Below are 57,671 nucleotides of genomic sequence, written 5' to 3'. Positions count from 1 at the left end.
TGTTCATTCTCTTCAATACTTCTCATTATATGATGCTGTGTTTCTTCTTCTGAGGCAATCGTAAACAATTCAACATTTCTACGATTAAAATCTTCCATCAAACTTTTGATATTCAAAAAATCAATGAATTGTTGATCTACTTTTGTGTCTGGAATGAATATTTGGATATGAGAATGTTTGAACTGAATACTGTTATCTGTAAGAATTGATGCAATTTTAAACGGATGATCATAAGGAAAGAGCAGCGAGCTATCTCTAAGTTGATGTTTATGACCGATGTACAATATTGGAACTTGAAGCGCTATTATTAGTTTAAGTAATTTACCTTGCCCTATTATTTTATTTAGAAAGAAAGATTGCGATTCAAAGAACACGACATTTGAAATCTTTAGTTCATTTACTAGAAAGTTAATATACTTGTGTTCGTACACATTCGAAACCAATTTTACTTGAATACTTCCGCCATTTTCAGAAAATTGATGGAGGCAATCGAAAATGGAATGTATCGTGTTTTCGCGAACAGATTTTACGAGCACAAAGAGGTTGGAGTTGAAAGAAAAAAGTTTCTTACAATAATTCCCCATTTTAATGAAATCATCGGGATTGGAGAGAATGATGAGATGGTTGTTCTTGTCGCTAACCATAGCAGCAAGGTACAAACATAAGCCAGCGACAAGAATTAAAATGCTATTAAAGAATGATAAATGGCTAGTACTAAATTGAAAATTCTATGCCCAACCGATTACTTGAAGATTCGCCTTAAGAGATTAAAGTCGGGTGTTTTTACAGTCATATCCGCTTCTTTATCTAATTCAGCACTAGTTGAACAGAATGACACACCGTATCCAACTTTTTTTATTATACACTCATCGTTTTCTCCATCACCAATCATGATGATGTTTTTTGAGGTAATTTGATGTTCTGCTTTTAGGCATGAAAGTATATGTGATTTGCAGTATTCATGCGTGCATTGTTTTTCGCTAGCTTTAAAAAAGTAAGAAGGAATTCTCACTTCACCGGTACAAATGCCGCCATTAAACTCTAAATCATTGGCAAAATGCAGGTCTAGTCCAAATCTTTTGGTAAGCAAATGTGTTAGAAAGCTATAGCTATCGCTTATGATTCCAGTTAGGTAGCCTTTTTGCTTTAGTTCGACCATCAGTGAATCAAAGTTAGCTGTAATTGACATTTTGTCGAAAACTGTGATGAGTTCATTAATGTGAAAGCCTTTTAAGAGCCGGGCAATATTTTTTGTTCGAACCATGGGATTGGAACTAGCATGCATTACTTCTGCCAATTGGTCTTCAAACCCTAGTTCGAAGGCGGCGGTTCTAATAAAACTTCCCCTCAATATAGTATTGTCCATATCAAACAACGCGATTTTCCTAGCAGATGCGCTATCTAAATGAAGCAATTTTCCCATTTGCCCACCGAGTTCAGTGATGCTTTCATAAGTGTGAAGGGTTTGGTCTTTTACTTTTTGTATAATTGTTTTTGCAACTTCCTTGCTCATTTTGGCTAATGCTTCCAAGGGATGCATTCTGTTTTCAATGTTTCCAATATTCACTTCACAAATGCGCGCATTCAAATGAAACATATCGATCAATATTCCAATGTCTACGCCATATCCATTTTCGAAATTGCACTTCTCGAAGTATTCCTTTCGTCCGGCAATCATTCCACTCAATGGTTGTTGGAACTGAGGAAATCCCGGATATAGAATGGACAGTAAAGGTTTCGCTACCAATTCGGTAACGCGACCGGCCTGACGTTGAAAATATGATTTCACAAAATCAAAACGACCTTCAAGAATGGGCTCACACAATTTCTTGATTGTGTCTTCTGAGTAAGTTTCAATGTCGGCATCCAAGTACACCAACACATTATTGGAGGCGAATTCCATTCCTTCTTGCATTGATATTCCTTTGCCTCTTTGTTTGCTGGTAATAACACGAGCACCACAGGATCTTGCTATCGCTGCAGTAGCATCAGTTGAACAATCATCAATTACCAAGACTTCGGTTACATTCGGAGATTGTAACGCAAGATTGATAACAGAGGCAATTGTTTTTTCCTCGTTCAATGCAGGTATGATTACTGTAATGTTTTGAGTCATCATACCAAAGTTGACAAATACTATTCCAAAAAATAATTAAAAGGACATTAAAGAATAGCTATGCATTCGTTCTTAATGCTTTAGGAAGAGAAATGTGGAAAACACTTCCGGAATTGGGTTCCGAAGTGACGAGGATTTTTCCATTGTGAAATTTAATAATGTTTCTTGCAATTGAAAGACCTAAGCCAAATCCTTTCTTTTGCGCAGCTGTGGGTCCTTGATAAAAAGGTTCGAATATGTTCTTGATGGTTTCTTTGCTCATCCCAATACCTTTATCAGCGATATCAATTTGTATATCGTTCTTTGTGAAGCCTATGGTTACAGTTGCACTTTTATTGGGATCAAATTTGCAGGCATTGAGTACCACATTCTTGATGGCACTTTCTAGAAGATCTCTGTTTCCGAACAATTCCAAATCTTCCTCTTCCTCAGGGATATCCAGATAGTCTAAGTGTACTTGGTTTTCATTGATCGATTGTACTTCATTTACTACACGCATCAATACTTCATCAATTCTCAAGGTAGCGATTTCAATTTTTATTTTTGACTCACTAGAGCGGGCCATTTCTAAAAGGCCTGTGGTGAGTTTGTTCAGGTGTTTTACATCCTCGAAAACAGATTTTAATACTTGTTGATAATCTTCTGTTGCACGCTGTTTCTGCAAGGTTACTTCCAACTGATTCGAAATAGAAGTTAGTGGTGTGCACAGTTCATGTGAAGCATTGGAAATAAACTGATTTTGAATTTGAAAACTCTGCTCCAATCGATCCATGAGATCGTTGAATGTTAATGCGAGTTCGGAAAGTTCATCCTTCGATTTGTTGTCGAGTGATATCCGGTTCTTCAGATTGAATCTTTGAATAGAATTCATTTCTGTGATGAATGTTCGAATGGGCCTCGTTAAAAAAGAAGCCACGAACCTGCTGAGTAAAAGAGTGATGGCAATAATCAATAAACCACCTATAGTTAAGGCGTTTTTGATATCCGTTAATCGCTCCACACCCAAAGGGTCGATTGCTGAAACAATGACGGTATGTTTGGTGCCTTCGTATTGAAAATGCTCCAGTATAAAGCGCCTTTCTCCTTCATCTGCATTTGCTTCATCAATATCAGTTCCGGTTTCATATAAACTGCGTTCAGCTTGAAAGAGGTTCCTGCTGCTATCACTGAAATGGTAGATCAGTTGCGCATTGGAATTGAAGATGGAAATGGTTTTGTCGGGTAGATTAACAATGGTAGACCGATCAATTCGTGTTAGAATTTCTGGATTGGTTCGAAAGAACTCTTGGAATATTTGTATGGTAGTATTGGCTTTGTTGCGAAGCCTACGCTGAAACTGCCGATGTACATCGGTATCGGTTTGAGCATAAATGAACAGGCAAAATACTAGTGTAAGTACACTAACACTTCCGGTAAAGATGAGCGCTATCTTGTTTTTTAATTTCATTCGTCTCGATCTTTCGCAATATAGCCCATTCCTACCTGAGTGTGAATGATCTTTGATTCAAACCCTTTGTCGATTTTATTACGTAAGAAATTGACATAAACATCGATAACATTGGTTTCTCGATCAAAATCAATTCCCCATACTTGCTTGGCAATATCTCTTCTACTTAACACCGTATTCTTATTGTGTACAAAATAGAGTAGGAGCGAATACTCTTTACTGGTGAGCGGAATAACGGCACCACTACGTACCACTTGTTTTGTATTGAGATCAATTTCTAAATCGCGGATCGATAGTTTATTTTCAACGATGGGATCAACGATCGTAGACCTTTTCAATAAGGCCTTAATACGCAGCAGCAGCTCTTGAAACTCGAAAGGTTTTGTAATGTAATCGTCTGCACCCGTTTCGAACGAATCGGTTTTATCAGCAATATCATTGCGAGCCGTTAACATAATTACCGGCAAACTCTGATTGATGGATCTGATTTGTTGAAGTACTTGTACACCATTGATATTGGGCAAATTGATGTCTAAAATGGCTAAATCAACTTTGTGATTTTCTCTATAGAAAGTTAGCGCTGATTCGCCATCACCATATTTTTCTACCCAATAGTTTTGCTCCTCGAGGCCTCGTTTAATACTGTCGGCTATTTTTATTTCATCTTCTACCAATAGAATCGTGGGTTTCATCTACGCGCTATTTTTTAGCAAAGGTAGTAAAACACCGAGCATTTCCAGAAAACAACAGTTTCGAGAACCTAATACAATGTGTTTGTAATCAAATAGATATAATTGGAAGGGATTAATTATTGATTAAAATTTGCCAAGGCTACTTTGAATTTCCCGTGTAAACGGCCATAGAAGATTGTTCCCTTTTCATCGGCACCTTCCAATGATCCTAAAAAATATCCTTTTACAAATCCCTCTTTCGGATTGTAGTCGGTAATCACTACAGCCCCGCCGTCACAGGTAGGTCCCTTTTCTCCCGCCTCGTCTCTTCGTTTTTTCTCTTCCGGATCATCGGCGCAGCTGCAAGCTTTCATCATCATGGGAAATGTTATGGCGATTGTATTTTGCTTGGCCAATTTTAATGGAAATCTACCCGTTGAGTTTCCGGTAAAGCTACAGGTGATCAGAAAGGGCCGTTTCATTCTAACTAAATTGCCTGCCATCATTGCCACTGAATCGCCCTGAATGGTTATGACAGTTGTGTTTTCTTCTTTGGAATAAACTGCTTTGCAGTTTGAAGTGAGCGCAGATAGATCGTACCCTTTTTTCTCCATAACTGCAGCCGCGTTTTTAGCCTGTAGTTTCCTAAGTGCCTCTTTCTGATGTGCATCTACAGACTCATTCAAAGTTTTCGCATCATGCTGAGTTGAGCCTGAAATCATCATATTAGCACCGCTATTTTGTTTAACTATGTATTTCTCTTGTTTTATGTTGAGAGCGGGACAGTCGAAATAAAATACATTGTCATTGTCTGCTAAGTAAACTGTGGTGAACAATTGCACCTGTTGGTATTGTTTCAGCCTGGGAATAAGCGTTACTTGAATAAGCATCGCTTTTTCCTTGGGCATTGCAGAAGGTGCCACAATTTGAGCCACTTCATTTTCTTTTAGTACTATTTTTCCGCCACCACTAATAATCCTGAATTCTCCCACAGTCCAAGGCGCATCACTTGGGTCTTTATAACGATAGTTGAAAGTATAAGGTGCGTAGTCCTCTTTCGATGCTAACACCATAATAATCTTCACATTAAACGTTTCATTTAGTTCAACGATGGATTTGTCTGATTCCAAATAGAGTTGCGAAGCCTGCACATCCACACCATGTTTTTCATAGTCGTAAACAGGCTGTTGGTTTTGAGCTACCAATACTGATGTAATTGTTGTAAATAGTAGAAGAAGTAACTGTCGCATGGGTTTGTTATTTTAGTTCATCAGGCATTCTACGAATCCTGAATTTTCCGTTTTTAATGGTATAAGTAGGAAGCTCATCTGTTCCATTATTGTGGTCTTTTATTGTGGCGGTGCCTGAGAAATACCCCTCAATAAAGCCCCCAACCGGAGCCCATTTTGTAATGGTGATTTCAACGGAGCTAGCAGTAAAGGAATGATTATTGTCTGGATTGCCACGCCACATTATTTGATAATCATAGTCGCTATCGAAACTTGCCGTTACTGTTCCGGTGGTTCTAACAATAGGCAAACTCATCATGAACAATTGGTTGTGGTCTCGGTCATCTTCAATATAAAAGTCTGTATGCGCATGTTCCAATACTTTTCTGTTTTCGTGGTGATTGCGAATGAGTACACAATTTTTTCGATCGTGCACTGAGGAACTTATGGAAAATTCCTTTTGTTTTCCGGATTCATCTGTATAGGTGAACGAAAGTGTATTGTTTCCTTGCACAGGCGGAATTGGATTCTCTACGGTGAATTTTTTCAGTGGAGTTTCCTCTTCTATGTCTTTAAATTTTCCTGTGCCTATCAGTTGAGCAACACTTTTCCAATCAATTTTACTCATGATCGGATCTGCAATATCTGAATGCCCTGAAATGCTTACTACAATCCATTGCACTTCAGTTCCCGGATGAATCGGGTGACTGGCTTTCAGCGAATACGTTGTTTTGGGCTTTCCGAATACATCTTCACCTGCAATGGCTTCAGATTTTACTGACCAAGATGGCCCAAAAAAAAGATACGTTTGTTCCGCGGCTTTAGAATCGCGGTATGCATTTTGACAGTACGCATTGTTTATTTTCACAAAACTACTTCCTACTTCTTTCATCGCCGGGAGTTCATTGATATAGATTTCAACTTCGCAATTGCTAATGCCGGTTAAATATTCTATGTTATTCTCCAACTGAGCCTTTTCAAATTTTTTTTCTAAACCCGCAGGTATTTTTGTGTACTGATAGGCAATTGTATATTGATGCGGAAAAGCATTTCGAGTGCTAAAGTTCATATCCGACATAAACCCTGATGTTCCGCCTAAGTCGCTTACTCCCCAGCTGCGTTCAGCAGGCTCCAAGGCTCCCTGCAATTCTTTCGGCATGGCTGCCGAAAGTGTTTTCAAAATTCTTGCATCTTCTTCTTTTTCTTGAGTAGTGGTAGGACGTTGAGAATAGGCCGAAGCAACTGTTAGCAACCCCAGGCCAATTGTAAGAAATAGCTTCATACGTGATTATTCAATGTTTAAAACAATTTGATGTATAGTGAGTTGACTTCCCTTGGTAACATCTTCATCGTTTTTTCCGGGCATTATTCCAAAGGTTGTTCGAATAGAATTTGCAAAGCAATGCTGCGGTGCAATAAAATTGACCCCACTCGGATTGAAGTTTAACTTGCATTCCATCCATATTTTCTGGGCAGGCTTTAGCCATCCATCTTTTGACGTTCCGTACAAAAATTGAGGAAAGCTCTGATTGATCTCTTCGTCAAAATCAGCATCAATTTTTACATATGCTTGATCGCTTCCTTTTGGTGTAAAACTGTATTGAAAACGAACTGTAACCTTCTTGCCCTTATTAATTTTGGCAGTAAGTTCGTCATAGCTAATGTTTACATTGTTGCTTCGATCGGTTTTTTTAAGATCAAAACAATGTTGTACTTCCAACAAAACTCCGCCATTAATCTTATCTGCGATTCTTACTTTGCCTTTGCAGTCTTGATCATTGTTGCAGTTCCAGTCTTCTGGACATCCCCATTCATTCCATCTTTTAAATTGCGAATTAGGATATTGTTGAGCGATTACAGTAGGAGTCCACAACAGCATTAAGAAAAGTAGGATTGTTTTCATGATGCTTAATTTTGTTTCACAAATTCAACTCTTCTGTTTTTCGCTTTGTCGTCGGCAGTAATATTTGGATTCAATGGCTTGGTTTCTCCATACCCTTTTGAGCTGAGTCTTCCTGCATTGATTCCCAGTTTAATGAGCAAATCACGAACAGCAGTTGCTCTTTTTTGTGATAAGTCTAGGTTGTATGCATCTTCACCGTCACTATCGGTATGCCCACCTACTTCAAATTTTAAATCGGGATTTTCATCCAATAGCTTTTTAATGGCGTTGATTGTTCCCATACTTTCCGGTTTAATGGATGCTTTATTGTAGTCAAATTGAATCCCATAAGCAATGATCTTAGTATCTGTGAATTTCTTTCCCAAACTGATCATATTGCCCCCTTGTGCATATCGAAAATTGCTACAAAGCATTGGTAAGCCTTCGCTGGCATCTCCGCCAAGAACCAATCCGGCCGTTGGAATCGTCATGTCTGAGATCACGGCAATTCTGAACTGGTCCATATAAACTTTCATCAATCCCTTCTGATAAGCGATAGCCAAATGATGCCATTTATTCAGAAAATTTTCTGCTAATTCGGAGGGCAAGGCAATTTCTCGGTTTTCGCCATTATTATTAATAGAAATGTGGGATCGACTTGTATAGACTCCCGATTTTAGTTCTTTTCCACCGTTTTGGAAAGCGATGTATGGGCCGTTATTGCTATCGTAACGTTCGTCAAGATAAAAGTCGAATTCTATGGTGAAGGTGTCTGTTATGTAGGTCTTAACCTTTGCTTTTGGATCAATTTTAATATTTGGAGTGAGGGTAGTATAGAAGTTTAGAATATTCGCGTAGTTGCGGTCTTCTTTTTTATTGATGATTACTTGGCCTCCTGTTATTTTCCACTTTTGCGGAGGCTCTCCATCAATATCCGAACTGAAATCGTCTTCGAAAATAATGTTCTTGCCTGGTTGAAAATCATAATTGCTGTAGGCCTTATAGTTGTCGTTTTGTGCATTGCTGCTTCCAATAAAGGCTGCCGAAAAAAGGAGAAGTGCTATCTTTTTCATATCTTAATTTGTGTAAACAAAACTATTTCCGTCTCCCCGTTTCACATTTACCCCTAAAGGGGGAATTTTTGGTCTTATACTAGCTAGTACTTTTGAACTTTAAGCATTGAAATGAAAGCAGCGGCCTTCCTATTAACCCTTTTACTTGCCTGCAAATTGCATGGACAAACGGTTGATCAACAACGCGACAGTATGTTGACGCTCGCATCCAAGAAAACGGTGGATTCAGAAAAAGTGATCCTGTACAATCGTATTGGAGACCTTTATGCTTATAGCCAATTCGACGAAGCAAGCAAATACTACTTGCAAGCTTTTGAACTGAGTAAGAAGAGTGGTTTTACTAGAGGAATTATTCGATATTATTCCAGCCAAGGCGAGATCTATAATATGAAAGGAGAGTACTCCAAATGCCTCGAGCTGTTGTTTCAAGGCGTTGAATTGGCGAAAGAGAAGAAAGACAACCTGCGTCTCGGAATTATGTATGAGAATATAGGAAATACCTACGCGTTAATGCAAACAGTTGATCAAGCAGCTGATTATTATTTTAAAGCATTGACCATTTTCGAGTCATTCGCCGATACTGTGAAACTCGCGAATACCTATTCCGACTTATCTACCATTTATGCAAAGTTGAATCAGTTCGATAAAGCACTCGTTTATATCGATAAAGCTATCGAAGTAATTAAACCCAAAGCGGATGGCTATTATGTAGCTGCATTGGTGAATAAGGAGATGATTCTCTGGAGTTTAGGGAGAACCCGTGAAGCTATACGAATAAACAGAGAAATAATTGAAAGAGCCAAAGCCTTGGACGACTATATTGATTGGAGTATTGCTTTGCAAAATGAATGCAATCATGCCATTAGTTTTGGAAGGTATTCCGATGCCTATAAAGTATCTCTGGATCTAGAGCAATTAGCAGCAAAAATTGAAAGTGAAGATCAGAACATTGTAGCCTCGTATTGGAAAGCAGCTGCTTTGTTTTATTTGAACCGCTTAGATGAATCAGAACGAATTCTTTCTGGGATTTTAGTAAAAGCTGATAGTTTGAAGTTGATTCCGCGGCAAACAGAGATCAATCTTCTTTATGCAAAATTGATTTTGTTAAAATATAAGAGCCCCGAGAAAGCAGCAATCTATTTTGAGCGATACGATTCTCTTTCACGCCTAGTTGTAAACGAAACCGTTGCAAAAGCTGTTTCTTCAGCCGACCAGCGTTATGAATTGAATAAGCGTGATCTTTTGCTTGAAACGCAAACCGGAAAACTAAAGCAACAGAAGCTGACGACTTTATGGTTGATAGTAGCGATTACGCTACTTGCAGCTCTATTATTTTTCGGTTACAGGTTGTACCGAAACAGACAAAAGATCAATGAGCAACAATTAGCTCTAACAGAACAGAGAATCAAAGATCTAGAGAAACAACAGTTGCTGAATGCTACACAAGCCATTTTAATGGGTCAAGAGGAAGAAAGAAGCAGGTTGGCAAAAGATTTACACGATGGCTTAGGGGGTATTTTATCGAGTACTAAATATTCATTCAATGCTATGAAAGAAAAGCTTTTTATTAGCGAAGAAACCTTGGAGGTTTTTGACAAGAGCATGAGTTTGCTCGATCAATCGATTACTGAGTTGCGCAGAGTGGCTCATAATATGATGCCGGAAAGTTTGATCAATTTGAGTTTAAAAGAAGCGTTAGAGGGCTATTGCTTACAACTGAACAACTCAAATGTGTTAGATATTAATTTTCAATTCATCAGTACCCAATCCAAAGAACTTAATAACGAGGTAAAGATTGCAGTGTATAGAATTGTACAAGAGCTTACTAATAATAGTATAAAGCACGCGCAAACCAAGAATGTGATGATTCAATTGGCGGTCGACGATAATCAGCTGCACCTTACATTTGAAGATGATGGAAAAGGATTTCAAATGAATCAGCTTTTACAGGCATCGGGCATTGGCTTTGCAAATATTAAAAACAGAGTGAACTATTTGAAAGGAAATTTGGATATTCAATCTGCACCCGGCAAGGGCACATCCGTTGATATTATTATTCCATTGGCATGATTCAAGTTGTATTAATAGAAGATCACCAACTAATTGTGGAAGGCATCCGATCGATGTTTCATGACCATCCGGGAATATCGATATCACAACATGCGCATACCAAAGAAGGGCTTGAACGAATCTTAAAAAGCAATAAGCCGCATATCATACTGCTAGATATCAATCTTCCTGACACCAATGGCTTTGAACTCTGTTCGTGGTTAAAGCAAAAGCATCCTGAAATAGGTATAATCGCATTGAGTGTTAACAATGAACCTGCTATTATTCGAAAGATGATTGATAAAGGTGCTGATGGTTATTTGTTGAAAGACGCCTCTCAACAAGAAATTGAAACTGCTATCAAAAAAGTAGACAGTGGAAAAGAGTATTTCAGTGGAACAGTAGCTCAGCTCCTAAAGCAAAAAGAAAATTCAGGAATTCCCAAACTGACTCGACGTGAAAGAGAGATCTTAGAGCAAATAGCGAATGGATTAACCAACCAACAAATAGCTGATTTGTTGTTCATTGATATTACAACTGTAAGCTCACACCGAAAGAACATGCTGGCTAAATATGAGCTTCAAAACACGGCAGCATTGATCAAGTTTGCTATTTTAAACAAATTGATCTAGTATTTCAGCATCTTGTTTCTTAAAGGCATTATCAATTCTTAAATTCTTCTCCGTCACTTCACCGAAACTTATGCAACGGTGCTTTGAAGAACTGAATTTTTTCTGTTTTCTTCCCTTACCGTATTGGCTATCGCCTCGTACTGTATCGTTCCTCACGGGACAAGCTCAACTAGTTTTGCAAAGCAAAAGCAGCCTCTTTCCTCTATCCTCCATCTTCCTTCCTCCCTCCTGTTTCCTGGCTATTCTATTATTAATTGGAAATTCTTAATTCTTAATTACTCAATAGCTCATTTCATCCAATTTCACTTTCCCCTTAAAAGTCCAAAATACAAAACCGGTGTACAATGCCACTAACGGCGTTCCTATGCCCGCAATCAACAACAATGTTTTCATGGTTTGAGGAGAAGAGGCCGCACTGTTCACCGTGATGCTCTTATCCGGATTGCTGATGTTCAACACCAAATTGGGAAACACTTCAATGGCTACTATTATCAACAATCCTGCAATAGTAATGGCCGAACTAAAGAAGGCCGATCGGTAGTTTCCTTTCTTAAGCTGGCGAGGAATATTCGCAATGGCTAAGAACATTAGCATCGGTATAATGAAATACTGTGGATTGCTTTTAATGGTATTGCTGAGATGCGGGATGTATAAAAGCGTGTATAGTGTTGTGATACTGAATGCCACTAAAAAGAACACATTGAAATTCTTTGCCAGTACTGTCAACTTTGTATACAATCGATTTTCCGTTTTCATGGCCAAATAAATAGCACCGTGCATCATGAACAAAGCCAGGGTAGTAATGGCTACCATTATAGAGAAAGGATTGAAGAAGTACCAAAGATCACCGGTAAATTCACTATTCTCATTAAGAGGTAATCCTTGTACAATATTTCCCAACATCAATCCCAAACTTAAGGTTATTATTACACAGGCAAAGGTGTACACAAAGTCCCAACTCATTCTCCAGCGTGGTGAAGGTTCTTTGCTTCGAAATTCAATGGCAACGGCCCGCCATATAAGTCCAATTAAAAAAATCATTACCGGTAAATAAAAGGCAGAAAAGATAGTTGCATACGCTACCGGAAAGCCGGCAAACAAAGCACCTCCTCCAATTACCAACCAAACTTCATTGCCATCCCAAACCGGACCAATGGCATTCAAGGCTATTCTTCTGCTTTCTTCTTTTTTCAGAAATAAGTGGAGCGCACCGGCACCTAAATCAAATCCATCTAGAATGGCATATCCGGTGATCACCGCACCAAAGATTAAATACCACCAAACATTGTAAGAAATTCCTAAAAACATATAATTCGATTTACGTTTATTAAAGAGTTGCTGTACCGGGGTCTTTCAAGGAGCCGGTTCTCAAACTCGACACTGTTTCATCTACTTCATAATGATCAAATCCTTCAGGTCCATGTTTGATCTTTCGATTCAGTAAATAAAGAAACAATACAAATAGAGTAGCATAAACGAGTGTGAACAAGATCAGCGAAGTAAGTACATGTTCTGCTTTGACTGTTTTCGATAAGGCATCCGATGTTTTCAATAGGCCATAGACCACCCAGGGTTGTCTACCCATTTCTGCCGCAAACCAACCGGTTTGATTGGCTATCTGTGGTAGCAATACCGCCCAGCCAAATACTAGCAACAGCCATCGCTGTTCAAACAGCTTTCCTCGTTTCCATTGCAACATTCCATACCAACTCAACCCAATCAACAACATTCCAATAGCGATCATAATATGGTAGAACTGAAAAATAGCATTGATCTGTGTTGGTTTGGTTCCCTCTTCAAAGGAATTCAATCCTTTAATAGGCGTTTTGAAGTCTTGATGCACCAGAAATGTTAAGCCACCCGGAATTGCTAAACCCGATGTCTTTTTCTCTTTTTGATTCACCCATCCGAACAGATACAAATCCGCTACACTACTGCTATCATAATGACCCTCCAAAGCTGCAAGTTTGGCGGGTTGATTTTTGGAGACGCCATCGGCGCTTCTATGTCCGGCAAACAATTGAAGTAAAGACGTGAAAGCTGCAACCGTAAGCGCAATTTTAAAAGCAGGCTTGGCAATTTCAAGGTATTTGTTTTTGAGAATGTAATAGGCGTTCACACTCAACACCAGAAAGGCTCCGGCAAGAAAAGACCCCAGCCATACATGCATCAATCGGTCTACACTGGAGGGGTTGAAAACCATGGCCCAGAAATCAGTGATCTCTGCTCTTGCATTCATTCCTTCTCCTACAATATGATAACCGGAAGGAGTTTGTTGCCAACTGTTTGCTACCACTATCCAAACAGCACTAAACATGGAACCCAAAAAAACCATGATGGTTGAAAACAGATGAACACCCTTACCAACGCGGTTCCAGCCAAACAGCAGTACTCCTAAAAAGCCGCTCTCTAATGCAAAAGCAAAAATACCCTCCGCTGCCAAGGCACTTCCGAAGATGTCGCCCACATATTTACTATAGGTAGCCCAGTTCGTTCCAAACTCAAACTCCATGATAATTCCCGTGGCTACACCCAAACCAAAAATCAAGGCAAAAATTTTGATCCAGAACCGCGTCATGTTCTCATAAACCTTATTGCCTGTTTTTAAGTACAAGCTTTCCATTATAACCAGTATCAATCCAACGCCAATGCTTAGGGGTGGATAGATGTAGTGGAAGGATACGGTAAATGCAAACTGTATCCTTGAAAGGATTTCGATTTCCATATAGAAACAATTTTATTGTATGTGGCAAGAATAAGCGCTGCAAACAACGACTAGTCAATAGCAATATCTTTCGACATTTATTGAAAGTACTGAACAAATTTTGAGGGGATGATTTTGCTGTGCTTCGAAGGAAGTAATGGAAAGAGTAGACTAATATCGCATGATCGTCTTCCATAACAAATAGCACTGCAAAGATACATCGGAATCATTAGTATCAAAATAAATGAAGGAGAAATTGTGGCGCTTCGCGGGGAACAGCCGGAACGCAGAGTTATTCAGGTTGAGGGTTGGAGAGCGTTTTATGAATTTGAGTTTTGGGCGGTTTGAAATACGAAGATTCGTTTACTTGAGACGCAGAGCCGCTACGCGGGGAACAGCCGGAACGCAAAGGAATGGTGGTTGAAGGTTGGAGAGTGTTTTATGAATGTAAGTTTTTGGCAGTATGAATTTCGAAGAGTCGTTTGCTTAAGAGCGCAAAGACCGCTGCGCGGGGAATACAAACCACGGAGTTTCGGAGGCACGGAGGAATTAGGCTTTCTCTCATCTTCTTTTGTTATTTTTTATTTCCGCCGAAGGCGGAAAAATATATAATGAACCTGACTGCCAACCGCGCTGGCCGCAGGCCTCCATCCGGCGCAGCCCAACTAAAAACAGTGTGCTGCACTCAAGACAACTAAGACTTTGCGTTAAAACACTAACCTCTTAGACTTTCGTTGCGAATCTTTGCGCCCGTCCTCTCTTTGCGGTAAAGTAAACTAATCGAAGATTTAGAGGATAAGATATTAGTGTGGACTGTTGTATTTCCAGCATCTTCCCTCTTTTTTTTCACCACAGATACCACCAATTAAAACAGATTCACAGATTAGTCTCCGATATTCAATCAACCTGACTGCCGGCTGTTTCATTATTAATTATTACTTCTTAATTATTAATTGGCTCCGGCTGTTTAATTCTTAATTCTTAATTCTTAATTATTATTTCTCCTCACGCTTTCCCCGGCAGAATCCTTCCCCAATACATCCAAGGCAAAATATAACGCTTCAAAATGTACATACTCCAACGTTCCTTGCTTTGGTCGAATGGAAAGGTTTCTTTGGGTTTGTTTTCATAGTCAAATTCTGCGAGCACGAGTTTACCGTAACCTGTTACCAATGGGCAACTCGTGTACCCGTCGTATTTATGAGTGAGGGCTTGGTTTTGAATTGCTTCCAGTAAATTTCCTACTACCACCGGAGCTTGCTTGCGAATGGCCGCACCGGTTTTACTAGTGGGCAAAGCTGCAGCATCTCCTAGTGAAAATACATTGGGGTACTTATTGTGTTGCAAACTGTACTTGTCTACGTCTACCCATCCGGCTGCATTGGCAAGCGGACTTTGTTTGATAAAGTCTGGTGCCCCCTGTGGTGGGGTTACATGTATCATATCAAAATCAACCACATACTCCTGATCTTTGTTCGATTCGCCCACTCCTATAAAAGTTGCTTTCTTCGCAGGGCCATCTACCGCCACCAATTTTACATTGAAATTCAAATCAATATTCGCCCGTTCACACACTTTTAAAAGCGTTTTTTCATATTTAGCTACCGCAAACAATTTCGCAGCGCCACTCCAATATTGAATGTTTGAATTCTTCAATACCCCATGTCTGCGGAAATAATCGGCTGCCATGTACATTATTTTATGTGGGGCACCACCGCATTTTACAGGCGTTGTTGGATTGTGGAAAATGGCTTTTCCGCCTTTAAAGTTCTTGATACATTCGAAAGTATAAGGTGCATGATCATAACTATAGTTCGAACAAACATTGTTTTTGCCCAAGGTTTCTTTCAATCCTTTGATCTCATCCCAATTCAATTGAATACCTGCAGCTACCACCATGTATTGATACTGTATAGTATCGCCTGTAGCCAATGTTACTCGATTTTGCTCGGGTTGAAAACTGATCACTTTTTCTTTGATCCATTTGCATCCTTTTGGAATAACATCCGCTTCATTTCGCATGGTTTTGCGAATATCAAAAACTCCCGATCCAACCAATGTCCAGGCAGGTTGATAGAAATGCTTATCAGCAGGATCTACAATGGCAATATCTAACGATTTGTTTTGAAGTAGAAGTTTGGCAGCAACCGAAACTCCGGCATTTCCGCCACCTATAATTAGGATTTGATGTGATGTAGGCATAGCAATAAATTTTATGCACAGTTAGGCAAGATTTTAACAACCGCCGGTGACTATTATCACAGAGTATCTTTTTTATAAATCAAATATTTGTTTTTTGATCAATTACCTATCATGCAAAATATCAATGAGAATTCGCTACAGGAACTGTTTCCCGGACTTGAATTAGCACTTTATGAAGAACTATTAGAACACGGAGAAATAAAACAATACGAAGCAGGTACTACCATTCTTCGTATAGGTCAAGCCATTCGGTCAACGGTTTTAGTGATGGAAGGCATCGTGAAATTGTATCAAGAAGACAATGATGGTAATGAATATTTTCTTTACAACATCCAACCCGGACAAGCTTGCGCCGTTTCAATGGTGTGTTCATTTCAACTGGAAACAAGCCAAGTTATTGCAAAGGCCCTAACCGACATCACGGTATTGACTATTCCTCTTTCTTTTATGGATAAATGGCTCGGCGCTTACAAAAGTTGGCACTATTTCGTAATTCGTACCTACCGTGCGCGATACGATGAACTCATTCGCACCGTCAACGAAATCGCTTTTAAGAACATGGACGAGCGATTGGAATTCTACCTAAAAAATCAAGTGAAGCAGTTTGGTAAAACCGTCAAATTAACGCACCAAGACATCGCAAACGACTTGAACTCTTCCCGAGAAGTGATCAGCCGATTGATGAAGAAAATGGAACGAAATGGTTGGATCGTTATCCATCGAAACTCCTTTGAATGGGTAAGACCGGAATAATTCCGACCTTAGTGATAATCGTCACAGAATTCCGCGTAATTTTTAGTCAGATTTGCATCCTAAACTTATAGAAATGGTCATAGTTGGTTACTTAGCATCGTTGATTATTGGTGTTTCGCTTGGTTTGATTGGCGGGGGAGGCTCTATTCTTACTGTTCCGGTATTGGTGTACTTGTTTGGAGTGAATCCGGTAATTGCAACAGCTTATTCTCTGTTTATTGTTGGTGCCACCAGTTTAGTGGGAGCCTTGCCGAAATACAAATCCGGTGAGGTAAACCTAAAAACAGCCTTGATTTTTGGAGTTCCTTCAATCGCCGCTGTTTTTGCGACGCGCGCCTTTATTGTACCGGCCATTCCCCAAGAAATGGGGCATATCGCCGGTATTGCTATTACCAAAGGCCTGCTTATGATGTTGCTTTTTGCCATTCTCATGGTGTTCGCATCTGTTTCCATGATACGATCAAAAAAGAAGCAAGAAGAAGCAGAAAGTACGGTGCAAACATTTAATTATCCTTTGATTTTATTGGAAGGACTGGTTGTGGGTACACTAACGGGATTAGTAGGAGCAGGTGGCGGTTTCTTGATCATTCCCGCACTGGTATTACTGAGTAAGCTTCCAATGAAACAAGCTGTGGGTACGTCCTTGCTTATCATTGCAGCGAAATCATTGATAGGATTTACGGGCGATCTAGGAAAACAAACCATGGACTGGACACTCTTACTAAGCGTTACAGCTTTAGCAGTTCTCGGAATTTTTATTGGCAATGCCATGAGTAAGAAGGTTTCCGCCGATGGATTGAAAAAAGGCTTTGGCTGGTTTGTTTTGGTGATGGGAATCTACATCATTATTAAAGAATTGATGTTCCCTTCAGGCGGACATTAACTGTGTGACTTTTGTCATTGATGCAATTTTAATATTCTCTCAACTTTGATTTATAAAATATCAGAAATGAAAATAGAACAGATTTATACCGGATGTTTAGCTCAAGGAGCTTATTATATCGAAAGCAATGGTGAAGCAGTGATTATCGATCCATTAAGAGAAGTGCAACCGTACATTGATCGCGCTGCAAAAAACAATGCAAAGATCAAGTACGTATTGGAGACGCATTTTCACGCCGATTTCGTTTCAGGTCACCTCGATCTTTCTAAAAAAACGGGCGCCCCCATTGTTTACGGCCCCAATGCAAAACCCAATTTTGAATTTCATTCCGCTAAAGACGGTGAGATCTTAAAGGTAGGAAATGCTACCATTAAAGTATTACATACTCCAGGACATACTATGGAAAGTACTTGTTATTTATTGAGTGATGAAACAGGCAAAGAGGTTGGATTGTTTAGTGGCGATACCCTCTTTATTGGTGATGTAGGTCGTCCCGATCTTGCTCAGAAAGTAAAAGCAGACCTTACACAGGAAATTTTAGCAGGCCATCTCTTCGATTCTTTGAGAAATAAGATCATGCCTTTGTCTAACGATATCGTTGTATATCCCGCTCACGGAGCCGGTTCGGCCTGTGGTAAAAACATGAGTAAGGAAACAACAGATCTACTCGGGCATCAAAAGCAAGTGAACTATGCACTCCGTGCCGATATGACGAAGGAAGAGTTCATCAAAGAAGTAACAACCGGATTGGTTGCTCCTCCGGCTTATTTCCCTTTGAACGTGATGATGAATATTCAAGGATATGATAGCATCGATAAAGTATTGGAACGTGGTCTCCATGCCATGAGCCCCAACGCTTTTGAAACAGCAGCCAATGAAACAGGCGCTCTGATGTTGGATGTTCGTGCTGCTCAGAAATTTGCCCAAGGTTTTGTGCCCAATTCAATTAATATTGGTTTAGAAGGAAATTTTGCCCCTTGGGTGGGTGCAATGATTCCGGATATCAAACAAGAAATATTACTCATCTGCGAGCCGGGTACCGAAGAAGAAGTGGTAACGCGTTTGAGTAGAGTAGGGTACGACTATGTGATCGGATATTTAGAGGGCGGATTTGATGCCTGGAAAAATGCCGACAAAGAAGTAGACTCTATCAAGAGTATTTCAGCTGAAGAACTTGCTGCAATCATGGATACAAATCCACAAGCAAATGTGTTAGATGTGAGAAAGAAAAGCGAATACTTCAGCGAACACATCGTTTCTGCAGAAAATGCGCCACTCGATTTCATCAACGACGCCATGTCGCAAATTAACAAAGACAAAACCTACTACGTGCATTGCGCGGGTGGCTATCGTTCAATGATCTTTACATCTATTTTGAAAGCTCGTGGTTTCGATAATTTGATTGATGTGAAAGGCGGCTTCAAAGCCATTAAAGAGTCGGGTAAATTTACTGTTACGGATTATGTTTGCCCCTCTACCATGTTGTAAAAATTAGTTTCAGGTTAAGGTATATAGGTTAAGAGGGAAGACAGCCGTCTTCCCTTTTTTTAAAAATATTCATATGACAATTTCAGAAATACTTAAAAGTCCCGATACACTGCTTGTTGATGTGAGAACACCGCCCGAATACCAAATGGGTCATATTGAAGGCGCCATCAATATTCCACTTGATCAAATTCCTTATCGCTATAGTGAGATCCCCGGACTTGGATCGAAGAATGTTGTATTCTATTGCAGAAGTGGCAACAGAAGTGGACAAGCCATCGCTTATTTGCGCCAATTGAAAATAGAGAATATTTACAATGGAGGCGGCATTGATGACGTTGCTTTTTACCTCAACTAGTATTCATGAAACAATTGCTTCTCAAAAATAAAATACCCCTCATTGGGGCAGGTGTAGGCATGATTGCAGGGTTTTTCTATTGGAAATTCATAGGCTGTAGTTCCGGCACTTGTATGATCACTTCTAAGCCCCTAAATAGTACCGTTTATTTCGGAGTAATGGGGTACCTGGTTTTCAGTTTATTCAGAAAGTAACACAACTGCATTTACTTTTTTATTTCATTGCTATGTATTTCATTAGAAAACTAGTGAGTACAGGGGCCTTACTTTTTATTGCCCTTTGCTCGCATGCGCAACATCAAGAACTTAACGAACATCCCAAAACTTGGAATGGAGAGAAAACGCTATCACAAGATACCACCTCGTTTCTGTCGGCCTTTAGTCGAGGAAAGTTCACCGGCCATTTTCGATATTTTTATATGAATACGAACAATGAAAAAGGCCTGAGTGATTACCATGCTCAAGCAGCAGGAGGCGGACTTCAATACCATACGGCTCTTTTTCATGGATTCCAATTTGGCGTTAGTGGCTTCTTTGTTTTTAACGTGGGGTCTTCTAATTTAACCATTCCCGATTCAAGTACAAAGCAACTGAATCGCTACGAAATAGGCCTTTACGACATTACTGATCCTTCAAATACAAAGAACATCGATCGTCTGGAAGAACTTTTCATACGATATTCAAAATACAATATCACCCTTACTGTTGGACGGCAGCTCATGAATACACCGTTCATTAACCTGCAAGATGGAAGAATGCGCCCCACCGAAATAGAAGGAGTAGATGGTATTTACAAGAAAAAGAAGACAAAAATAGAAGCGGCCTATATCTATCAGCTCTCTCCAAGAAGCACTGTTGAGTGGTACAATATTGGTGAATCAATAGGGCTCTATCCATCCGGAGTTAACCAAGATGGAACAAAATCGCAATACAAAGGTAATCTTGAGTCGAAAGGAATTCTTTTAGGAGGCATTTCACAAGAAGTGGGGAAGGAAATCAAACTTCAATTGTGGAACCAATTCACAGAGAATATTTTCAATTCTGTGTTTTTTCAGGCTGATTACTCTCGTGTTTTGAAGAATAAATCAAAGCTCATCGCAGGTTTTCAAACCATCCATCAACAAATTATTCATCACGGTGGTAACGAGGATCCAACGAAGACCTACTTTCAAAAAGGCGCCTCATCGCACACCTACGGTGCTAAATTTGGTTGGGAGAACAAGCGCTGGCAGTTTTCTGCTAACTACAATAGAATTACAAAACATGGAAGGTACTTGATGCCAAGAGAGTGGGGGAGAGATCCCTTCTTTACTTTTCTTCCACGTGAGAGAAACGAAGGTTTAGGCAATGTACATGCTTACGTTGTAAAAGGAGGATATGCAATCCCAAAGCAACCATTGAAGATACAAGCTGCTTGGGGTTATTACCAACTGCCCGATCCTACCAATTTTGAATTGAATAAATATGGAATGCCTTCGTATTCGCAACTTAACATCGACTTACGTTATGAATTGCAAGGTTTCTTCAAAGGCTGGGATCTGCAAGTATTGTATGTAAACAAGGAAAGTCAAGGCCATACTCATAACAACAATAAATACGTGATCAACAAGGTGAACATGGATCAGTGGAACTTGGTATTGAATTTTCATTATTAGTGCTTACTCACCGCAAAGCCCGCAGAGTCCGCAAAGGTTTCGCAAAGTATTCCCTTTATCCTCCTTCCCGTATTCCGGTTGTTTAATTAGTACTTATTAATTTTTAATTTTTAATTATTAATTATTAATTATTAATTCCTCCCCCTCTTCCTCCTCCTGTTCTTTCTCTGTATTTCATTCCCAAATTCACAAATTATCTTCCCGGCTCCTAATTAATAGTTCGCCTTATCGCACCAAAGTGACTATCATCACCGATAAGCTCCTACCATCCCCTCATATTTGTATTCTAAACTCAATTTAGCTATGATCGAGATGCTCAAGCAACCCTGGCCTTGGTATGTGGCCGGTGCTATTATTGGACTCATTGTACCCGCGCTTCTTTTACTCGGTAACAAACACTTTGGCATTTCTGCAAATCTCAGACATGCCTGTGCTGCTTGTTTCCCCTCAAACATCAAGTTTTTCAAGTACGATTGGAAGAAAGAAATCTGGAACTTCTTCTTTGTGGGTGGAATTTTTGCAGGTGCAATCATTGCCGCGCAATTATTAGCAAACCCTGATCCGGTGGTTGTGCATCCTGAGTTGGCTGCTGAACTGAAATCGTATGGCATTACCGACAACTCCAATTTGCTCCCCGCTGAATTGTTCTCTTTGCAAAGCTTGTTCAGTATTCGTGGGCTGATCATGCTGGTAGGTGGTGGCTTCTTGGTTGGATTTGGAGCGCGTTATGCAGGAGGTTGTACTTCCGGACATGCTATTATGGGCCTAANTGCAAAGCTTGTTCAGTATTCGTGGGCTGATCATGCTGGTAGGTGGTGGCTTCTTGGTTGGATTTGGAGCGCGTTATGCAGGAGGTTGTACTTCCGGACATGCTATTATGGGCCTAAGCGATTTGCAATGGCCATCTTTAGTTGCAACAATCATGTTCATGGTTGGAGGTTTTGCAATGGCCAATTTCATCCTTCCCTCTATTTTAAAACTAACCATTTAATTTATCATGAGTACTCAAGTAAACATAACAACCATCACACCTCAACAAGAGGCACAAGATTTTGAAGTACGCTCCCTCGATACCATGTGTGTGAACGAATCACACATGCATCACCCTTGGTGGTATAATTTCAAATATGCAGCCGTAGGATTGATCTTCGGAGTAGTTTTTGTAAAGGCAGAGATCATCTCTTGGTTTCGTATTCAAGAAATGTTCCGTTTGCAAAGTTTTCACATGTATGGAGTTATCGGAACAGCTGTAGTAGTAGGGATCATTTCAGTATGGCTGATCAAAAAATTCAAGGTAAAAACCATACACGGTGAAGCCATTGAATTTCACCCAAAGAAGTTCAATAAGGGTCAAATTTACGGAGGCTTATTGTTTGGACTAGGTTGGGCTGTAACCGGTGCTTGTCCGGGACCACTCTTTGCACAAATTGGAACTGGTGCCTTGGTAATTTCTGTAGTAGTGCTCAGCGCCATCGCCGGTACTTGGACCTACGGCTATTTCCGCGATAAACTGCCCCATTAAAATTTTTATAGTTCATATCTATGGTGTTTGTACATGTGCATTTTCATTAATGTTTAGTGTATTCATTAGGGCCGATTCCTCGGCCCTTTTTATTGCGCCTTTATTCACCGCAAACTGCGCAGAGCCCGCCAAGAAGCCGCAAAGTATTCATCTTCCTCGTCTCCTCCCTCCTGTATTCCGGCTGTTCCATTATTAATTATTACTTCTTAATTCTTTATCCCCCTGTTCTTCTCCCTCTACTTTCTCTGTATTTCCTCTATCCTCGTCTCCTCTCATCCTCGTTCCTGTTTTCGGCTGTTCCATTATTAATTATTAATTCTTAATTATCTCCCTCCTCCCTCTCACATCAGTGACTTCAGTCACCATCATTCACAAATTATTTCGTAATTTTTACATCACTTCACTCAAATTGCTATTCACATGAAATGGAAAGAAAACTGGCCGCTCTATATTGTATTGCTGTTAATAATAGTGGGCTCGTTTGAAGTAATGAATCGTCCTTCAGAAAATGTACTAAACAGAATTGCAGCAGATACTACTTCTTCAAAGTATTGGATAGGACCGGATCTATCCTTCGACAATAGTCTCACAAAAGAAGAAAGAGCCCAGATTATTTATGGTCAAGACCTCATCGCCAATACTTCTTATTACTTCGGTCCTAAGGGAACCATTGCAGCCATTACCAATGGTATGAATTGTCAAAACTGCCATCTCTCCGCAGGCAATCAACCTTGGGGCAACAATTACGGAGCCGTTGCTTCTACCTACCCCAAATTCAGAGATCGAAGTGGAACGGTTGAATCGATGTCGAAGCGCGTGAACGATTGCTTTGAAAGAAGTTTGAATGGACAAGCCATTGATACCAATAGCAAAGAGATGACAGCCATACTCACTTATATGAAGTGGTTAGGAAAAGAAGTGCCAAAAGGAACCAAGCCAAAGGGTACAGGTATTCGTGAATTAAAATACTTGAGTGTAGCAGCAGACCCTACTAAAGGGAGACAGGCTTATGCTGAAAAATGCCAATCCTGTCACGGAGGAAATGGACAAGGCATGCTAAACGAAGCAGGTAACGCCTATACCTATCCACCATTATGGGGTGAACATAGTTACAATTCAGGAGCCGGGCTTTTTCGACTCTCACGTTTGGCAGGCTATATTAAAGACAATATGCCTTATCAACAAGCAACACACGACAACCCTTCTCTTTCAGATGAAGACGCGTGGAACATCGCAGCATTTGTAAATTCACAACCTCGTCCTTCAAAAGATCTAAGTAAAGACTGGCCCGATATCTCTAAAAAACCAATAGATCATCCATTTGGCCCTTATGCAGATGGATTCAACGAAGCGCAACACAAGTTTGGTCCTTTTCAACCCATCGCCGACGCAAGAAAAGCCCAAGCCAAAAAATAAAACCAAGATTGCTATGCCAACGAATAATAGACGCGATTTTCTGCGCAAAGCAGGAACGCTCTCTGCTGCACTCGGTTTGGGTTTCGATACCCGTGCAGCCAACTTAACGAATACGGAAAATGATAGTTCGAGTCACTTAGATGATTCAATCCATACTGGCGGAAATTTTGAATTGACCATTCTACAAACAACCGATATTCACTGTCAACTTCACCCGCACGATGAACTCTTCTGGGAAAACAATCAAGCAGTGTTTAGGAAAACAGGCGGCTACGCACATCTCGCCACCTATCTCAATAAAGAACGCAAGAACAATGCCCATACCTTTGTAATCGATACCGGTGATATGTTTCAAGGCAGTGAGCTCTCCGTAAAAACTACGGGCAAGGCCATGTTACCCATTTTGAATCAATTGCAGTACGATCTTTACCTGCCGGGAAATTGGGAAGTAGTGTATGGCAAGAAATCAATGCAACAGCTTCTGGGGTCACTCCATGCACCTAAAATTTGTGCAAATATGTACCACGATCTGGGTGAAGGAAGAAAAGGGGAACTTGTTTTTCAACCCTATCATATATGGAATGTGAAAGGGGTAAAAATTGGCTTTATTGGATACACAGATCATCTTGTTCCTTTACGACAATCACCGAACTATAGTAAAGGAATTATTTATACAAAGCCGGAAGAAAACATTGCTTACTATATCGATGTGTTGAAAAATCAGGAACAATGCGAATGCATTTTGGTTATTGCGCATTTAGGTCTGTCGCAACAAATTCACTTGGCCAATTTGTCTGAAACAGCAGGAGTAGACTATATATTGGGAGGCGATACACACGAACGGGTGCGTAAACCCATTGTTTGCAAGTATTGTAAAGTTGTAGAACCAGGCGCTTTTGGTTCCTTTGTTGGAAAGCTGAAATTTATTGTGGAGAATGGCAAAGTAGTAAAAGATGATTATGAATTAATTGAAATAGATGCATCGAAATACAAAGAGGACAAGGCAATGAAAGAACTCATTGCTCAAAATGAAGCGCCTTTTGCCGAATCGATTCACAAAATAGTAGGCTATAGTACCATTCCATTGTACCGATATTTTGTGGTCGAGAATCCAATTGACACTATGATTTTGAATGCACTGAAATGGCAAATGAAAGATGTAGACATTGTACTTTCAAATGGATTCCGCTTTTGCCCTCCCCGAACAACACCCGATAGTACCGGAAATATTCCCATAACTGAAGGATTTATCTACGATATGCTTCCTGTAGACAGCACCGTTAGAACGGCAGAAATCACTGGGAAACAGTTGTGGGAATGGTTGGAAAAAGAATTGAACAATGTTTTTGCCGCGAATGCATCCGAACGATTTGGTGGATGGTTGATCAAGTTCAAAGGAATGGAAATTAGCTTCAATGCCTTCGGTGAAAAAGGTAAAAGGGTACAAGAAGTGAAAGTGGGTGGCGAAGCATTGAACCTCGATAGAACCTACCGCGTATGTGCCTGCGAACGCGATGGCGACCCTGCCGATATGCTCTGTCGAATCAAAGGCGTGAAGAATGCAAAAAACACTACTTATACCCTGCACCAAGTAATGCGTGATTACCTTGCCTCCAATTCGCCCGTTACCCCAACGCCACCCAGGGCGGCAAAAATTTTGGACGCGCCTCAAACATTGCTAACACAAGTAACAGGCGTTGACTATTCGTTTACTTAGTTGCAAGCTTATCGAATCCGTACCCTATAGTTTTGCTTTTAAAATGTGTCGATTTGTGCTTACTTCCGATATTGTATCTATCAAACGTGTCCGACTGGAAATAAGTTGATAAGTGCATGTTTTTAACCATGATGAGAACTAAATCAAAAGGCCTTTCTTCGATTTTCTAACTAATAAAATGAATTAGCAGATCTCAGACTTCCAAAGCACTTTCATGGTACAACACATTCTTAGCTGTGCTATTACACCTCCTAATCCCGTTAAGAGGGCTATAATAAAAAGTGTATAGCCGGCGCTCAGGAAATGAATCAATAAAGCAACCATTACCGCTCCTGCAATGTAGCCACTATCGCGCCAAAATCTGAATATACTCATCACCTGAGCTCTTTGATCTGGATGTGTATTTTCTGCAATAGTTGAGAGGAAACTTGGATAAACCAACGCGGTCCCTAAGCCCAGTAACACTGCAGAAATAAGTAATAACCAGAATGCATTGACTGAAAGAAAAAGTAAGAGTGCTGCAGACTGTAGCAACATTCCGGCAGTAATTAATTGTTTTTTGCAATATCGATCGCCAATCATTCCGGTAAAAAGCTGCGATATTCCCCAAACCATTGGATAAAGTGCAATTACAAGTGCAGTTTCTTCGCTACTGATCATTTTTTGTAGCAGAATAGTTGGAGCCAATACCCACATTGCACCATCATTTAAATTATTCAAAAAGCCATTAATGGTAGTGCTACCAATATTTTGATGTTTCCAACTTGTATCAATCCATACATTTCGCAAGTAGGCAATTTTTGAACTCCGAGCTTCGTAAGTTACATGGTGCTGAGTATCTTTAATGAATACTGTACTTAGGGTTATTCCCAATAACACAGCAAGAAGAGAAGGTAGAAAGCTCCAAAATGGTGAATTGGTTTGATGTAACAAGAGCATTGAAAGATATGCTGAAACACCGATTGCCAGATAGCCGGCAAATTCATTAAGCCCCATCGCAAAACCTCTATTTTTAGTGCCAACAAGATCAATTTTCATGATTACTGTGCTAGACCATGCAATACCCTGATTCAATCCTAATAGAACATTAGCAACAATAACCCAATTCCAATTGGGTGCGTATATTAATAAAAGAGGAACGGGGAAACCCAGCACCCACCCCACTAGCAACACTTTTTTTCTGGTAAACACCTGCAATAGCTTACCCACCAATAAATTCGCTACTGCTTTTGAAATTCCAAAGGCCATTACAAAACTAGAAATAGCTACAATACTTTCAATTCCATACCACTTTAGGCCCACTTCTCCCATAATGCCTCTTTCCGATCCGAGTACGGCACCAACAAAAAGGTTAGCAGCAACAAGCAGCCAAAACTGGACTTTATTTTCTCTCAATCCTTGCATCAATATAAAGTTAGCCAAGCTTTGTTGATTCGATTGTGATTGTAATCACAATAGCTGTTTTTTAGTCATGGAGTGATTATCAAGATCTAATCTATTGAAAAATTGCTTTTCTGCAGGTTGCCTTTTATGATTTCGTTGGTTAAGTAAAAGCCTTACATTTTACTGCAGACAGGTACTGCATTCTCATTTTTCCGTACCTTCCCTTATGTTCTCTAAACGGATTATTTGGGTGCTCCACATACTAGGCTGGTTACTGCTGTTCAGTTTGATACAGTTGTTCATTTATGGAAATAGCAACGCTCATTTTGAATGGAGGCACTTGCTCAGTGTACACTACTTGATTTTTTTCATCATCTACTGTGGGTTATTCTATGTCAATCTGGAGCTGTTGTTTCCTCGGCTACTTCTTTCCAAGCTGATCTTAGTTTATTTGCTGTGTATCGGCGCTTTCTTATCGATCATTTTATATACTACACCATTCGATCATTTAATGCAACTGGGGGCAGATCCTAATAATTTTCCGCCTATACCACCCAATCAATTCAAAGTACCTCCTCCTCCAAATGGACCAATGCCAAGAGGCAAACCACAACTCGATATTGTGAGTTTAATATTATTTATATGTATTTGGACAGCTTCCTCTGCCATTGCCATTTTTAGAAGATTGCAACAAACAGAACGTCGCTTACTTCAAGCCGCCGCTGAAAAATCAGCCGCCGAATTGGCTTTCTTTAAAATGCAAGTCAATCCGCATTTCCTATTTAATACGTTGAATAATTTGTACGCACTTGCCTCCACTAAATCGGAGAAAGCTGCTCCTGCTATTTTGCAACTCTCCAATCTCATGCGCTATATCAATGACGAAATGGGAAAGTCAACCGTTCCGGTAGAACGTGAAATAGAATGCATTCAAAATATCATTGATTTGCAAAAATTACGATTGAACAAACTCACTACTATCAATTTCAATATCGAAGGAGACTTTGAAAACATCCAAATCGCCCCGCTAATTTTCGTTCCTTTTGTGGAAAACCTTTTCAAACACGGTGTGAGCAACCATGAATCCTCCAATATTATCATCTCTTTAACACGAAATGGGCACGATATTCGCTTTCATACTAGTAACCGTAGATTCAATTTGCGGTCGAGTTCAGAACGCACCGGTACCGGTATTTCCAATATCCAAAAAAGACTGGAATTGCTGTATCCCGGAAAACATCAGTTGTCGATTACCAACACCCCCAATTCATTTACCGTAGATCTAACGATCGAAGCAACTGTTGCAACATGAGCTCAACCTTGATCAAATGCGTCGTTATCGACGATGAACCCCTTGCTATTCAAATACTGGTGGATTATATCAGGCAACACGCATCATTGAACTGCGTGAGCACTTTCGATGATGCCGTGGCTGCCAAAATTTGGTTGAACAACAATGAAGTAGACCTCCTGTTCCTTGATATCAATATGCCCGATATCACCGGATTGGAACTACTCAAATCACTTGAAAAGCCACCTGCGCTTGTGTTTACGACAGCGCATCGAGAACATGCGGTTGATGGGTTCGACTTAAACGCTGTCGACTACCTGCTCAAACCCATTTCGCCCGATCGCTTTGCAAAAGCCGTGGCAAAATTGGAAACCTTGTTCCAACCCAATGAAGACGAAGACTATATTATGGTGAACGTAGAATATAGGAACGTAAAGATCTTGTTGAAAGAAATTGTGTACTTGGAAAGCCTTGAAGATTATGTTCGAATTCACCTGAAATCCGAAAAGCCGATCTTAACCTTATCTACTTTGAAATCAATGGTAGAAAAACTTCCTACCACTATATTTCAACGGATACACCGAAGCTTCATTATTTCAAAAAATGAAATAAAAGGAGTTACATCTCGTAAAGTGAAATTGTCTAATGGTACAGAACTACCCGTTAGCGACACCTATATTGATTTCACCAAAGAATGGCTTGCCAACCATTCTAAATGAATTTAGTTGCTCAAAAGAGTTGCGAAGCAACTCCCAATTATTAATTATTAATTGTTAATTATTAATTTGTTCTAATGGTTTGTTAAACGACATTTCATTAATAAACTTTTCAAATCGAAATCTGTCCTACTCACAATTAAATACTTCTTACTTATTCAACATTTCTACCCACAAGCTCCGTTTTTAAATTCCGTTCTGTGTTCCTTTATGTCCGAATGAAGTCTGATATCCAAGAAATTACCGGAAGACTTCGCCGATACTTCGCTCACTCCGATGTATCAGATGAAGTCTTCTTTTTTACATAGAACGGAAAATGGATTGCTTGAACTAAACGCTCATAACCAATAAGTATGAAGACAATCCTTCCAATTACCGTAGTATTCTTGTCCGTAATTAGTAGCCAATCATTTGCACAGTTTTCCATACCTAAGTACGAAATAGGGCTGAGTGTTGGGGGCTATGTGTATCAGGGCGATTTAACGCCAGGCCGCTTTGGCTCCTTAAAAACAATCAGACCGGGCTTTAGTCTTTCCGGAGCCCGACTCTTAAGCGATGTTTTTTCCGTAAGGGCCAATATCAGTTACGGGCGTTTGGTTGGAAACGAATCTTTGTATTCGCATCCCGAATACCGTCAACAACGAAATTTTAAATTCTCAACCCCAGTATGGGAATTAGGAGCATCAGTAGTGTACAATGTGTTTGGAACAAACCTCCGTCCCTCTGAACGACCACGTCTAACGCCCTATATAACCGCAGGTGTATCAATCGCTTTTCTGAATATTAAGCGCGACTGGTCGGGTGTCAATACTTCTTATTTCGGAGAGTCGTCAACTGTTATAACCGGACTCGCCACAGATACCACTCACCGAACTCCTAGTGTACTGCCTGTTGTTCCAATAGGAGTGGGATTGCGTTATTCAATCAATGATCGATGGGCCGCTACCGTAGAAACTTCCTATCGAATTACCGTAACAGATTATTTAGACGGATTTAGTGATGCGGCCAATTCCGGACAGAAAGATTACTATCATTCAACATCTATCGGCATTGTATACCGCTTCATTGGTTCCAAAGGAATAAAATGCCCTAAATTTTAATAGCAAGGAAACCTTTTTGATTGTACAAACGTACATTATTCAAACGCTAAATACATCCACATGAAAAGGCTCTTCATTGGCAGCACTTTGCTGTTGCTCACAGTATTATTCGCTTGTAGTAAGTCATCAAGTACCACCAATAGTACTACTACTCCTTCGCCAGCAGATTGCAGTGCAACCATTTCATTCTCTGCAACAGTGAGTCCTATTATTAGTGCAAGCTGCGCCATTGCAGGATGTCATGCTTCTGGAAGTAGCAACGGACCTGGCGCTCTTACAACCTATGCTCAAATTAGTGCCGCCAAAGGCTCTATAAGCTCAGCCGTAGCAAATGGTTCAATGCCCAAAGGCAGCAGTTTAACCGCATCCCAAAAACAAGCAATCGTGTGCTGGGTTTCGCAAGGCGGAGCGAATAATTAATAATTAATAATTAATAATTGATGATTAATAATGAAACAGCCGGCGCGATGATAGGTGAATTTGTGAGTTTGTGAATGTGGGAATGAAATGCAGAACCACGGAGTCTCGGAGTCACGGGGATACGCTGCGTTAACGCTGCGTTCGCTGCGCCGCTGCGGTGAAAGAAAAACAATCTATCTTCGCGAATACTCCGCGCTCTTTGCGCCCTCTGCGGTGAAAGAAAAACAATCTATCTTCGCGAATACTCCGCGCTCTTTGCGCCCTCTGCGGTGAATTCTTAACTCTTAATTCGTATTTCCACACCCACCACCAACATTCTCCCCGGTGCCGTATTATAATACCTTCCTCCATTCGCATTCAAATCAAATCCTAAGCAATACTTGCTATCCGTTAAATTCTCTCCCGCAACATAAAAATCAATGCGCAAACTCTTACCAAGATTCTTACGAAGCCCCGCTCTCAGACTCACCAAATGAGTAGCAGCCGCTTTTTCATTGTTCGCATCATTCACCGGTATTGTATCTATATATTGGTACGTTAAATTACCATACAAACCATTCTTCATGTTGCCATCTAATCCAATTAATAGATTGTGTTTTGGAACACTCGGCAAAAACTTACCCGAATAGTCAACCGAACCTTTTACAAAGTCTTTGTACTTGAAATGGTAATATTGATAAGTGGTCCAAACTTTCAAAACCGATGTTTTGCTCGCATTTCTATACAACTCATATGAACTATAGAGTTCAAAACCCTTTTGATTGGTTGCTCCTGCGTTTACAAAATAGTCTCTACCCTGTGTATCTCGTCTTACCACAATAGCGTTCTTCAATTTATAATAGAACACACTCGCATCAACATAAAGTCGATCTTGCAAATAAGTACCCTTCGTTCCAAGTTCAAAATTAAGACCCTCTTCTGCTTCCAAATCTGTACTAATAACACCACTCGATGGTAAAACTTCTGAACTGGTAGGAGGGGAGAAGCCCTTCGAAACACTCGCATAAATGCTATTGGAGCCAAATTTCTGTATCAATGCAATTCTCGGCGCAAACTCATTCGAATACTTTCTCGATTTTATTGTAATGGGATTAGTGCTCAGTCTTGTTACACTTAATTTCAACTGATTCAAACTGGCGCCCGCAGTTATGCTCAATCCTTCGCTCAAATCAACAGTAGCTTGTGCAAAAACAAAGCCTGTTCTGTTCACGATATCATCATCGGTTTGAAGGGTAGTGGGGTTGCCCGCATTGTTCAAATAAGCTTTCGCATTTGAATAGCCTTGTTGAACTTCGGCGCCTAAATGCGCGGAGAATCCCTTTTGCTTAAATTGAAAAACCGTTCTTCCTCCAAAATGTGGTTCAATGGCTCTGCTGTACGCGAAAATCCCCGGATTGTTTAACTGAGTATAAGCACCATACATTGCTGTTGTTTGTTGAAACGACTCACTGAATTTATAAGTGTAGCTCATGCCACTATAAAAAGTCTTTTGGTAGATGGCTGCTTTTGCTGTTTCTGCACCGGGAATGAAACCTGCATTTGGGCGAGCCATTTTTGAAGCCGAATCAAATTCTCTTTTATTCAATCCACCCGGAGTTTGATAGTATAAATTGCTGTATAAGAACTGCGCATTGAATTGTCCTTTCTCACCTGTTTGCTTCAATTGCCAACTCAACACATCTCTGTTCATGGCCGTATGATCTCGGTATCCATCAGAATACTGCGATTGATAATCGATGGTTTGTTGTGTATTTCCGGAAGCCAGTTTGGCTTGCAAATGAAAATTCTTTGTACCATAGCTTCCAACAGCTGCACTTAAGGTTACACTGTTGCCTACAATTTTATCATCACTTCGGATCAGCATTACGCCACCGGTTCCCGCACCGTACAGGCTGCTACCCGGCCCTTTGATGATTTCAACGGTATTGAAATTGTAGAATCCTAATTGATTAAAATAGCTATCACCACCGGGTGTGGTATATGGTAAATCGTTGTAATAGATTTTTACATTACGAACGCCAAATGGAGAACGAAGCGAACTTCCTCGAATATTCATGCGGTAACTACCCGGCGAACGCTCTTCCATTCGTACTCCCGGTAAGCTATTGAAGGCTTGCAACACATTAAATGGTGCGAAGCGTTGCAATTGTGTTTTATTTATAAGAGCAATAGAAGCGGGTATTTCCACCAATCTTCTGTTTTGTTCAAAGGCAGTAACGGTTACTTTGTCTAACGACTGTGCCGAATCTGAACTACTCAATTGTGCACTCACCGAACCGGCCATCATCGTCATTATCGTGGCAACTACAATCTTCTTCATTTGTCAATTACATTTTGGGAAGGCAAAGTTAGTTCAAAGCAAGGGAATATTATTACCGTATACACAAAGTCATATTTACCGCAGTGGCGCAGCGTAAATGCAGCGCTTCCTCTTATCCTCGCTATTCACCTCCTCCATTATTAATTATTAATTCTTAATTATTAAATTATTTATCTTCCCCAAATGAATTCCAACAAGCTCAAATTATTCGACCTCACCATGATCGTAATTGGACTGGTGATTGGTATGGGAATCTTTCGTACTTCCAAAGATGCAGCCGTAGCAGCTATTAGCCCCTCTATCTTTTTTGCAGCATGGGCCGTGGGCGGATTTGTAGCATTCTGCGGAGCGCTTACTTATGCTGAAATTGGGTCTCGATATCCGGTTACAGGCGGCTATTACAAAATATTCTCAACAGCATACCATCCCTCCATCGCATTCGCGATTAATTGCGTGATTCTTATTTCCAATGCCGCCTCCCTTTCGGGTGTGGCACTTATTGGTGCTGAATATATTTCACCTTTATTATTGGAAGGAGGGGTAAGCGATACCACCAAGTCTTTCATTGCTATGGGTGCCGTACTCTTGTTCTATGGAGTAAACCTCATGGGACTTAGAATGAGTTCACGCACCCAAAACGTTTTAATGGTGATCAAGATTTCGATGTTGGTGGTGATCATTGCTTCGATCTTCTTTCCGGAACTCTACAACCAAGCACCGCTTCCTACAAAATCTTTGGAAACGGTTCAATGGTCTGCTATTTTATATTCGTTTGGAATTGCCTTGAAAGCTACCTCCTTTACCTACGGCGGCTATCAACAGTCGATCAATTTTGGCGATGAAATTGATCAGCCTGCTAAAACAGTTCCAAGAGCCATCTTCATTGGAATATTGGTGATCATTGGATTGTACATGTCGGCCTCCTACGCCTATTTCAAAATCATTGGATTTGAAGAATTAAAAAGCACTTCCGGAATTGCGGCCATTATTGCCGAAAAAATGTTTGGTCCAACTGGACGCTACGTAGCCTCAATTTTACTGTTTGTAGCAGTATTGGCCTATGTAAATGTATTGTTGCTGAGCAACCCAAGAGTGATGTATGCGATGAGTGAAGACGGGATTCTTCCCAAAGCCTTCATGAAAAAAGATACGACGAAAGATGTGCTTACGGTGAGTCTCTCTGTATTTGCCGGCATTTGTATCATCGTATTATTCTTCGCCGACACCTTCGATAAAATTCTAAGCTTTAGCATTTTCCTCGATTCTATCGGAATGGCCACTTCCGCCGCTACCATTTTCGTCTTGAGAAAAAGAACCCAACACCTCGATAATACCGGTATCTATAAAATGAAGTGGTATCCCATCATGCCCATCATTTTTATCGTGAATTATTTGTTTGTTGGAACCGTTATCGCATTCAGTAATCCGAACTTGGCCCTCGTAGGAACCGTGGTCTTTCTAGCATTCCTCGCCCTGTATTTTTTAGTAATTCAGAAAAGAAAATAACTCTTATGTTTTACATTCAATTTACCGTACAAAACCCGGCTGTTCCATTATTAATTATAATTCTTAATTATTAATTACTCCAGTGTTTCCTTTCACCCACAACCCCGCCACGCTCTCCCTCATCATCAATGAACTCGGTGAAGACCGTGAAAACTATTTCAATGCAGTAGCACCTCCCATCATCCAAACCAGCAACTTCGCTTTTAAAAAAGTGGACGAATTGCGGGCCGCTTTTCAAGATGAAATGAGCACCTACCTCTATTCGCGTGGTATCAACCCCACGGTCGATATACTTCGCAAGAAACTCGCCGCCCTTGATGAAGCCGAGGATGCACTTGTTTTTAACAACGGGGCCGCTGCTGTATTTGCCGGTGTGCTGGCCAATGTAAAAGCCGGCGATCATATTGTATCGGTACAAAAGCCCTATACATGGGCCTTTAAAATGTTCGAAAACATCTTACCTCGTTTCGGAGTTACAACATCCTATATTCCGGGTCTAACAATAGAAGAGTGGAAGGCCGCCACTCGCCCCAACACTACTTTTTTCTACCTCGAATCGCCCAATAGCTGGAATTTCACCCTCCAACCGCTGGAGGAAATTGCTCAATTTGCACGTGAACGTGGAATTGTAACACTGATCGACAACAGCCACTGTTCGCCCCTTTTTCAAAAGCCCATTTCCCTGGGCATCGACCTCGCCATGCAAACCGCTACCAAGTACATCAGCGGCCACAGCGATACCCTGGGCGGAGTGCTCACCGGCACTAAAGCGATGATGAAAAAGATATTCGACAGCGAATACAATACAGCAGGAGCGGGCATGCAGCCCTTCAATGCCTTCCTCATGCTTCGAGGCCTTCGAACCATCGTTTCCCGCTTCGAGCGCATCACCACATCCACCCTTACCGTACTCGATTCACTGAAACAACACCCGGCCATTTCAGAACTCATTTTTCCCTTTGATGCCTCTTTTCCTCAGTTCGAACTGGCTAAAAAGCAAATGACAGGCGCCTGCGGACTCATCACCATCATTTTAAAGGCAAAAACTCGCGCCCAAATTGTAACGTTTTGCGAAAGTTTGCGTCATATATTGATGGCTGTCAGTTGGGGTGGTCATGAAAGCCTCGCCATCCCCAAATGCGCCGGATTATTCGATCATGAATTTGATCCGGGTAATAGGGAACATCAGATGGTGAGAATTTATGTAGGACTAGAAGATCCCCACTACCTCATTCAAGACCTGGAACAAGCGTTCGCCAAAGCCAACCTAGGCTAACTTTTGTGACATTTTTATGACCGTTTATCATAATTCAAGACTGCAGGCTCGTATTAGAATTACTTTTGTTTTATGAAATACTTTGTATTCTGCCTAAACCTTATACTAATTGCTTCGTTTGCCAAAGCACAAGAAGTTTGGGACCTCAAAACTTGCGTTGACTACGCCATTGCCAACAACATTTCGGTAAAACAAGCCGACATTGACGCCCGTAGAGCCCAATTAACGCTCAAAGCCAATCAGTATAATCAATACCCCTCTCTAACCTTTAGTGTTTCCGGTGGTGTAAACAGCGGTCGTTCCATTGACCCTACTACCAACCAGTTCACCCAGCAACAGCTCCTGTCTTCAGGTATCAGTTTGCAGTCGGGGGTTACCCTTTTTAACTGGTTTTCAATAAAAAACAATATTGCGGGTGCCGGCTTCGATGCACAGGCAGCGTCTGCCAATATTGATAAAGTGAAGAATGACATTGCTTTGAATGTAGCCGTAGCCTACCTCCAAATATTGGTTTCTCAAGAACAAGCCAATATAAGCCGAGTGGCCTTGCAACAAAGCCAACAAAACTACATGAACACCAAAAAGCGAGTTGATGCCGGCGCGCTACCTGAATTAAACCTTGCCGAAACAGAAGCGCAAGTAGCTCGCGACAGTGCCACCTATATCAGCTCCTTGGCAACTGTTCAAACCAATATCTTGAACCTCAAAGCCGTTCTCAACCTCGACGCTGCTCAAGCCTTTCAAGTATCCATGCCACCTCTCGATCAAATTCCGGTGGAATCACTAAACGATCTTCAGCCTGAAGTGGTATTTAGCTTGGCCTTGACCAATTTGCCTCAACAAAAAATCAACGACCTCCGTATCAAAGCCGCAAATAAGTACCTGGCCGCTACTAAGAGCGCCATGTATCCTTCTATCGGCATGTTCGGAACATTGGGTAGTAACTATGCCAATAATAAGATTCCAAAAGTAACCTCTATCGCAACTGGTAATTATATTCCAACAGCAGCAAAAGTAAATGTTAGTGGAACCGATTATAGTGTACTCACTCCGGAAGTAAACACATCCATCACTACTAGCCGTACTGCTTATGGAGTTCAGATTTCTGATAACTTCCGTCAAAACGTAGGTATTCAGTTGAACGTTCCCATCTTTAATAATGGAGCCGCTAAATTGAACTATCAAAGAAATCAATTGACAGTAAAAAGTTTGCAGCTAACGAAAGAACAAGTAGACAGAACCTTGAAGCAAGATATCTACGCGGCTTATAATAATGCTACCAACTCTTTACAACGTTATTACGCAACCATCAAATCGGTTGAAACAGCAGAAAAAGCATTTTCGTTTGCTCAAAAACGCTATGATCTTGGCTTGCTTACAACCATCGATTATATTACCAATCAGAACAACCTTACGCGTGCCAAATTGGAAAGAGCTTCCGCACAAGTAGACTACGTGTTCCGAATGAAATTATTAGAGTTCTATAAAGGACAAGGACTGAAACTATAACCAACACCATAAAACCGATTTTAAATCGTATGAAAAAGAAATTAGTCTGGATCATTGTTATACTGCTGATCATTGTTGTTGCCTTGATCGGATTGAAAGCAGCCGGCGTGATCGGTAAAGAAGAAGGTACAAAAGTGGCAACTGAAAAAGCAGCCATCCGCACCATCATTGAAACAGTGAATGCCAGTGGTAAAGTATATCCCGAAATTGAAGTAAAAGTAAGTCCCGATATTTCCGGTGAAATCATCGACTTGCAAGTAGAAGAAGGCGATAGCGTACGCAAAGGTCAGGTGTTGGCAAAAATTTATGCCGATATCTACACCACTCAACGCGATCAGGCTTCTGCAGTAGTAAACCAACAGCAAGCTGCCGTTGACAACAGCAAGGCCCAACTCGAAAGCTTGAAATCAGCTTTGGAATTGGCTCAAAAAACATACGAGCGTCAAAAGCAATTGCTAAACGATAAAGTAATTTCCAAAGCAGAATTCGAACAAGCAGAAAACAGCTTCAATGCTGCCAAAGCAAATTACAATGCTGCTTTGCAAGGTATTCGTAGCGGACAAGCCGGAGTATCGAGCGCAGAAGCCAGTTTGGCAAGAGCGAACAAAGATTTAAGTCGTACGGCAGTTGTAGCCCCCATGGATGGCGTGGTTTCTTTGTTGAACGTAAAGAAAGGCGAACGCGTGGTTGGTAACTCAATGATGGCAGGTACCGAAATGATGCGCATCGCCGATATGGGAATCATTGAAGTTCGTGTAGACGTTGGCGAGAACGATATTCCAAAAGTAAAAATTGGTGACTCTGCTTTAGTAGAGATCGATGCATACAATAACCGTAAATTCAAAGGCATTGTAACAAAGATCGCTGCTTCTAGCACCGGAAGTGCATCAGCTGCAGCTTCTGCATTGAGCACCAACGATGTTACCAACTTTAAAGTACACATCCGTTTGTTGCCTGAATCTTACAAAGATTTGCTTGAGCCGGGTGCTAAAAAGAAATTCCCTTTCCGCCCGGGAATGAATGCGAGTGCCGATATTCAAACAAAAACGAAAAAAGATGTGCTCTCTGTTCCGATCAACGCTGTTACCACTCGTGAAAAAGGAACTGATAATGTAGCGGGTAAGAAAGACGACAAAGCGCCGGGTTCAGACGAAGCAAGCGCACCTGCTGCTAAAGAAAGTTTGGGCGCCGATTTAGATGAAGTAGTGTTCATTATTCAGAAAGATGGCAAAGTGAAAAAAGTAAAAGTGAAAACAGATATTCAAGACATCAACTACATCGAAATCACCAGCGGATTAACCAAAGAAGATGAAGTGGTAGTGGCGCCTTACAATACTGTAAGTAAATTGCTGAAAGACGGTCAACTTGTGAAAGTAGTTTCAAAAGATCAACTATTCGATGCGAAGAAGAAATAGATTTGAGAATTAGATAATTTGGAAATTAGTAAAGAGGCTCCGAGAATTCGGGGCCTCTTTCGATTAAGGGTTAAGTTTTAGGCATTAGGCCTTAGGTATTAGGCTTTAGGTTAACCGCAGCGGCGCAGCGAACGCAGCGTTTTCGCGGCGCTGATAGTCTCTCTGTTTTTCATTCATCTTCCCTCTTCCCTCATGTCTTTCCTCGTCTTCTCGTTCCTGTACTCCGCTGTTCAATTATTAATTATTAATTGTTAATTATTAATTATTTCAGTTTTTCCTCAATCATCTTAAACCCTTCCGAAGGTTTTAGTCCCTTCCAGAGAATTTGGTAGATGGTGGAAGCGATGGGCATGGGGTATTGTACCTGTTGATTGATGTTGTAGATGCATTTGCTGGCGTTGAATCCTTCGGCTACCATGTTCATTTCGAGTTGGGCTGCTTTTACGGAATAGCCCTTGCCGATCATGTTACCGAAGGTTCTGTTTCTACTGAAGAGTGAATAGCAGGTTACCAGAAGATCACCTAAATATACTGAAGCAGAATAGTTTTGTTTGTCGCAATCGGGTTGTTCTGCTTTTTGAACAGTTCGCAAGAACCCGGCCATTTCATCGGCGCAATTAGCGATGAACACACTGAGGAAATTGTCGCCATATTCCAAACCGTGAGCAATACCGGCGCCCAATGCATAAATATTTTTCAGCACTGCTGCGTATTGAACACCACATACATCGGCATTGACTACTGTGTTTAAATACGGAGTGTGAAAGCAAGAGGCAATATCCGCGGTATCGGAAGCCGATTCACCTGAAAAAGTTAAATATGATAATTTTTCCGCGGCTACTTCTTCGGCGTGGCAAGGCCCCATCACAGTATAATAATTGGCAGCATCAAATTGCCATTCTTTTACTAAGAAGTGATTTAACAAGATATCTTGTTCAGGCAAGATCCCTTTAACTGCAGATAGTAATTTTTTAGTGCGGAGTACTTCTTTTGGAATCTTTTGGAGAGTTTCCAAAACATAGGCAGAAGGAACGGCTACCAAGAGTATATCGGAAGCGGCGGCAATGGCAGCCACATCTGAATTCATGGAGATCAGATTGGTATCGAAATAGACCGAAGTGAGGTAATGCGGATTGTGCTTGCGTTTTTTGAGATATGCAATGCTTTCTTCGTTACGGATCCACCAGTTAATGGATTGGCCATTATCAGTGAGAAGTTTTGCTAATGCGGTTGCCCAACTGCCGCTGCCTAATATGCCCCAACGCATCATAGTGTGTTCATTTTCGTCAAAATTGAGGGAAAATTTGGCAAATAACAAAGAGAGTTAGGTGTTTTGAGATTTGAGTTGATTAGTTTAGAGCGAAAGGAAAGTATTAATTAACAATAAAACAGCGGGAATACAGGAGCGAGGAAACGAGGATCGAGGAAAGTCAGACAAGGAATAGGAGGGGGGAAATACATACAGACTGCCAGCGCTGCGAAAACGCTGCGAGCTTGTCCTGAGCGAGCCGAAGGACGCTGCGCCGCTGCGGTGAAAAGAATATTTAGTTAAGAGACTGATATAATTCCGGGCTCTAATCTGTGAGAATCTGTAATAATCTGCGCTATCTGTGGTGAAAAAACAGAAGCGCCCTTATTGTTTTCAGTCATCAAAATCCTCGATTACTTCCCTCTACCGCAACGAAACAAAGTACGCAAAGGTTCGCAACGTTTTTAGCTGCGAGCATTTACTCAGCTGCCGACGGGCTAGTCGAAGAACGCTGCATCGCCACAATGAAAAAAAGCAACCACTCTTCGCGACTACTTTGCGCTCTTCGCGGCCGCTGCGGTGAACCTAAAGCCTAAAGCCTAATGCCTAAAGCCCAATGCCTAATGCCTAAAGCCTAACACCTAACACCTAACCCACAAACAATTCCGCCGCCACTCCATCCGCTCTCAGCCTCCCCTCATCACTCAACCGAAACGATACCGCATCTTCCACTACCCATCCACTATCAATAAACCGCTTCACTTCTTTCTGAAAAGTATCAACAATACTACGCTCGAATTCCGCTTCTAATCTTGCTTTGCTCACTCCTTCCATCGTTCTCAAACTAATCATCACAAACTCATTGTACCGATCCTTCTCGCTCAACACTTCTTGCTCAAAAGGCACCGTATTGTTTTTCAAACTCTGAATATACAGTGCATTGTTCGCTACATTCCATTGCCTGCTCTTCCCGTCGTACGAATGCGCACTCGGTCCCAGTCCCAAATAGGACAATCCCCTCCAGTACGAACTATTATGCCTGCTACGAAATCCCGGCAATGCAAAATTGCTGATCTCATAGTGTTCATATCCTGCTTCACGAAGCCATTGCATTAGCAATAAAAACTGTCGTGCCTGTGCCTCCGCATCTACCGGTTTGCTTTGTTTCTTTTTGATGAAATGATCCAAAGCCGTTTGCGGCTCCACCGTTAATGCATAACAACTCACATGCGGCACTTTCCACGCAATCACCCGATCTACATGGTCTTTCCACTGTTCGTCCGTTAAATCCGGACCTCCATAGATCAAGTCAATACTGCTATTCGGGAAATACTTTAATCCGGTTTCAATACTTTCAATTGCTTGCTGCACATTGTGAGCCCTATTCATCCATTCTAATTCCTTCTCTTGAAAACTCTGAACACCAATGCTGAGCCGGTTTACGCCAATTGCTTGCCAACCCTTCAATCGTTCTACAGTAATATCATCCGGATTGGTTTCCAGTGTAAGCTCGGCATCTGGGGCTACCTCAAACCGCTCTTTTATGGCGGTAATAATTTGACCCAATTCTTCATCGCTGAGTAGGGAAGGAGTGCCCCCACCAAAATAGATGGTTTCGATTCTTGGATTTTCACCCAAATAATTGTCCCTGAGCGCTATTTCATTCAATAAAGCCGGTACAAAATCGTTTTTGGATTGCAGCGATGTAGAGAAATGAAAATTGCAGTAATGGCAGGCTTTCTTGCAATAGGGTATATGTATATAAATTCCGGCCATACAAATGCTACAATTTTATCGGAAATTACATCCGCTTACTGAATGGGAGAATGGCAAAGTTAACACGATCCATACTGAAATCACTTTTTTTAGTGACAGGATTCCTCCTGTTCGCCTCTTCCTATGCTCAAACCACCCATAAAGTTCACTACCAACTATCCGATAAACCCGCTGCCTTCGCAAAAGACAGCCTCAAACTCAACACCGATTTTGAAGATCCTCAGTTGGCTTTACTCTACATCAACCGACTTCCCAACCTCCTTCATACCAAAGGATATATTGCTGCTTCAATCGACAGTGTTCACACCGATACAGCCGCTACCTATCTCAATCTTTACATCGGAGAACGCTATGTATGGAATAAATTCTATACCGATTCCATCGATAAAAAGATCCTTGACGCAGTAGGCTATCAGGAACAACTATTCGAAAAAAACTTTGTGAACTTTACGGCCATTAAGCAATTGCAAGAAGGCATTCTCAACTACCTCGACAACAATGGCTATCCCTTCGCTACGCTCAAACTTGTTAACATCAAAGAAGGCGCCGATGGATTGGAAGCGCAAATGAGTTTGCAAAAAGGACCGCTCTATAAAATCGACAGCATTCGAAACATGGGAACGGCCGTCATCAATCCCAAATTCTTACAACGGTACTTGGGAATTATGAATGGGTCTTATTTTAAGAAGTCGACGCTCGTGAAAGTATCGAGACGAATCGATGAACTGCCCTTTCTGCAAGAACAACAACCCTGGAGTTTGACCCGCTTAGGAACCGGCTCCATTCTCAACTTATACTTGGCGCCTCGTAAGAGCAGTCAAATCAATGTGCTCGTTGGATTACTGCCTGCCACGGAAGCCGCCAACAATATTTACGAAGCGCCTAGAACCAAAATGCAGTTTACCGGTGAAGCCACCGTTAATTTGAAGAATGCATTGGGTGGGGGAGAAACCATTGGGTTGAACTGGCAACAATTGCAGTTGAAATCGCCAAGGCTTAACCTGCTCTTTCAATACCCTTACCTCGCCGGTTCGGCTTTTGGAATTACCAGTTCATTCGATTTGTTTAAAAAAGATTCCAGCTTCATCAATATCAACATGCAGCTCGGAACAACCTATGATATCAACCTCAATCAAACCGGTACGCTTTTCATTCAAAGTCAGCAATCAAACCTGCTAACCGTTGACACCAATGTGGTGAAAGCCACCAAAACCCTGCCTCAAGAACTCGATTTGCGCATCATCAGTTTTGGTTTTAAATACGATGGGTACACTACAAATTACCGATACAACCCTACTTCAGGGAACGAATGGACCGGTACCATTACAGTAGGAACAAAAACGATCAAGAAAAACAATGTGATCCTAAGTTTAACTGACAATGCAGATCCCACTTATAAATTTGATCGGTTGTACGATACCTTTCAATTAAAATCCTATCAGTTTCGTGTGAAAGCGCAAGGAGCCCACTATTTCAAGCTTACACCGGTATCTACTATTAAAGCAGGGGCTAGTATTGGTTGGATCGAAAGTGCTTCTATTTTTCGAAACGAACTGTTTCAAATTGGAGGCTATAAATTGTTAAGAGGTTTTGATGAAGAAAGCATTTATGCTTCGAGATATGCTGTATTTACGGCGGAGTATCGGTACCTGATTGGCCGTAACTCCTACCTGTTCAGTTTTGTAGATGCGGCCCTTACCCAGAACGCAGCGGGCGGTGCCAAGCGTAACAATCAATTTATTGGAGCAGGAGCGGGCTTGTCTTTGGAAACCAAAGCAGGTATGTTCAATATTTCTTTTGCTGCAGGGAAGAGAAATGACCTCGACTTCAGCTTGCGACAGTCGAAGATTCACCTAGGATATGTAAACTTCTTTTAAACCTAAGAACTCTTACTTATTTTTGCCAACCCAATTAAATCAATGAAGTTTTACCACTTTCTTTTTAGCTGCCTCTTGTTGTGTTTCGGAACGGCTGCAAACGCTCAAACGGATACCCTTCAAAAAGGGGCCGGTACCGTAACTCCATTGGTAGTGTCTCCGGTAAACATTGATAGTTTAAAACAGGTGTGGGATCAACAGCGCAACGATAGTTTGCAGAAAAAGGTAACGGCTTATCTCAATTCACCCGATAGCAACAACTATACTGCTGCCACAATGAAATGGTTCAAAGAACTGACCATTTTGCCCATTTATAAAGAGCCGGTATTGCTCACCATGCAAGAACGCAGGGTTACGGGCGACGAGCCGGTATTCTATATCATTATCGCCTTATTGTTCTTTTATGGCCTCGTGCGATCGGTATTCATCAAGTATCACAACAATTTGATGGCCTTATTCTTTAGGGCCACTCTGCGTCAACAGCAATTGCGCGACCAATTAACACAGACCCCCGCGCCTTCCCTCATGCTGAATGCGTTGTTTCTGTTCTCGGCCTCCTTGTACACAAGTTTTTTGGCAAAATACTACCAACTACTCAGCAACTGGGACTTTTGGGAAGTGTTTCTTTACAGTGCCGGAGGACTGCTAGTACTCTACACAGGCAAGTTTATAGTGATGAAGATTATTGGTTGGATTCTGCGTGCAGACAAGGCTGCAGATGCCTATATCTTCGTGGTTTTCATGATAAATAAAGTATTGGGAATTTTCCTCATACCCATCATTATGCTCATGGCTTTTCCAACAGATGCCATTATTCATGCCGTGGTGGTGCTCTCCTTAGCACTTGTGGTAGGCCTCTTTGTGTACCGTTTTTGGCTTTCCTATAGAGCCGTGCGGGGTGAAATAAAAGTAAACCCATTCCATTTTTTTCTTTACCTTTGCGCCTTCGAAATCGCTCCACTATTGCTTTTGTTTAAGTTTTTGACAACAATTGTGGAACGAAACAATTAACTTTCGACATCTGAACAGTATGGTGAAAAACGGGGCTACCACAGGATCAACATCCGGCGTATCAATCAAAAAGATTCTGATTACGCAACCTAGACCGGAAACCGATAAATCTCCCTATTTCGAGCTTGGCCGAAAATATGGGGTAGAACTGGCATTCCAGCCCTTCATCAAACTAGAAGGCATTCCTGCAAAAGAATTCAGAAAACAAAAGATTGACATCGCTGCCTATACAGCGGTCATATTCACCAGTCGCAACGCCATCGATCACTTCTTCCGCACTTGCGAAGAGATGAAATTGGCCATCTCTCAAGACACAAAGTACTTCTGCATCACAGAAGCAGTAGCACTGTATTTGCAGAAATTCATTCTCTATAGAAAGCGCAAGGTTTTTTATGGTGCCGATGGTACTAATAAGAGCATGTTCGATGTGATCAACAAGCACAAAGAGAACGAGAAATTCTTGTACCCCTGCTCTGAAAACCAACAAGACAATGAGATCGTTGGCTGGTTAAAAACCAACAAATGCGAATACGTAACACCGTTTATGTACCGTACCATTAGCGCCGACGTAAAAGACCTTCTCAGCAAAAACCATTTCGATATCATTTGTTTCTTTACTCCTAGTGGCGTTAAGAGCTTATTTGATAATATGCCCGGTTTCGACCAAAAAAGCACCCGGATTGGTGCTTTCGGTGGAAATACCGGAAAAGCAGTGGAAGATGCCGGACTAACCCTCGATATCAAAGCGCCTTTACCAAGTTCCCCTTCCATGGTTGCAGCTTTAGACGCCTATTTATCATCGGTTTTGAAGAAAAAATAAACCCCTATAATTTATTTAAACGCCTCTTTATCACAACATTTTTATTTAACCGACGTTAAATTTTTTGTTAAAGGAAAGATTTCACTAAACCTTAATTGATTTTTTGGGTCTTCTTTATTAGTTTACAAGTACTAAAACCGCTCGAGTATAGCTACAACATCTACACTATTCGAACTACTGTTGGTCCACCCCCTTTTGCCGTCCCTCTAAACGATAGGCTAGGGTTCATTTTCACCGCTACGGTTCGGATAGAACGTAGCTATGTCATCATTAAAACACACAAATCGCCTCGCTTCTGAAACAAGTCCTTACTTGTTACAGCACGCTCATAACCCGGTGAACTGGTTTCCCTGGGGTGAGGAAGCTTTGGCTTTGGCGAAAAGTGAAGACAAGCCCATTTTGGTAAGCATTGGCTACGCTGCTTGTCACTGGTGTCATGTAATGGAACACGAAAGCTTTGAAAATGAAGCGGTTGCCGCCATCATGAACCAACACTTCATTAATATCAAGATCGACCGCGAAGAACGCCCCGATTTAGATCATATTTATATGGATGCAGTTCAAGCCATGACCGGAAGCGGTGGCTGGCCTTTGAACGTATTCCTCACTCCCGATGCCAAGCCTTTTTATGGTGGCACGTATTTCCCACCCATTCCGGCTCATGGAAGAGCCAGTTGGACCGAAGTATTGGAAGGCATCGCTCAAAGTTTCAAAACACGCCGCGAGCAAATAGAATCTCAAGCAACGAACCTAACCGGTCATCTGGAGCAATCCAACAGTTTCGGCATTCAAACCGGTGCGGGAAATCCTGCTCAGTTCACCAAAGAAATGGTAGCTGAAATGGCGGCTAATTTGCTTAAGACGGCTGATATAGAGGAAGGTGGATTTGGAAGAGCACCGAAATTCCCTCAAACATTCTCGATTACTTTTTTACTGCAACATTATTTCCATACAGGCAATCAAGCTGCATTGAAGCAAGCTTTGTTGAGTCTCGATAAAATGGCTGGCGGTGGTTTGTACGACCAATTGCAAGGCGGCTTTGCACGCTACAGCACTGATGCAGCGTGGCTTGTACCGCATTTCGAAAAAATGTTGTACGACAATGCATTGCTCGTGCAAGTATTGTGTGATGCCTATCAGATCACCAAAGACGATCATTACAAGCGCATCGTAGAACAAACCTTAGGCTTCATTCAACACGAATGGAAAACAACTGAAGGTGGTTATTGCAGTGCTTACGATGCCGACAGTGAAGGAGAAGAGGGTAAATATTACGTGTGGACGAAAGCGGAAGTAGAAGCGGCTTTGGGAACAGATGCGGCTTTATTCTGCGAGTATTTCGATATTACCGAAGAGGGCAATTGGGAAGGCGTGACTATTCTGAATACGCCACTGAAAGCCGGAGAATTTTGCAAAGTCCACAATTTACACGAGGCCTCATTTAGGGAAAGCATTGGTGTTTCGGTAGCGAAATTACTCGCTATCCGTTCGCAGCGCATCAAGCCCTTATTAGATGACAAGATCTTGTTGGGTTGGAATGCCATGCTGGTGCAGGCCTTTGCCAAAGCTTATGCGGCATTTGGTGCTAAGCAATACTTGACGGCGGCTACTGAATTGATGAGCTTTTTGGAAAGCAAATTTGATCACAAGAATGAATGGAAGCACAGTTATAAGAATGGAATGGCGAAAATTCCGGCTTTCTTAGACGACTATGCAGCTGTCATTAAGTCATATATTTTATTACAGGAAATCACCGGTGAGGGAGGATACTTGGTAAAAGCCAGGGATCTCACCAACTGGGTGGTGGAACACTTCAGCGAACCCAAAACAGGGTATTTCTTTTACACACATGCCAACCAAGGCGATGTGATTGTACGTAAAAAAGAAGTATACGATGGAGCCACCCCCTCCGGCAATGCCTTGATGGCGCATAACCTGTATTATTTAGGCATCGTGTTTAACAACAGTGAATGGCGTGAGCGTTCGGTTGCGATGGTAGGAGGGCTTCAAAAAGTAATTCTTAGCTATCCCAGCTCTTTTGGAGTATGGGCTCAGTTGCTACAAGGGATTACTTATGGAATTCCGGAAATAGCTTTAGTAGGGTCAGATCATGAGAAGCTACATTCGGAATTTCTACGTACATTTATACCCCTCAAAGTATACCAGTCCGCACCCCGGAGTAATAGGAGCTTTCCCTTATTAGCCGAAAAAAGTTCGAATGCTACACCACAATTCTACCTGTGCAAACACTTTGTTTGTTATGAGCCTGTAAATCAGACTGATATGCTGATTCGCATGCTTAAGGACTTATAAAAATTTTATTATTTTTTGGATACAATAATTTGATTTCAAGCACCGTTATTTAAGAAGCTGAATCCCAGTTATTGCACTTTTAAACAAAAATTCTAAACTTGTGATGAAGTCGGTAAAACATTATTTTTGCCCAATACCCTTTAAAATTATGAAAATGAAAAACCTATCCGCCTTTTCTTTCCTGCTGGTGGTCCTGGCCCTTACAGGCTGTGGTAAATTGGGGAAGAAGGCATCCAAAGGTTTACCCAATGATGGCCAACTTCATGGCGTAAATCCGGCTAGTAGATATGTGTTTACTAAGCCCCCAGGCATGGTGTACATTCCACCAGGGACCTTCCACATGGGACCATCTGATGAAGATGTGAACTACGCGTACACTGCGCGTAACAAGCAGATCTCTATCAATGGATTCTGGATGGACGCTACTGAAATTACCAACAACGAGTACCGCCAGTTCGCAAACTGGGTACGCGATTCTATTGCAGCCGTTCGTATGCAGTTAGGCAAAGAAGTGGATGGACGCTTTGTCATTGACTGGAAGAAGGCCGCAACAATCAAGTACGGTGACAAATCAACAGTTGAAAAAATCGATGCGATGATTCTCTCTCCTGAGAATCGTGTTTTCGGAAGAAAAGAGCTCGATCCTAATAAATTCATCTACCACTCAGAAATATTCGACCTGAAAGAAGCAGCTCGTCGTGAAAATGCCGGAAAGTCTCGCTCAATGTTCATTATTAAGAAAGACATTCCCATTTACCCCGATACGCTTACTTGGATCCGCGACTATACTTATAGTTACAACGAACCAATGACCAAGCGCTACTTCTCTCATCCTGCCTTCGGTAACTATCCGGTTGTAGGAGTTAGCTGGAAGCAAGCAACGGCTTTCTGCGAGTGGAGAACCAACTACTTAAACTCTTTCCTCGAATCTAAGAAACGTACTACAGAGTCAGACTTCCGTCTGCCAACTGAAGCAGAATGGGAATATGCAGCTCGCGGTGGTCGTTCACAATCAATGTTCCCTTGGGGTAACTACTACTTAAGAAACCGTAAAGGTTGCTTATTGGCCAACTTCAAACCCGGCCGTGGTAACTATCCTGAAGACGGTGGTTTCTACACTGTACGTGCAGATGCTTATTGGCCTAATGACTTCGGTCTCTATTGTATGGCCGGTAACGTTGCCGAGTGGACTTCATCACTGTTCTATGAGGGTGCTTACAACTTCCAACACGACATGAACCCCGACATTCGTTTCAATGCAAAGGATTCAGATCCTCCCCGTATGAAGCGTAAGGTAATTCGTGGTGGTAGCTGGAAAGACGTAGGATTCTATTTGCAAACTTCAACTCGTAACTACGAGTACATGGATACTGCAAAATCTTACATCGGCTTCCGTTGTGTGATCGATTTACCACCTATGCAAATGAAATAATAAAAGCAGGCGTATAGGAAATTAATTCTAACAACATTTTACTGTAAACTGATTGATTTAATAATAAATCAAAACGACCTTATATTGTCTAAAACCCTTTAAAATCCGTTTTCTAAACCTTTAATTTAATTTTTATGGCTGGAGTATCAAAAAGAACTGAAAAACTAATCAACGTAATGGTGTGCTTGGGTTCCGCAGTAGTAATCTTCGGAGCTTGGCAAAAAATTACGCACCAAGCGATGGCAGACTTCTTCTTAACAGCAGGTCTGATCACCGAGGCAATCATCTTCATCGTGTATGCATTCTTACCGCCTCCGGGATCTGAAATGCACGCTATTGCAGAAGTACTACCAAAGTTGGCTAATTCTGCTCCGGCAGCAAGTGGCAACCCCGCTTTGGAAAAAATGGACAAAATGTTACAAGAAGCAGATATCACCCCTGCTAACTTGAATCGCTTAAGCGAAAGCTTCAAGAAGTTGGGTACATCTGTAAACAATATTGCAGAAGTTTCTGATGTAGTGAAGTCTACGAACGACTACTCTAAGAAAACTCAAGAAGCAACTGCAGCTTTAGATGGAATGAAAGTAGCGTATCAAAATGCAACCACTACAATTGGTCATTTCAATGCTGCTGCTGATAGCACGAAACAATTCCACGAGCAAGTACAAGTGTTATCTAAAAACTTAGGTTCTTTGAACGCAATTTATGAACTCGAGCTTCAAGATACCAACAACCACTTGAAAGCTATGAACAGCTTCTACAGCAACCTCGTTACCGCTTCTGAAACAATGCAGAACAGCGTAACAGATGCTAAGAAAGCGCATGAGCAAATGAACAAGTTGGCGGGTAACTTGAGCAACTTGAACACCATTTATGGTAACATGTTGAACGCCATGCAAGGCCGTTAATCAACATACGATCCATATCCGGTATACCCCAATAAACAAGACTGAGAAAATTAATTGTTTCATTCGAAAAACCTAAATCACAATGGCTTTACCTAAAGAGCCCCGGCAGAAAATGATCAACATGATGTACCTGGTACTCACCGCCCTTCTGGCGATGAACGTATCAGCGGAAGTGTTGAACGCTTTCAAAACGGTAGACGCGAGTATTGCTAACTCCAATAAAGTGATCGATTCTAAGAACGCACTCACTTATAAATCATTTGAAGAAAAAGCAAAGGATCCCCAAACCGCTGAAAAAACAGCGAAATGGAAACCTAAAGCTGATAAAGTAAAAGACCTCTCCGGCAAACTCGTTGCCTATATCGAAAACCTGAAACTTGAATTGAAAAAAGAATCAGGCCTCGAAATTCGCGACGGTCACGAAACATTCGCAGAGTCAAACCTCGATGCTTCGGTTCGTTTGATGGACAAAAGAGGCGAAGGTCCAAAGCTTTACAACATGTTAGGCGATTATAAAAAGCAAGTGTTGGCACTATTAGATCCAGCCGAATTTGCCAACGAGCCAAACATCGCCGAAAACATTAAGAAAGCAAAGGCCGATTTCGACCGTTCTTTGCCTATCAACCAGAACGTTCCTAAAGGACAAGAAGGTAAAGAATATCCTAACAACGCTGAAGGATGGATTCAAAGCTATTTCCACATGACTCCAACTATCGCCTCTTTGACGATTTTGAGTAAGTTCCAGAACGACGTGAAAAATGCCGAATCTCAACTCGTAGACTATTTCCACTCTAAAGTAGGTGAAGTAGCCCTCGTGTACGATAAATTCCAAGCCATTGCCTCTGCAAACACTTCTTACGCATTCCCTGGTGATGAAATTCAAATCACTGCCGGTGTGGGTGCCTTCTCTGAAGCTGCTAAACCAACGATCACTATTGGTGGTCAAAACGTACCTTTGGGTGCTGATGGTGCTGCGCTATGGAAAACAACAGCCAATGGCGTTGGTAAGAAAGTAGTGGACGTTGTAATCGAATTTGCTAAGCCTGATGGTACTAAAGAAAGAGTATCGAAGAAAATCGAATACGAAGTAGCAGCGCCTGCAGGTGTAGCCGTATCTCCAACAAAAATGAACGTTCTTTATATCGGTGTTGAAAACCCATTGACCATCACTGCAGGTGTAGGTAGCGAAAAAATCAATGCTACATTTACCGGTGGTGAAATCAGAAGAGCAGGTGGAAGCAGCTGGATCGCTGTTCCTAAAACTCAGGGTGAACACAATGTAAACGTAATCGTAGAAGGTAAATCTACACCGGTGAAATTCCGTGTGAAGCCTTTGCCTGATCCTGGTACCTTCGTAGGTCCTAAGCGTGGTGGTAATATGCCATCAGCCGACTTCAAGGCCATGGGCGGTGTGGTTGCGAAATTATTAGATTCAGATTTCGAAGCTCCGTTCAAAGTAATCAGCTACACATTGGGTGCGTTGGGTGGAAAATATCCAACTTACCAAATGGCAAACAACGAAGGAAACCGTTGGAATGGTACCGCTGCTAAGTTGGTAAACGATGCAACTCCAGGTACAACGATCTTCTTCGACCAAATCAAAGTTCAAGGACCGGACGGAAAGATCAGAGACCTTCCTCCAATGAGCTTTAACCTTAAATAATTGCATATCTTTTATAAAATCGTGAATAATGAGAAACCGTTTCGTTAAAATTTGCTTACTCGCCGCAGTGTTAGCACTGGGTTCTGAAGCCGCCATGGCTCAGGGAAAACCCAAGCGCCCTGCTCAAAAAAAGACGACAGGTAAAACTGCCGCTAAAAACAATAACAACGCAGGTGGCGCTGTAGCTCCTCCAAAAGATACTGTACCCAAGGTAGTAATGCCGGATGCAGACATCAAATTGGAAGCTCCCCGTCCTTCAATGCGCAATGACTACGCCTTCGAGCGTAACCTCGTAAAGGAAAGAACTCCTTTGCAATACGAGCACATTCGCGAAGACGATGCCACTTATGTGCAACGTGTATGGAGAGAAATTGATGTTCACGAGAAGATCAACCTTCCTTTCGTATACAAAGCAGAAGGCGATGCAGGTAACCAACGGTTTATCATGATTCTGTTGAACGCCATTAAAAAAGGTGAAGTAACCGCTTTCAGTGCAGCTGGTGGCGACGACCGTTTCACTACTCCAATCACTTTCAAAGACATCGCTGAAATTTTGGTAGAAAAACCAAAAGTGAAGCCTGTACCGGACTGGGTGAATGACCCCGACGGTTCGAAAGGATTGTTCAAAGATTCGGTGATCATCTCTGAATTCAACCCCGATGCAACGGTAGAACGTTACTGGTTGAAGGAAGACTGGGTGTTCGATAAAGAAAGTTCACGTATGTATGTACGTATCCTCGGTATCGCTCCTTTGAAAACGGTAAACAATGAAGACGGATCTTTCCGCGCTGTATTGCCTGCTTTCTGGGTGTACTATCCCGACTTACGTCCAATGTTGGCTCGTTATGAAGTGTACAATGGTAAAAACTACGGAGCACGTATGAGCTGGGAAGAATTGTTCGAAAGCCGCATGTTCGGTAGCCGAATCATCAAAAGTACCATCAATAACCCCAACGATTTGTTCATCTCTTCTTACGTGAAAGATCCAATCTTAGCACTTTTAGAAGGCGAGAACATCAAAGAAAAAATGTTTAACTACGAGCAAGATCTTTGGTCGTACTAATCACATAAGTTTTCATTATTCACAAACGGCTGTTCCGAATAGGGGCAGCCGTTTTGTTTGTTGTAAGGAGGGAGGAAATACAGAAGGAGGGGCAAGAGCAGGGGGAATACAGGAACGAGGATGCGAGGAGACGAGGATAGAGGAAATACAAAGAAAGAAGAGGGGGACGAACAGGGGGGAATACAGAAAGACTGCCAGCGCTGCGAAAACGCTGCGTTCTCTGCGCCGCTGCGGTTGAAAATAAAAAATCAGACTGATTGACCAACGGGTGCTAATCTGTGCGAATCTGTTTTAATCTGAATAATCTGTGGTCAAAAATCAAAAACAAGAGATAGATAAGTCGCTGCGAAAACGCCGCGATCGCTGCGCCGCTGCGGTAAAAAATCAAGAATAAAGTATAGTTAAGTCGCTTATCATACTGGTTCAAAAAAAGAAAAAGACCCCATATCTATATCCCTCATTTTACCCTCTCACGCGCAACGCTAAAACCTTCCACAAATTGCGTAGAAATACGCAATCTCACTGCATTTCAGAATATTAAAACTTTTTTAAAAATACCCTACATGAGGTATTGTTTATTGAGTTCTTATTACTATTTTTACCACGGTTTTTCATAGGATATTGGATTTTAAAAACGGGGCTGGATTTTCATCCGGGCCCCTTTTTATTTTAGTCCGTTCCTTGCTGCTCTTCAGCTCCACTATGGAAATATTGATATACGATCTGCGCTTTCGACAGCCCCACCACCTTCACCAAAGCCTCTTTATCCGCTTCTTTTACCCTTCTCACGCTCTTAAAGCTTCGCAACAAAGCATTCGCAGTTTCTTTTCCAATGCCTTTTATGCCCTCTAATTCGTTTTTAAAAGTGCCTGCACTCCGTTTATTGCGGTGAAATGTGATCCCGAAACGGTGCACTTCATCCCGAATCCTCCGAATCAACTTCAAACTTTCACTGTTATACCCCAATTTCACACTCTCACTATCGCCCGGGAAAAACAATTCTTCCTCGTTTTTGGCCAATCCCATCACCGTCATTCGGCCCGCCAGTCCCAATTCGAGAATACTTTCCATAGCAGCCCCTAATTGCCCTTTTCCGCCGTCGATGATCACGAGCTGCGGCAAGGGCGACTGTTCGTCTAAAAGCCGTTTATAGCGCCTGTAAACCACTTCTTTCATCGTAGCGAAGTCGTTGATACCCTGGACTGTTTTTACATTGTAATGTCTGTAATCGGCTTTAGAGGGCAGGCCGTTTTTGAAGCATACCATGGCACTTACCGGGTAGGCTCCTTGGAAGTTCGAGTTATCAAAACATTCTATATGTAAGGGGGCAAAGGGCAGTCCCAAATCCTCCTGCAAACCATAGAGCACCTGCTTGATGGCCGCATCGTCTTTGCCTTCCAAGCGCAACATTTTCTTCTTTCTTACATCGTCGAGGAAATAGTTTACGTTCTTGGCCGAGAGGTCCAGCAATTGCTTTTTATCACCACTCTTAGGGACAGTGATAGTGACCCCTTCTTCGGGATATTCAATAGGGAAGGGCACTACAATTTCAGGAGCTTTGCTCTCGAAATTGGTACGCAAATTCACAATGGCGAAACTTAGGATCTCTTCATCGGGTTCTTCCAGATGTGGCTCCAAGGGTATGGTATGGGTTTGAACGATGGTACCGTTTTGCACCATCAAATAGTTCACATAAGCCATGTTCCCATCGCGCAACAAAGTGAACACATCGCAGTTCATAAAGCGATGGTTGACGATCACCGATTTTGCGCTATAATTCTCTAAATAATCAATCTTCTTTTTTACCTGCGCCGCTTTTTCAAATTCCAGGTTCTCTGCAAGACTTTTCATTTGGTCGGTGAAATGTTGAATCACCGGCTGCAGATTGCCCTTCAACATGTTTCTAACTTGTACCAGGCTTTCGGCATAGTCTTGTTCGCTTTGCAATCCCTCACAAGGTCCTTTGCAATTGCCCAAATGATATTCCAAGCACACTTTGAATTTTCCTTTTTGGATATTCGGTGCCGTTAGTGCCAATTTGCAAGTACGAAGCGGGATGGTGCTGCGGATGAACTCTAACAATTCACGAACCTTGCCCACCGAAGTAAAGGGGCCGAGGTATTCAGAGCCATCATTTATCTTCATCCGCGTCAGAAAGATCCGCGAAAAAGGTTCTTTCTTGATGATGATATAGGGATAGGTTTTATCGTCTTTAAGATCGATATTGAATTTGGGTTGGTGTTGCTTGATGAGTGCATTCTCCAAGAACAAAGCATCCTGCTCCGAATTCACTATCGTAAATTCAATGCGATCGATGCGCTTTACCAATTCAGCGGTTTTCCAACTACTGTAATTCTTATTGAAATAGGAGCTTACTCGCTTGCGCAAACTCTTTGCCTTTCCAACATACAATAGTTCTCCCTCGCTGTCGAAGTATTTGTAAATACCCGGCTCCAGCGGAATGGTATGTGAAATTTGTTGAAAGGCCGATTGCTCCATGAATGCTTAGAGTCTATTGAAATATTCAGGATCCCAAATGATGTGGCGGATTTCCTGATGCGATTTTTTATTCGCGTCAATGATGTCTTTGGTGATGGTAAAATAATGCCCTGTTTTCCAAAGTAATTTTTCATTGGAAGAACCGGAAGCATCATTGATCACTTTATCGATGTAGAGCATGTCTACTTTATTACCCGAAGCAGTTTGACTGATATAAACGGTCACTTGTTTGATGGTGCCGATATTTTCTTTGGGCGTATAGATCACCGTTAACTGATCGGTACTGGTTTCCATTATGGATTTCTCCGTAAAATGTTCTTGGAAATAATTGAAATCGAGTTCGGGGATGATGAACTGTTTCGTCAAATTTTTGAAGGAATCAATGTTGATGAAAGTAGAATCTTTTTTACCGTCATAGATTCTTTTGCTCATGATTCCGGCGGCAAAGGAGTCCACTTTAATGACATCACTTTTCAACAAATCCAAAACCGGAAAGTAGGGACTTGGCTCGCTTTCTTCTTTGGCAGCAGCGGTGGTATCTGCTGCCACCGTATCATCATTTTTCACCGGACTTACGGAGCAGGACTGAAACGCTAAAAAACCTGCTAGGGCTATCAAATAGAGTCGCATTGGATAATATTTGTGCAAAGATAGGAAAACAGGAGGGAGGAAGCGAGGAGCGAAGATGGAGGAGGCTGAAATTTACGAAGCGAAGCGGAGTAAATTTTAGTCCCGCAGGCGAAGCCGTTGCGGGAAACGAGGAAAGACAGAGAAAGAACAAGAAGAGGAACAGGGGGGGTAATTAATAATTAAGAAGTAAGAATTAAGAATTGAACAGCCGGGAGTAATTAATAATTAATAATGGAACAGCCGGAATACAGGAGGGAGGATAAGAGGAGACGGGAAACGAGGAAATACAGTGAGATTGCCAGCGCTGCGTAGTCGCTGCGATCGCTGCGCCGCTGCGGTGAAAAAAAGAGTAACAAGTAAAAGTAAACACCCTTCGCGCTCTCCGCGAACTTTGCGGTGAATTCTTAATTCTTACTTCTTAATTCTTAATTCACTTGATCGTCTTGCTAATCGTCAACTTCGCTCCATACTCCATCAAGTATTCCTTGATCGGATATTGATCGGTGTAAGAAGAAAGCAATTGATACCGGAACTGAGGCGCCAGTTGAATTTTTGTGCTTCCTACTTTGTAAGAAACAAAAGCTTCAGCACCGGTATTTACGTTCCATCTGCGAACCAGTGAAGGAGCACTGGTGTAGTTTTTATAGTCGGTAGTTATGAGGTAATTGTTACGGTTCAACAAGTACGTTGGTTGCACAGTGGCCGCCACACCCATTTGCAAACGCTTCCGACCCATTAAAATAAACTCCATGCCAATAGGCGCTGAAATTTGGAAATACTCGTTTCTGAGGTCGGTTTGACTGTTACCACCAAAATTGCGAATGCGAGAATAATTGGTAATGGTGCCTGAACTCAATCCCACATTATTCAAAGCAATGGTTGCTCTATCCGTTGAATACGAATTGTATGCTTGAATATAATATTGAGAGTAGTTGAACTGAACCCCTGCACGGAAATTCATGGATTTGTTCAATGCATAAACAAAGCCACTTCCCAATTCGAAGCCAACACCGGGCTTGTGTTTTACGAGGTTGTCGATATCACCTTCAATAGTGGGAGCTATGGGAACATTCGTCAATAAGTTGCTGATTTTAGCATCGGCTGTTCCCTGTAACTTTCTATAGTTCATGGTTGGAGAGAACGATAACTGCCAGCTTAATTTTTTCAATTTAGGCTTGCTGAATTCGTAAACCAAGTTCTCTTGTAACCAGTTGATCTTTTCTGATTTCTCTTCATTAGTAGCTGCGGCTTCTGCCGTAGGAGTAGCTGCAATTGGCGCTACTTGTGTGCTCGTAGTAGTATTTTCAATCTGAATATCTTCCGCCTTTGCAGCCGTAGCAGCTACCATTGGAATCACCGGACTGATTCTCTTGAAAGGCTTTTCTGTTGTACTCACTCCTCTTTCCTCATTCCTCATCTCCTCATTCTTAAACTCCTCGCTTCCTCGTTCCTCGCTCCTCGTCTCCTCACTTTTCGTCTCCTCTATCCTCTTCTCCTCCCACTTCGTATCGAAGAAAGCCACGCTCGATTTTTGGTCTTGCGATGTTTTCTTAGCTACCATGGGAACGATGGGAGCTTTTTGAGTTTCTTTTGAAGCAGTTGTGTTTTCTGATTCGGTAGTATTGTTAGAAGCTAAAACCGGTTTGCCGGGATGATTGATGGCGTCGATGGTGTAGAATCCGATACTGGCTAAAAACAGGG

Annotated in this window: 46 protein-coding genes (2 of these 46 running past the window's edge); 28 read left to right on the top strand and 18 right to left on the bottom strand. The window is 41.5% G+C overall.

Going from position 1 to position 57,671, the window contains the following annotated elements; translation table 11 throughout:
- From ACQ2HE_RS17710 to ACQ2HE_RS17675, 8 genes are all read right to left on the bottom strand, one after another.
- Positions 1-644, bottom strand: partial view of a hypothetical protein gene (locus ACQ2HE_RS17710; protein WP_430900833.1) — the 5' portion only. 115 nt of this gene lie to the left of the window's left edge; only the first 644 of its 759 coding nucleotides appear in the window; the start codon lies at positions 642-644; its stop codon lies off the left edge, out of view.
- A 98-nt stretch (positions 645-742) separates the two neighbouring features.
- Complete coding sequence (locus ACQ2HE_RS17705) at positions 743-2,119, bottom strand: HAD-IB family phosphatase (protein WP_430902482.1); 1,377 nt, start codon at positions 2,117-2,119, stop codon at positions 743-745.
- Positions 2,120-2,174: 55 nt separating this feature from the next.
- Positions 2,175-3,563 (bottom strand): sensor histidine kinase, encoded by a 1,389-nt coding sequence (locus tag ACQ2HE_RS17700; RefSeq protein WP_430900837.1) that lies wholly within the window; start codon positions 3,561-3,563, stop codon positions 2,175-2,177.
- Entirely contained in the window at positions 3,560-4,255 is a 696-nt protein-coding gene (locus ACQ2HE_RS17695) for a response regulator transcription factor (RefSeq protein WP_430900839.1), read from the bottom strand. Before ACQ2HE_RS17695 ends, ACQ2HE_RS17700 begins: the two co-directional genes overlap by 4 nt.
- Before the next feature lie 116 nt (positions 4,256-4,371).
- Positions 4,372-5,484: a hypothetical protein gene (locus ACQ2HE_RS17690; protein ID WP_430900841.1), complete on the bottom strand. Its 1,113-nt coding sequence runs from the start codon at positions 5,482-5,484 to the stop codon at positions 4,372-4,374.
- 7 nt (positions 5,485-5,491) lie between these two features.
- Positions 5,492-6,745: a hypothetical protein gene (locus tag ACQ2HE_RS17685; protein ID WP_430900843.1), complete on the bottom strand. Its 1,254-nt coding sequence runs from the start codon at positions 6,743-6,745 to the stop codon at positions 5,492-5,494.
- Between the two features lie 6 nt (positions 6,746-6,751).
- The gene (locus tag ACQ2HE_RS17680; RefSeq protein ID WP_430900845.1) at positions 6,752-7,366 is read right to left on the bottom strand and encodes a hypothetical protein; all 615 of its coding nucleotides are present in this window, start codon (positions 7,364-7,366) and stop codon (positions 6,752-6,754) included.
- A 5-nt stretch (positions 7,367-7,371) separates the two neighbouring features.
- The gene (locus ACQ2HE_RS17675; RefSeq protein WP_430900847.1) at positions 7,372-8,418 is read right to left on the bottom strand and encodes an OmpA family protein; all 1,047 of its coding nucleotides are present in this window, start codon (positions 8,416-8,418) and stop codon (positions 7,372-7,374) included.
- Positions 8,419-8,529: 111 nt separating this feature from the next.
- Between ACQ2HE_RS17675 and ACQ2HE_RS17670 the strand changes: the two genes are divergently transcribed.
- A complete protein-coding gene (locus tag ACQ2HE_RS17670) occupies positions 8,530-10,488 on the top strand; it encodes a tetratricopeptide repeat-containing sensor histidine kinase (RefSeq protein WP_430900850.1) in 1,959 nt (652 codons plus the stop codon).
- Positions 10,485-11,099: a response regulator gene (locus tag ACQ2HE_RS17665; RefSeq protein ID WP_430900852.1), complete on the top strand. Its 615-nt coding sequence runs from the start codon at positions 10,485-10,487 to the stop codon at positions 11,097-11,099. The genes ACQ2HE_RS17670 and ACQ2HE_RS17665 overlap by 4 nt, the downstream gene beginning before the upstream one ends.
- Before the next feature lie 279 nt (positions 11,100-11,378).
- Here the strand turns inward: ACQ2HE_RS17665 and cydB are convergent, their stop codons facing one another.
- The 3 genes from cydB to ACQ2HE_RS17650 form a co-directional block, all read right to left on the bottom strand.
- Entirely contained in the window at positions 11,379-12,407 is a 1,029-nt protein-coding gene (cydB, locus tag ACQ2HE_RS17660; protein ID WP_430900854.1) for a cytochrome d ubiquinol oxidase subunit II, read from the bottom strand.
- A 19-nt stretch (positions 12,408-12,426) separates the two neighbouring features.
- Positions 12,427-13,824 carry a cytochrome ubiquinol oxidase subunit I gene (locus tag ACQ2HE_RS17655; protein ID WP_430900856.1) on the bottom strand — a complete coding sequence of 466 codons (1,398 nt, stop codon included), beginning with the start codon at positions 13,822-13,824 and terminating at the stop codon, positions 12,427-12,429.
- A 984-nt stretch (positions 13,825-14,808) separates the two neighbouring features.
- Positions 14,809-16,005 carry an NAD(P)/FAD-dependent oxidoreductase gene (locus tag ACQ2HE_RS17650; protein ID WP_430900858.1) on the bottom strand — a complete coding sequence of 399 codons (1,197 nt, stop codon included), beginning with the start codon at positions 16,003-16,005 and terminating at the stop codon, positions 14,809-14,811.
- A 111-nt stretch (positions 16,006-16,116) separates the two neighbouring features.
- Here ACQ2HE_RS17650 and ACQ2HE_RS17645 point away from each other — a divergent pair, with 111 nt between their 5' ends.
- The 10 genes from ACQ2HE_RS17645 to ACQ2HE_RS17600 all read left to right on the top strand — a co-directional run bounded on the left by ACQ2HE_RS17645 (position 16,117) and on the right by ACQ2HE_RS17600 (position 25,793).
- On the top strand, positions 16,117-16,758 hold the full coding sequence (locus ACQ2HE_RS17645) for a Crp/Fnr family transcriptional regulator (RefSeq protein WP_430900860.1): 642 nt from the start codon (positions 16,117-16,119) through the stop codon (positions 16,756-16,758).
- A 73-nt stretch (positions 16,759-16,831) separates the two neighbouring features.
- The gene (locus ACQ2HE_RS17640; protein ID WP_430900862.1) at positions 16,832-17,641 is read left to right on the top strand and encodes a sulfite exporter TauE/SafE family protein; all 810 of its coding nucleotides are present in this window, start codon (positions 16,832-16,834) and stop codon (positions 17,639-17,641) included.
- A gap of 66 nt (positions 17,642-17,707) precedes the next feature.
- Positions 17,708-19,129, top strand: a complete 1,422-nt coding sequence (locus ACQ2HE_RS17635) for an MBL fold metallo-hydrolase (RefSeq protein ID WP_430900864.1) — start codon at positions 17,708-17,710, stop codon at positions 19,127-19,129.
- A gap of 73 nt (positions 19,130-19,202) precedes the next feature.
- Entirely contained in the window at positions 19,203-19,484 is a 282-nt protein-coding gene (locus ACQ2HE_RS17630; protein ID WP_430900866.1) for a rhodanese-like domain-containing protein, read from the top strand.
- A gap of 5 nt (positions 19,485-19,489) precedes the next feature.
- Complete coding sequence (locus ACQ2HE_RS17625) at positions 19,490-19,678, top strand: DUF6132 family protein (protein ID WP_430900868.1); 189 nt, start codon at positions 19,490-19,492, stop codon at positions 19,676-19,678.
- A gap of 32 nt (positions 19,679-19,710) precedes the next feature.
- On the top strand, positions 19,711-21,138 hold the full coding sequence (locus ACQ2HE_RS17620) for an OprD family outer membrane porin (protein ID WP_430900870.1): 1,428 nt from the start codon (positions 19,711-19,713) through the stop codon (positions 21,136-21,138).
- Between the two features lie 303 nt (positions 21,139-21,441).
- Positions 21,442-22,194 carry a YeeE/YedE family protein gene (locus ACQ2HE_RS17615; RefSeq protein ID WP_430902481.1) on the top strand — a complete coding sequence of 251 codons (753 nt, stop codon included), beginning with the start codon at positions 21,442-21,444 and terminating at the stop codon, positions 22,192-22,194.
- Positions 22,136-22,660 (top strand): DUF6691 family protein, encoded by a 525-nt coding sequence (locus tag ACQ2HE_RS17610; protein WP_430900874.1) that lies wholly within the window; start codon positions 22,136-22,138, stop codon positions 22,658-22,660. The genes ACQ2HE_RS17615 and ACQ2HE_RS17610 overlap by 59 nt, the downstream gene beginning before the upstream one ends.
- Positions 22,661-23,080: 420 nt before the next feature.
- The gene (locus tag ACQ2HE_RS17605) at positions 23,081-24,076 is read left to right on the top strand and encodes a c-type cytochrome (protein ID WP_430900876.1); all 996 of its coding nucleotides are present in this window, start codon (positions 23,081-23,083) and stop codon (positions 24,074-24,076) included.
- Positions 24,077-24,089: 13 nt separating this feature from the next.
- Positions 24,090-25,793, top strand: a complete 1,704-nt coding sequence (locus ACQ2HE_RS17600; RefSeq protein ID WP_430900878.1) for a bifunctional metallophosphatase/5'-nucleotidase — start codon at positions 24,090-24,092, stop codon at positions 25,791-25,793.
- A gap of 183 nt (positions 25,794-25,976) precedes the next feature.
- On the opposite strand, the gene ACQ2HE_RS17595 is transcribed toward ACQ2HE_RS17600, so the two are convergent.
- Positions 25,977-27,215, bottom strand: a complete 1,239-nt coding sequence (locus tag ACQ2HE_RS17595; protein WP_430900880.1) for an MFS transporter — start codon at positions 27,213-27,215, stop codon at positions 25,977-25,979.
- Positions 27,216-27,402: 187 nt separating this feature from the next.
- Between ACQ2HE_RS17595 and ACQ2HE_RS17590 the strand changes: the two genes are divergently transcribed.
- The 4 genes from ACQ2HE_RS17590 to ACQ2HE_RS17575 all read left to right on the top strand — a co-directional run bounded on the left by ACQ2HE_RS17590 (position 27,403) and on the right by ACQ2HE_RS17575 (position 30,703).
- Complete coding sequence (locus ACQ2HE_RS17590) at positions 27,403-28,488, top strand: sensor histidine kinase (RefSeq protein WP_430900882.1); 1,086 nt, start codon at positions 27,403-27,405, stop codon at positions 28,486-28,488.
- Entirely contained in the window at positions 28,485-29,186 is a 702-nt protein-coding gene (locus tag ACQ2HE_RS17585) for a LytR/AlgR family response regulator transcription factor (RefSeq protein WP_430900884.1), read from the top strand. Before ACQ2HE_RS17590 ends, ACQ2HE_RS17585 begins: the two co-directional genes overlap by 4 nt.
- Positions 29,187-29,536: 350 nt before the next feature.
- Positions 29,537-30,283 (top strand): DUF6089 family protein, encoded by a 747-nt coding sequence (locus tag ACQ2HE_RS17580; protein ID WP_430900886.1) that lies wholly within the window; start codon positions 29,537-29,539, stop codon positions 30,281-30,283.
- A gap of 60 nt (positions 30,284-30,343) precedes the next feature.
- Positions 30,344-30,703 (top strand): hypothetical protein, encoded by a 360-nt coding sequence (locus ACQ2HE_RS17575; protein ID WP_430900888.1) that lies wholly within the window; start codon positions 30,344-30,346, stop codon positions 30,701-30,703.
- Between the two features lie 277 nt (positions 30,704-30,980).
- On the opposite strand, the gene ACQ2HE_RS17570 is transcribed toward ACQ2HE_RS17575, so the two are convergent.
- The gene (locus ACQ2HE_RS17570; RefSeq protein WP_430900890.1) at positions 30,981-33,023 is read right to left on the bottom strand and encodes a TonB-dependent receptor; all 2,043 of its coding nucleotides are present in this window, start codon (positions 33,021-33,023) and stop codon (positions 30,981-30,983) included.
- 183 nt (positions 33,024-33,206) lie between these two features.
- On the opposite strand from ACQ2HE_RS17570, the gene ACQ2HE_RS17565 reads away from it, so the two are divergent.
- The 4 genes from ACQ2HE_RS17565 (at position 33,207) to ACQ2HE_RS17550 (ending at position 38,729) form a co-directional block, all read left to right on the top strand.
- Positions 33,207-34,529: an APC family permease gene (locus tag ACQ2HE_RS17565; RefSeq protein WP_430900892.1), complete on the top strand. Its 1,323-nt coding sequence runs from the start codon at positions 33,207-33,209 to the stop codon at positions 34,527-34,529.
- Between the two features lie 82 nt (positions 34,530-34,611).
- Positions 34,612-35,805 (top strand): trans-sulfuration enzyme family protein, encoded by a 1,194-nt coding sequence (locus ACQ2HE_RS17560; RefSeq protein WP_430900894.1) that lies wholly within the window; start codon positions 34,612-34,614, stop codon positions 35,803-35,805.
- Positions 35,806-35,877: 72 nt separating this feature from the next.
- Complete coding sequence (locus tag ACQ2HE_RS17555; protein WP_430900896.1) at positions 35,878-37,314, top strand: TolC family protein; 1,437 nt, start codon at positions 35,878-35,880, stop codon at positions 37,312-37,314.
- 29 nt (positions 37,315-37,343) lie between these two features.
- On the top strand, positions 37,344-38,729 hold the full coding sequence (locus tag ACQ2HE_RS17550; RefSeq protein ID WP_430900898.1) for an efflux RND transporter periplasmic adaptor subunit: 1,386 nt from the start codon (positions 37,344-37,346) through the stop codon (positions 38,727-38,729).
- 262 nt (positions 38,730-38,991) lie between these two features.
- On the opposite strand, the gene ACQ2HE_RS17545 is transcribed toward ACQ2HE_RS17550, so the two are convergent.
- Together ACQ2HE_RS17545 and hemW are read right to left on the bottom strand one after the other, a co-directional pair.
- Positions 38,992-39,999 (bottom strand): NAD(P)H-dependent glycerol-3-phosphate dehydrogenase, encoded by a 1,008-nt coding sequence (locus ACQ2HE_RS17545; protein ID WP_430900900.1) that lies wholly within the window; start codon positions 39,997-39,999, stop codon positions 38,992-38,994.
- A 627-nt stretch (positions 40,000-40,626) separates the two neighbouring features.
- Positions 40,627-41,754 carry a radical SAM family heme chaperone HemW gene (gene hemW / locus ACQ2HE_RS17540; protein ID WP_430900902.1) on the bottom strand — a complete coding sequence of 376 codons (1,128 nt, stop codon included), beginning with the start codon at positions 41,752-41,754 and terminating at the stop codon, positions 40,627-40,629.
- A gap of 50 nt (positions 41,755-41,804) precedes the next feature.
- Between hemW and ACQ2HE_RS17535 the strand changes: the two genes are divergently transcribed.
- The 8 genes from ACQ2HE_RS17535 (at position 41,805) to porN (ending at position 52,841) form a co-directional block, all read left to right on the top strand.
- On the top strand, positions 41,805-43,631 hold the full coding sequence (locus ACQ2HE_RS17535; protein WP_430900904.1) for a BamA/TamA family outer membrane protein: 1,827 nt from the start codon (positions 41,805-41,807) through the stop codon (positions 43,629-43,631).
- A gap of 42 nt (positions 43,632-43,673) precedes the next feature.
- The gene (locus tag ACQ2HE_RS17530; RefSeq protein ID WP_430900906.1) at positions 43,674-44,642 is read left to right on the top strand and encodes a DUF4271 domain-containing protein; all 969 of its coding nucleotides are present in this window, start codon (positions 43,674-43,676) and stop codon (positions 44,640-44,642) included.
- Positions 44,643-44,661: 19 nt separating this feature from the next.
- Positions 44,662-45,462: a uroporphyrinogen-III synthase gene (locus tag ACQ2HE_RS17525; RefSeq protein WP_430900908.1), complete on the top strand. Its 801-nt coding sequence runs from the start codon at positions 44,662-44,664 to the stop codon at positions 45,460-45,462.
- A gap of 261 nt (positions 45,463-45,723) precedes the next feature.
- Complete coding sequence (locus ACQ2HE_RS17520) at positions 45,724-47,775, top strand: thioredoxin domain-containing protein (protein WP_430900910.1); 2,052 nt, start codon at positions 45,724-45,726, stop codon at positions 47,773-47,775.
- A gap of 154 nt (positions 47,776-47,929) precedes the next feature.
- On the top strand, positions 47,930-49,207 hold the full coding sequence (gene porK / locus ACQ2HE_RS17515) for a T9SS ring complex lipoprotein PorK/GldK (protein WP_430900912.1): 1,278 nt from the start codon (positions 47,930-47,932) through the stop codon (positions 49,205-49,207).
- Between the two features lie 134 nt (positions 49,208-49,341).
- Positions 49,342-50,115, top strand: a complete 774-nt coding sequence (gene porL / locus ACQ2HE_RS17510; RefSeq protein WP_430900914.1) for a type IX secretion system motor protein PorL/GldL — start codon at positions 49,342-49,344, stop codon at positions 50,113-50,115.
- Positions 50,116-50,197: 82 nt separating this feature from the next.
- Positions 50,198-51,778, top strand: a complete 1,581-nt coding sequence (gene porM / locus ACQ2HE_RS17505) for a type IX secretion system motor protein PorM/GldM (RefSeq protein WP_430900916.1) — start codon at positions 50,198-50,200, stop codon at positions 51,776-51,778.
- 28 nt (positions 51,779-51,806) lie between these two features.
- On the top strand, positions 51,807-52,841 hold the full coding sequence (porN, locus tag ACQ2HE_RS17500) for a type IX secretion system ring subunit PorN/GldN (protein ID WP_430900918.1): 1,035 nt from the start codon (positions 51,807-51,809) through the stop codon (positions 52,839-52,841).
- Between the two features lie 669 nt (positions 52,842-53,510).
- On the opposite strand, the gene uvrC is transcribed toward porN, so the two are convergent.
- From uvrC to ACQ2HE_RS17485, 3 genes are all read right to left on the bottom strand, one after another.
- Positions 53,511-55,340, bottom strand: coding sequence for an excinuclease ABC subunit UvrC (gene uvrC / locus ACQ2HE_RS17495; protein WP_430900920.1), 1,830 nt, complete (start codon positions 55,338-55,340; stop codon positions 53,511-53,513).
- 6 nt (positions 55,341-55,346) lie between these two features.
- A complete protein-coding gene (locus ACQ2HE_RS17490) occupies positions 55,347-55,970 on the bottom strand; it encodes a hypothetical protein (RefSeq protein WP_430900922.1) in 624 nt (207 codons plus the stop codon).
- 430 nt (positions 55,971-56,400) lie between these two features.
- A protein-coding gene (locus ACQ2HE_RS17485; protein ID WP_430900924.1) for a hypothetical protein crosses the window boundary here: on the bottom strand, positions 56,401-57,671 show its 3' portion. It continues 151 nt past the right edge of the window; 1,271 of the gene's 1,422 nt are visible here — the last part of the coding sequence; its start codon lies off the right edge, out of view; the stop codon is at positions 56,401-56,403.

This window comes from Endoryza foliicola, from assembly GCF_050589245.1.
GTDB classification, from domain to species: Bacteria; Bacteroidota; Bacteroidia; order Chitinophagales; family Chitinophagaceae; genus Endoryza; species Endoryza foliicola.
This window is presented reverse-complemented; position numbering and strand designations above follow the sequence as displayed.

Coding starts and splice junctions, on each gene's coding strand:
- ACQ2HE_RS17705 (WP_430902482.1), bottom strand. CDS start 2,119: ATGATGACTCAAAACATTACAGTAATCATACCTGCATTGAACGAGGAA.
- ACQ2HE_RS17700 (WP_430900837.1), bottom strand. CDS start 3,563: ATGAAATTAAAAAACAAGATAGCGCTCATCTTTACCGGAAGTGTTAGT.
- ACQ2HE_RS17695 (WP_430900839.1), bottom strand. CDS start 4,255: ATGAAACCCACGATTCTATTGGTAGAAGATGAAATAAAAATAGCCGAC.
- ACQ2HE_RS17690 (WP_430900841.1), bottom strand. CDS start 5,484: ATGCGACAGTTACTTCTTCTACTATTTACAACAATTACATCAGTATTG.
- ACQ2HE_RS17685 (WP_430900843.1), bottom strand. CDS start 6,745: ATGAAGCTATTTCTTACAATTGGCCTGGGGTTGCTAACAGTTGCTTCG.
- ACQ2HE_RS17680 (WP_430900845.1), bottom strand. CDS start 7,366: ATGAAAACAATCCTACTTTTCTTAATGCTGTTGTGGACTCCTACTGTA.
- ACQ2HE_RS17675 (WP_430900847.1), bottom strand. CDS start 8,418: ATGAAAAAGATAGCACTTCTCCTTTTTTCGGCAGCCTTTATTGGAAGC.
- ACQ2HE_RS17670 (WP_430900850.1), top strand. CDS start 8,530: ATGAAAGCAGCGGCCTTCCTATTAACCCTTTTACTTGCCTGCAAATTG.
- ACQ2HE_RS17665 (WP_430900852.1), top strand. CDS start 10,485: ATGATTCAAGTTGTATTAATAGAAGATCACCAACTAATTGTGGAAGGC.
- cydB (WP_430900854.1), bottom strand. CDS start 12,407: ATGTTTTTAGGAATTTCTTACAATGTTTGGTGGTATTTAATCTTTGGT.
- ACQ2HE_RS17655 (WP_430900856.1), bottom strand. CDS start 13,824: ATGGAAATCGAAATCCTTTCAAGGATACAGTTTGCATTTACCGTATCC.
- ACQ2HE_RS17650 (WP_430900858.1), bottom strand. CDS start 16,005: ATGCCTACATCACATCAAATCCTAATTATAGGTGGCGGAAATGCCGGA.
- ACQ2HE_RS17645 (WP_430900860.1), top strand. CDS start 16,117: ATGCAAAATATCAATGAGAATTCGCTACAGGAACTGTTTCCCGGACTT.
- ACQ2HE_RS17640 (WP_430900862.1), top strand. CDS start 16,832: ATGGTCATAGTTGGTTACTTAGCATCGTTGATTATTGGTGTTTCGCTT.
- ACQ2HE_RS17635 (WP_430900864.1), top strand. CDS start 17,708: ATGAAAATAGAACAGATTTATACCGGATGTTTAGCTCAAGGAGCTTAT.
- ACQ2HE_RS17630 (WP_430900866.1), top strand. CDS start 19,203: ATGACAATTTCAGAAATACTTAAAAGTCCCGATACACTGCTTGTTGAT.
- ACQ2HE_RS17625 (WP_430900868.1), top strand. CDS start 19,490: ATGAAACAATTGCTTCTCAAAAATAAAATACCCCTCATTGGGGCAGGT.
- ACQ2HE_RS17620 (WP_430900870.1), top strand. CDS start 19,711: ATGTATTTCATTAGAAAACTAGTGAGTACAGGGGCCTTACTTTTTATT.
- ACQ2HE_RS17610 (WP_430900874.1), top strand. CDS start 22,136: ATGAGTACTCAAGTAAACATAACAACCATCACACCTCAACAAGAGGCA.
- ACQ2HE_RS17605 (WP_430900876.1), top strand. CDS start 23,081: ATGAAATGGAAAGAAAACTGGCCGCTCTATATTGTATTGCTGTTAATA.
- ACQ2HE_RS17600 (WP_430900878.1), top strand. CDS start 24,090: ATGCCAACGAATAATAGACGCGATTTTCTGCGCAAAGCAGGAACGCTC.
- ACQ2HE_RS17590 (WP_430900882.1), top strand. CDS start 27,403: ATGTTCTCTAAACGGATTATTTGGGTGCTCCACATACTAGGCTGGTTA.
- ACQ2HE_RS17585 (WP_430900884.1), top strand. CDS start 28,485: ATGAGCTCAACCTTGATCAAATGCGTCGTTATCGACGATGAACCCCTT.
- ACQ2HE_RS17580 (WP_430900886.1), top strand. CDS start 29,537: ATGAAGACAATCCTTCCAATTACCGTAGTATTCTTGTCCGTAATTAGT.
- ACQ2HE_RS17575 (WP_430900888.1), top strand. CDS start 30,344: ATGAAAAGGCTCTTCATTGGCAGCACTTTGCTGTTGCTCACAGTATTA.
- ACQ2HE_RS17570 (WP_430900890.1), bottom strand. CDS start 33,023: ATGAAGAAGATTGTAGTTGCCACGATAATGACGATGATGGCCGGTTCG.
- ACQ2HE_RS17565 (WP_430900892.1), top strand. CDS start 33,207: ATGAATTCCAACAAGCTCAAATTATTCGACCTCACCATGATCGTAATT.
- ACQ2HE_RS17555 (WP_430900896.1), top strand. CDS start 35,878: ATGAAATACTTTGTATTCTGCCTAAACCTTATACTAATTGCTTCGTTT.
- ACQ2HE_RS17550 (WP_430900898.1), top strand. CDS start 37,344: ATGAAAAAGAAATTAGTCTGGATCATTGTTATACTGCTGATCATTGTT.
- ACQ2HE_RS17545 (WP_430900900.1), bottom strand. CDS start 39,999: ATGATGCGTTGGGGCATATTAGGCAGCGGCAGTTGGGCAACCGCATTA.
- hemW (WP_430900902.1), bottom strand. CDS start 41,754: ATGGCCGGAATTTATATACATATACCCTATTGCAAGAAAGCCTGCCAT.
- ACQ2HE_RS17535 (WP_430900904.1), top strand. CDS start 41,805: ATGGCAAAGTTAACACGATCCATACTGAAATCACTTTTTTTAGTGACA.
- ACQ2HE_RS17530 (WP_430900906.1), top strand. CDS start 43,674: ATGAAGTTTTACCACTTTCTTTTTAGCTGCCTCTTGTTGTGTTTCGGA.
- ACQ2HE_RS17525 (WP_430900908.1), top strand. CDS start 44,662: ATGGTGAAAAACGGGGCTACCACAGGATCAACATCCGGCGTATCAATC.
- ACQ2HE_RS17520 (WP_430900910.1), top strand. CDS start 45,724: ATGTCATCATTAAAACACACAAATCGCCTCGCTTCTGAAACAAGTCCT.
- porK (WP_430900912.1), top strand. CDS start 47,930: ATGAAAAACCTATCCGCCTTTTCTTTCCTGCTGGTGGTCCTGGCCCTT.
- porL (WP_430900914.1), top strand. CDS start 49,342: ATGGCTGGAGTATCAAAAAGAACTGAAAAACTAATCAACGTAATGGTG.
- porM (WP_430900916.1), top strand. CDS start 50,198: ATGGCTTTACCTAAAGAGCCCCGGCAGAAAATGATCAACATGATGTAC.
- porN (WP_430900918.1), top strand. CDS start 51,807: ATGAGAAACCGTTTCGTTAAAATTTGCTTACTCGCCGCAGTGTTAGCA.
- uvrC (WP_430900920.1), bottom strand. CDS start 55,340: ATGGAGCAATCGGCCTTTCAACAAATTTCACATACCATTCCGCTGGAG.
- ACQ2HE_RS17490 (WP_430900922.1), bottom strand. CDS start 55,970: ATGCGACTCTATTTGATAGCCCTAGCAGGTTTTTTAGCGTTTCAGTCC.